Here is a 49,132-nt window from a genome sequence, read left to right as displayed (position 1 = left end):
CGGGTGGTCTGCATCGGGGGATCTGGCGGCGGCAGCGGCTTCTGCTGCGCGCATGCTGTCGCGCACCGTGGCAGGGTCAACCTCGGACACCAGAGGGCCGGAATTGCCCATACGCCTGCGGTCCTGCTCCAGCTGCGTCTCCGCATTCTGCGCAAATGAGGCCGCAGGCAGCAGAACACCCGCAACGCTTACAGACTGGCATAAAAGCGCCAGACGCCACCGCATGCGGACTGTTTTCTGTAAAAAAATCATGACATCAAGCCTGTTTTCCCCACCCCGGAGTGAGGCGTGCTGTTGAATGAAATATGCCTGTGGGAAAAAAGACGGTCAGGGATAAAGTCGCATGGTCGAACATCCACCTCCGGCACCCCCGTCCGGCGATCAGGGCATGAGCGGCAACGGCAGGTCTCCTGACTTGCGGATCAACGCATCTGGCTCAACCTTCCCGGTTGCAGGGCAACCAGTGGCAGCGATGCAGAGCGCCGCTCAAGCCAGATACTCTCCGCCTACAGTTGCGGGGGCAGTCGCCGACTGATCTCCCGCGCAGGGAGAATACGGCATTCCCTTTTATTCCGCTTGCGCGGGACCGTTGACTATAATCGATTGCGCCATAGCCCATATTTTACCCGATTTGCAATGCAAAACCCCACCGTCTTCCCCTGTTGCTCCCGCACCGCCAAAAGCAAACAGAAGGCAGGTGCTTGCTTTTTGGGCCATTTACCCTCCAATGGCGGACCAGCCTCCCCCGGACATGACCCAGCACACCAGACCATGGACCCACGCTACCGCATCCCCCCCCTGTCCGCCCTGAACGCCTTTGTCACCTTTGCCCGCACGGGTGGCATCCGGCGGGCGGCCATGGAGCTGCGCGTGGACCACGCAGCCATCAGCCGCCATATCCGCGATCTGGAAGTCTCGCTCGGGATCACCCTGCGTGACAAGACCACGGGTGGGCTGTCCCAGGCAGGCCAGACCTATTACGACCGCATAGCTCCCCTGCTGGAAGGGCTGGCCACCGCCACGGCGGATATGCGCAACCGTGTAGCCCCCCTGACCGTGACCTGCGCACATGGGTTTGCCTACCACTGGCTGCTGCCCCGGCTTTACGCCTTTCGCAAATCGCACCCTCATATGGAAGTCCAGCTCCGCTCGGTGGATGCCAGTGCGGCCTTCCACCTGAGCGGCGTGGAATCCACCAACCATGCCCAGATCGGCTATGTACGCGATGGCAGCACAACGCCGGAACCGCGCACCATCAGACACATGGCCATTGCCCGGCCACCGGTTTTTCCCGTGGCTTCCCCCCAGTGCATTCAGGCCATTGGTGGCCAGCCCCACACAACCGAGGACCTGCTGGACGCCCCCCTGCTGCATGAAGGGGACGATACGGAATGGCGGCGCTGGTTTGCAGCGCAGGGGGTCCATGCCACCATCATTCCCACCGCAGGCAGGCTATGGCAGGCCCATATTACGCTGGCGGCCGCCCGTGCGGGGGAAGGCATAGCCCTTGGCAACCCGTTCCTGCTTGGGGATGACCTGCTGAGCGGACGGCTGGTGCGCGTGCAACCTACACAGACCCCGCTCAAGGCTACCCCGCTGGGCGCCTACGTGCTGCGCGCCTCTGAACAGGCATGGGAAAAACCTTCCCTGCGCACCTTCCGCCTCTGGCTGATGGAACAGGTTGCACAGGAGACAGACACGCCCCTGCCCCCTCCGGGGTAAGCCACCAGAAGGAGCGGTTTTGCACCGAACGGCTGGGTGTTGATTTTTCATCACCACTCATGCACCAAAAAAACGCCTCCCCGCGTGCAATAAAACCACTTACGGAACAAACTGTTTGTCCCGCCCCAAGCACAGGCCGGACCATATGACCGCCAACCGGAGCCAAACCTGAAATGAGCACCACCAACAAAGACCTGCTGGCCCGCCGTAACAACGCCGTGCCGCGCGGGGTTTCCACTTCCACCCCCGTTTTTGCCGACCGGGCCGAAAACGCGGAGCTGTGGGATGTGGAAGGCCGCCGCTACGTTGACTTTGCAGGCGGTATTGCCGTGCTGAACGTGGGTCACCGCCACCCCAAGGTGATGGCTGCGGTGGCAAAGCAGCTCGAACGCTTTACGCACACGGCGTTTCAGGTTTCGGCTTACGAATCCTATATTGAACTGGCCGAAAAGCTGAATGCGCGCGCGCCCTTTTCCGGCCCGGCCAAGACCATTTTCTTTACCACCGGGGGGGAAGCAACCGAAAACGCGGTCAAGATCGCCCGTACTGCCACCGGCCGCAATGGCGTAATCGCCTTCTGCGGCGGGTTCCATGGCCGCACACTGCTGGCTTCGGCCATGACCGGCAAGGTGCTCCCCTACAAGGCTCCGTTTGGCACGCTGCCGGGCGAAGTGTACCATGTGCCTTTCCCCGACCATGACATTACGGTGGAAGACAGCCTGAAAATGCTGCACTTCCTGTTTGCAGCTGATATTGCCCCCAGCAATGTCGCCGCCATTATTATTGAACCCGTGCAGGGTGAAGGCGGGTTCCGCGTTGCTCCCCCGGCCCTGCTCCGGCACCTGCGCGCCCTGTGCGACCAGCACGGCATTAAACTGATTGCCGATGAAGTGCAGAGCGGCTTTGGCCGGACCGGCAAGCTGTTTGGCATTGAACACTCCGGCGTGGAGCCGGACCTGATCTCCGTTGCCAAATCCCTTGCCGGTGGCCTGCCACTCTCTGGCGTTATTGGCCGTGCGGACCTGATGGACAGCGTCCCCCCCGGCGGTCTGGGCGGCACCTACGCAGGCGCACCTCTGGCCTGCGCCGCAGCCCTTGCCGTGCTGGACGTGATTGACGAGGAAAAACTACTCGACCGCGCCAACGCCATGGGCGAGCGCCTCAAAGCCCGCATGACCGCATGGCACAAGCGCACGGACATGCTGCCCATCAGCACGCCACGCGGTCTGGGCGCCATGATCGCCTTTGACATCCTTGAACGCCACGCAGGCGTGGAACAGCGGGCAGGCTTTGCCTCCAAGCTCTGCGCCAAGGCATGCGAAAAAGGGCTGATCCTGCTGGCCTGCGGTGTGCAGGGGGCAACCATCCGTATCCTGACCCCCCTGACCGCATCCGATGCACTGCTTGATGAAGGGCTGGACATTATTGAACAGATCCTGATCGAAGAAGCCAAAGCCTGATCAATCCCCCTTTCCGGGCCTGAACCTGCTAAAAGGCGACTCTCCATCCCCCACGGGGGCGTGGGGGTCGCCTTCTTCTTTGGCAAGGTCATAGTCAGGCCATGATTCTCCATCAGGATAAAAAAGAATTTAAACTGATGGAGGGCACATGCATGACCGCGTTTGCAGCCTACTGGCTAGCCCTAAAAGCATGGCTGGCCACGCTCCGCGCACCACCCGTTCTGGCGGGTCCATAACGCAAACCACTACGGCGTATCGTCAGTTAAGCCTGAAAATACCGTCTGGCCTGCACACTCCCCCCCTTTTTTCCATGCAGCACCCGCCCGCTTTCAGCCCGCGACATGCTGTTTGTGCCGCGCGCACCTGATTGCAAAAGATGGTTTTTGACCCGGCTATTTCTGCCTGCTGCAAGTATCTGAACCGGAACGGATGTACGGTGTAAATACTGCTTCCTATAGAATACCTGAATGATCCCTGCATACATGCAGGCAAAATACGGCATGAGCACTGCAACATTCGGGCCGGGACTTTAAAACTAATTGTTCTATAATTTTATTAAAATACGCATAGCACACGCAAATTTCACATTACGATAAACTATAAATACTTAAATTGACAAAATTATGAAAAATGTCTTTATTTGTTAACGAAAACATAACCATATCGTTATTTGATGAAAACTTACGTTATATTACATGATCGGAACAAATATTTGTATTGTTTTCCGCCTCTGCATTGTTTAATTGATTTCTATCAATTTCCATATTTGCAGGCCATGTTATCGCTCCCCTCTTAGGTTAACAGCACGAGCTTGAAAGGTCATCCAGATGCCGATTCAGGAAAAGCCAGCCTCGCATGATGTCAACGCCGACCTCTATGCGACCAGATCTGCGGGAATCACGGTTCCCAAATTCCGCTTTCCCAAAGGCGAGATGCGCCCCGACGTGGCTGAAGCCCTCATCCGCGATGAACTGTTCATGGATGGGAACGCACGCCAGAACCTGGCGACCTTCGGGCAGACGTGGATGGAGCCGGAAATCCATCGCCTGATGGATCTGGCCATCGACAAGAACATGATCGACAAGGACGAATACCCCGCAACAGCGGAGATCGAACGACGTTGTGTCAGCATCTTGGCCGATCTGTGGAACGCACCCGACCTCAACCGCTCCATCGGCTGTGCCACCATTGGCTCCAGCGAAGCCGCCATGCTGGGTGGCCTTGCCCTGAAGTGGCGCTGGCGTGAAAAAGCCAAGGCTGCCGGACGCCCCACCGACCGCCCCAACATTGTAACCGGCCCCGTGCAGGTCTGCTGGCACAAGTTCGCCCGGTATTTTGATGTTGAAATCCGTGAAATTCCGCTTGAGCGGGACCGGATCAGCATGAATGCCGAGGAAGTGCTCAAGCGCGTCGATGAAAACACAATTGGCGTCATGCCCACCTTTGGCGTGACCTTTACCTGCCAGTATGAGCCAGTTGCCGAAATTGCAGCAGCGCTTGACAAACTGCAGGCCGAAACCGGGCTGGACATTCCAATCCATGTTGATGCGGCATCAGGCGGCTTTACGGCTCCGTTCAAAGAGCCGGACATGGAATGGGACTTCCGCCTGCCCCGCGTCTGCTCCATTAACGCGTCTGGCCATAAGTATGGTCTTGCTCCGCTGGGCGTGGGCTGGGTTGTATGGAAAGACAAGTCCGACCTGCCCGATGACCTGATTTTCTGGGTCAACTACCTTGGCGGCAACATGCCCACATTCGCGCTGAACTTCTCCCGCCCGGGTGGTCAGATCATTGCGCAGTATTATCTGTTCCTGCGCCTTGGCCGTGAAGGATACCGCCGTCTTCTTGACAACATGTACGACACCGCCGGACATATTGCACAAGAGATCGTCAAAATCGGGCCGTTCCACCTGTTTTTTGACGGGGACAGCAAAAAGGGCATTCCCGGCGTGTCGTGGACACTCAAGGGTAATCCGGGCTGGTCGCTTTTTGACCTCTCCGACCGTCTGCGCACACGGGGCTGGCAGGCTGCGGCCTATACAATGCTGCCCAACATTACCGATGTTGTGGTCATGCGCGTTCTGGTCCGCCACGGCTTTACCCGTGACATGGCCGACCTGTTCCTTGAAGATGTCAAACGCTCCATTGACTATCTGGAAGCCCACAAACCCGCGGCCCCCCTTGGGACGGAAGGGCATAAAACGCCACACCATGCGTTTTTAAAAAATGCACTCCCCGCCAAGACTCCGTAACACCGGCCCTTATCGCGTTTAGTATCTGATAAAACTGCCACGCTCTTTGTTAGAACGTGGCAGTTTTTTGCATTTCATCCTAAACCTTTTCCCGGAGCATTCCCCTGCCATGGCATGGATTGAAACTGTACTGAAAACCTACCCCCCGATTGCAGTCTTCATAGCCCTGGCCTTTGGCTACTGGTTCGGCAAGTTCAACTATCGCGGCCTTGGGCTTGGCGCTGTCACATCCACGCTGATTGCAGCCGTTGCGATCGGGCAGTTCAACATCCCGATCTCGCCCATGGTGGGTTCCTTTTTCTTTCTGCTCTTTCTGTTTGCAGTCGGTTATGGCGTGGGACCGCAATTTGTGCGCGGTCTGGCAAAAGACGGTCTGAAGCAGGCTCTCTTTGCCGTTGTGGTCTGTCTGTTATGCCTTGGCTCAGCTTGGCTGGCGGCCCGCCTTGCCGGGTATAACGCGGGCACCGCTGCTGGCCTTTTTGCCGGGTCCCAGACCCTGTCCGCCTCCATGGGGCTGGCGACAGACAGCATCAACCAGCTTGCCATCAGCGTGGAAGAAAAACACCACCTGCTCAACGAAATGCCGGTCGCCTATGCGGTCACCTATCTGTTTGGTACGGTTGGTTCCGCCATTATTCTTGCACTCCTTGGGCCAAAACTGCTGCGCGTGGACCTTGCTAAGGAATGTGCGCAATATGAGGCCAGCATGGGGGGCATGGACCATAATGGCAGCGGCAATCTGGCCTGGCATCCATACGAAATCCGCGCTTTTCAGGTTGGAGAGTCCACTGCGGTCAGCGGTCAGACTGTCTCGGAGATCGAACATCTCTTTCCCCACGGCGGAGTTTTTATCGAGCGCCTGCGCCGGGGCTCGCAGGTTATGGCGGCCAAAGGGGATATGGTGGTCAAAACCGGAGATGTTTTAGCCATCACCGGCTCCCGCCATATTCTGATCGACATTATTGGTGCTCACGCCAAGGAAGTGGACGACCGGGAGCTGCTTTCCATCCCCATGGAAGGCATCGATATTTTTATCACCAGCCGCACGATCAGTGGAAAAACGATTGCTGAAATTTCCAAAATGCCAGAAGCCCACGGTGTTTTCCTATGCCGGATTACACGCGGACTGACTGGTGAGGAAATTCCTCTACTGCCCAAAACCGTTGTACAACGTGGGGATGTTCTCTCCGTCAGCGGGCGCACTGCGGACACAACCATTGCCGCCAAGGCATGGGGGCGGGTAGATCGACCCGGCAGTGTTACGGATGTCATGACCCTGGCGCTCGCCATTACCATCGGCTGCCTTGTTGGTGCGGTCACCATTCACATCGGGTCCATCCCCCTTACACTCTCAACGGCTGGCGGCGCACTGATCGCAGGGCTGATTACAGGCTGGCTCCGCTCCATCCACCCGACCTTTGGCTACATTCCCACCTCAACCGTCTGGTTCATGAACTCGGTGGGACTGAACGTCTTTATCGCGGGTGTGGGCATTGCATCTGGCCCAACCTTTGTAGCCGGGCTTGAAAATCTGGGCGCGGGAATATTCCTGTGGGGTATGTTCGCAACAACACTCCCGCTTGTTCTCTCCATCTTCATCGGTAAATATCTGTTCCGCTTCCACCCCGCCATTCTGCTTGGCGCCTGCGCTGGCGCGCGCACAACCACTGCGGCACTGGGCATGATTAACGAGATCGCTCACAGTCAGGTGCCCACTCTTGGCTATACCGTAACCTACGCCGTAGGGAACACGCTACTGACCATCTGGGGCATGGTGATTATTCTCCTCATGACATAAAGGGCCACCACGCCACCAAAAATCAGGTGGGGGCTGCCTTGTCAGTCAGGATCTGATGCATTCCTGGCTGACAAGGCTATGATGCCGACAAACTGATTGATCGGCTGACAGAGCGCGGGATTACTCCGGTTATCCCGCCCCAAAGCAACAGAACGGCCCTACGGGTAACTAACTTCACTCTCTATAGGGTGCGTAATCCAATCGAGCGATTCTTCAATAAACCCAAGCAGTTTCGCGCCATCGCAACCCGCTACGATAAACTGAAAATCGACCTTCCTCTCGGGCTCGGTGGATAAAGATTGACATCCCTTTCGTCCCGGTTCGACAATACCGCGAGTTTTTCAAACCAGCAGAGAGGCGGGGCATTCCCTATGTCTTCTTCCATTTCAAATCTGGGCGGCAGCAGTGCTGCCAGCAATCTGTTTGGCACGTCCTCTTCCAGCGGTACGGCCCCGGCCCCGGGCTCTTCCTCCGCTTCGGGGAGTGGTGGCTCTTCTGCCTCATCCGGCACAAGCACCAGCCAGACATTTAATGCCGATGGGTCCATTACAACCATCGTCAAGGATGCCAACGGGAATATCCTTTCCAAAACCACAACGGGTGGTTCTTCGGGTTCAGCCTCAAACTCCGCACAGAACGACACCAGCGGGCTGGACACCTTCGCCTGAATCATGGGCGAAAAAAAATCGGCCTGCCTTGCGGAGTCCATAAAAAAAACCCCGCCCTTTCCATACCGGAGGGCGGGGTTTTTTATGGGTCGGGCTTATCCGGACTTATTTTTTGTCATCATCCGTAAAACCGTTACGAATATCGTGCCCGACGGCGGTGCTGGTGTTGCCAATTTTCTGGCCAGTGCGCTCGCCCCACCTGCCCACATCATGCGCTGCATCCGTGGTGCCGGTTTTGGTTTTGTCCCATGCTTTTTCCGTCCCGGACTTTGTCTTGTCCCAGACCTTTTCCGTACCAGTTCTGGTTTTATCCCAGACCTTGTCCGTATCGACTTTGGTCTTGTCCCAAGCCCTGTCGGTGCCAGTTTTGGTTTTGTCCCATGCTTTTTCCGTTCCCTGACGGGTGGAATTCCATGCCTTTGTCAGAGCGCCCTCTTCCGCATGCACAGGGGCTGCGGGCAGGCTTACAGCAAATACGGCGGCACCCACCATGGTCATTAAAGCAGTAGCAAACGACTGCTTGGTCATTGGATCATTCCTTCTCAAATATCCTGTCACGTCTCTTGCGTTCTTCGGGTCTGAAGCCCCTTTGTGGCAAAAAAAAGCCCCCAATCTGGAATCAGAAAGACGTGATCCCGCTGGGCATGCTGTCCAGTGCCGCCTGCAAAATATAGGCTGCGGCCAGTTTATCCACCGCTTCCGCCCGCTTTGCGCGTGACAGATCGGCCTCCTGTATGAGCATCCGGTTAACCGCGGAAGAGGACAGGCGCTCATCCCACAGGCAGGTGGGCAGGCCGGTTTGGGCCGACAGGTCCATGGCCCAGTCCCGGCTGGCCTGCGCCGCCGGACCAAACGACCCGTCAAGCGAGAGGGGAACCCCCACAACCAGCCCCGCCACTCCATGCTCCTGCGCAACAGCGCGGATAAAAATAGCCATCTGCCCCAGTTTTCCGCGCTTTACGGTCTGGAAGGGGGAGGCCACCATACGGGACACATCAGACAGCGCCAGCCCTACCTGTTTGCGCCCGGGGTCTATGCCCAGAAGGCGGGCATGTCTGGGCAGGGTGGCAGCTAATTGGGGAAGAGTGAGAAGAGTCATGCCCATGGTATGTTGCCTTCCGCGCGATTATGCTAGGTGCAATTCTCTATTCAGACTGAAGAAAGAGGGGCCCACTCTCATGTCGCTAGACCTTGCGACCACCCGACGCATCGCAAAACTGGCCCGTATAGGGCTTGAGGAAAACGAGCTGGAGGCCACGCGCCAGAAGCTTAACGGCATTCTGGGCTGGATTGACCAGCTTGCCGAAGTGGATGTTACGGGTGTGCCGCCCATGGTGGGAACAGAAACCGAAACCCTGCGCCAGCGTGAAGACAGGGTGACCGATGGCAACTGCCGTGATGCCCTGCTGGCCTGCGCGCCCGAAACATCTGGCCCCTTTTATACCGTACCCAAGGTGGTGGAATAATGCTGACCGGTCTTACCCTAACCGAAGCCCGCGCAGGGCTTGCCGCCCGCAAGTTTTCCGCACGGGAACTGGCGCAGGCTCACCTGGACGCCATTGGCCGCCTGAACACCACCCTTAACGCCTACATTACCGTCCTGCCCGAAGCCGACGTACTGGCCAGTGCGGATGCCGCAGATGCCCGCTACGCAGCAGGCACGGCCGGCATTATGGACGGCCTGCCCATTGGCGTAAAAGACCTGTTCTGCACCAAGGGCGTACGCACCACGGCCGCCAGCAAGATGCTGGCCGACTTTGTGCCCTCGTATGAGAGTACGGTCACCGCCAACCTGCTGAACGCAGGAGCCGTGTTCCTTGGCAAGACCAATCTGGACGAGTTCGCCATGGGCTCGGCCAACATCAACTCGGCCTTTGGCCCGACGACAAACCCGTGGAAGCGCACGGGGGACGAGGCAACCGCCCTTGTGCCCGGCGGCTCCTCCGGCGGCTCCTCCGCAGCAGTTGCCGCTGGCATGGCGCTGGCCGCAACAGGGACAGATACGGGTGGCTCCATCCGCCAGCCCGCCGCCTATTGCGGGATTGTCGGCCTTAAACCCACCTATGGCCGGTGCAGCCGCTGGGGCACCATTGCCTTTGCCAGTTCGCTCGATCAGGCAGGCCCCATGACCCGTAGCGTGGCCGATGCCGGGCTGATGCTGGAAGCCATGGCGGGTTTTGACGCAAGGGACAGCACTAGTTCCAACCGCCCCGTGCCCGAATTCCACAAGGCCGTGGGCAAAAGTGTCAAGGGCCTGCGCGTTGGCATTCCCGCTGAATACCGCGCGCCCGGCCTGCCAGCCGAGATTGTGGCCATGTGGGAACAGGGCATCGCATGGCTGAAGGCCGCAGGGTGTGAGGTGGTGGATGTCTCCCTCCCCCACACGCGTTACGGGCTGACCACCTACTACATTATTGCCCCGGCCGAATGTTCCTCCAACCTTGCACGGTATGACGGCGTCCGCTTTGGCCTGCGCAAGGATGCACCCTCGCTCGATGGTGTGTACGAAGCCACGCGCGCAGCAGGCTTCGGGCAGGAAGTGCGCAACCGTATTCTCATGGGCACCTATGTTCTGTCCGCCGGGTATTACGATGCGTATTACCTGAAGGCGCAGAAGGTCCGCACCCTGATCAAACGTGACTTTGAAAACGCTTTTGAAAACGTGGACGTGCTGCTGACCCCCACCGCCCCGTCCGCTGCTTTTGCGCAGGGCGAAAACATGGACGACCCGGTGCAGATGTACCTCAACGACATCTTTACCGTGCCTGCCAGCATGGCCGGTGTGCCCGCACTTTCCGTTCCCGTAGGGCTGAACGATGCCGGACTGCCGCTGGGGCTACAGGTTATCGGCAGACATTTTGATGAAGAAACCGTGCTGTCCATTGGCGGCGCACTGGAAGCGGCGGCAGGCTTTACGCACACGCCATCCATCCATGCGGGAGCAGGCGCATGAGCTACACGATTGAAGGCCGCACCGGCACGTGGGAAATTGTGGTCGGTCTGGAAGTCCACGCACAGGTTATCAGCCATTCCAAGCTGTTCTCGGGTGCATCCACCACCTTCGGAGGAGAGCCCAACACACAGGTCAGTCTGGTGGATGCCGCATTCCCCGGCATGCTGCCCGTGATCAACCACGAATGTGTGGCGCAGGCCATCCGCACAGGGCTGGGGCTTAACGCACAGATCAACCTGTTCAGCCGGTTTGACCGCAAGAACTATTTTTACGCCGATCTGCCTCAGGGCTACCAGATCAGCCAGTTCGAGTACCCCATTGTAGGCAAGGGCACCATCAGCATCGAACTGCAGAATGGGGATGTGCGCGAAATCGGCATTACCCGCCTGCACCTTGAGCAGGATGCGGGTAAGCTGCTGCATGATCAGGACCCCACAAAATCCTTTGTGGACCTCAACCGCTCCGGCGTGGCCCTGATGGAAATCGTGAGCGAGCCTGACATCCGTGAACCCGAGGAAGCCGGGGCCTACCTGCGCAAGCTGCGCCAGATCCTGCGTTATCTCGGCACCTGCGATGGCAACATGGAAGAAGGCTCCATGCGCGCGGACGTAAACGTATCGGTCCGCAAGGCGGGGGAACCCTTCCGCACACGCTGCGAGATCAAGAACGTCAACTCCATCCGCTTTGTCATGCAGGCCATTGAGGTGGAAGCCGCCCGTCAGGTGGAAATCTGGGAAAACGGAGGACAGGTGGATCAGGAAACCCGCCTGTTCGACCCCAGTCGGGGCGAAACCCGGACCATGCGCTCCAAAGAAGATGCGCATGACTACCGTTACTTCCCCGACCCTGACCTGCTGCCACTGGTGCTGGAACAGGCGTGGGTGGACGAGCTGGCCACCAGGCTGCCCGAACTGCCCGATGCAAAACGCGCGCGCTTTCAGGCTGAATACGGCATTGCCTTCTACGATGCCGGGGTGCTGATAGCCGAGCAGGCCGTCGCCGACTATTACGAGGCTGCCGCCCATGGACGGGACGGCAAGCTGGCGGCCACATGGGTTATGGGCGACCTGTTTGCCGCCCTCAACCGTACCGGCAATACAATCGAAACCAGCCCGGTCAGTGCAGCGGCTCTGGGCAAGATGCTGGACCTGATTGCGGACAAGACCATTAACGGTAAAATTGCCAAGGAAGTCTTTGAAGACATGGTGGAAACGGGCGAAAGCCCCGATGCTATCGTGGAAAAGAAGGGCCTGCGGCAGGTTACCGATACGGGTGCAATTGACGCAGCCATTACCGCCGTTCTGGAAAAACACCCCGACAAGCTGGCCGAGTACCGCTCTGGCAAAGACAAACTGTTCGGCTTTTTTGTGGGACAGGTGATGAAGGAAACCAAGGGCAAGGCCAACCCGGCCATGGTGAACGAAGCCCTGAAGACCCATCTGGACGCGTAAAAACGACCAGATAAAAAATAACACCAAATTACGCATCTGGGGGTTTGACGGAACGCGCCAAACCCCCTAAAAGCAGCGATGCAAACGTCGTGTCTGCACTCTTCGGCGGAGGGGTGGCCGAGAGGCTGAAGGCGGCGGTTTGCTAAACCGTTATACGATGTCAAGTCGTATCGTGGGTTCGAATCCCATCCCCTCCGCCAAAGCAAATTCCCTTAAATTCTCATGTGCTACCGTAAACCTTGATGTTCAGGGCTTTGTTGTGTTTGCTTTCTTACAGGCGGTCATGCAATGCCATCATAGTAAGTTTAGAGTCTGAATGTTTATTATCCCATTCCTTATTCTGGTCATGGCGCTGACAGACATAGCAGGCTGCCAACTGGCCGGACTCCATTTTACCGGCTTTACAAAACCTTTTCTTACTTGCCTTGCTCTCTCCCCCATCGCGCTTTTTTATACCTTCCTGCGGCCCAGTAAAATAATTGTGGAATCCATTCTTTACGTTCAGGCGTGGGTTCTTTTCTCCGTATTTGGGGCCATCCAGTCCTATCTTGTCTGCACGCTCGGATGGCCAGCAATCGATAACACCCTGATAACCCTGGACCGCCTTGCCGGGTTTGACTGGCAGGCATTTTTTGGTTTTGTGCGGTCTCACTCCATTTTGTATAATTTGCTGGCCCTGTTTTACAGTACTCTCCTTATTCAGATTATTATCAATATTCTTATATTTTCTTTTTCAGGAGACAAAAAAAGAAATAAAGGAATGTTATTATCTTCCATTATAGCCATATTCATTACAAGTTTTATTGTTTTAATATTTCCGTCTCTTGGACCTTTTTATTCATTTGGGTATTACAGCAGCGGTGTACCGGGAAGTCATTATGTTTATACCATTCTAGCGCTGAGAGACGGCGTCGCGCCTCATGCGCTCTCACTCGACCATATGGAAGGCGTGTACAGTTTTCCATCCTACCATGTTGTTCTTGCTATTATTTTTACTTATTACAACCACAACTTACGCAGCTTTTACCCTTTTGCTGCGGTCAACTGCATTATGGCTATATCCACCATTCCCATAGGCGGGCATTACCTGATGGATATCCTCGGTGGAGCGCTTGTGGCCTGCATCGCCATTCCTCTGGCTCATAAACTGACCTGAACGTCCGGCCCATGCTTTTGCCTGCATAACGAACAGGCTGCATATACCCGCTTCTTTTCACCTTACAGGCTTTGCAGATTATACAGCCTCCGGTACAGGCCCCCTTCCTGCTGGATAAGTTGAGCATGGGGGCCGTCCTCCACAATCTGACCATGCTCAAACACCAGTATGCGGTCCAACCCGACAACGGTGGAAAGGCGGTGCGCCACAATCAGCACCGTACGGCCTTCCATCAGCCGTTCCATGGCTTCCTGCACCAGTGCTTCGGATGCGGAATCCAGACTGGCGGTGGCTTCATCCAGCACCAGAATACGGGCGTCCGCCAAAAAGGCGCGGGCTATGGCCACACGCTGGCGCTCCCCGCCCGAGAGCTTGATACCCCGCTCGCCCACCAGTGTTGCGTAGCCTTCGGGCAGGCGTTCTATAAAATCCGCCGCATTGGCCAGACGGGCCGCCTGCGCAATCTGTTCGGGCGTGGCATCTGGCCTGCCATAGGCAATATTCTCGGCCAGCGAGCGATGGAACAGAACCGGCTCCTGGGGCACAAGCGCAATCTGGCGGCGCAGGTCAGACTGGCGCACAACCTGCGTATCCACACCATCGACCAGAACACGACCGCTTGTTTGCGCGTATAACCGCAAAAGCAGCTTGGTAAACGTGGACTTTCCCGACCCCGAAGGCCCGACCAGCCCCACCCGGCTACCCGGTGCAATATGCACCGACAGGTCGGTAAAAAGGGGCGTCTGCTGCCCCGGATACTGGAATGTAACGTGTTCGAACGCAATGTCGCCGTACGTCACATGCAGTTCGACCGGCTGCGCGGGGTCTGCAACACCTGCGGGAGTACGCCAGAGCAGAAGCAGTTCCTCCATCTCGTTAACCGAGCGCTGCACGACCGAAACCTGCTGCCCGATCTCGCGCAGGTAGCCCTGAACCAGAAAGGTCATGGTCAGCACATAAGCCACATCCCCCGGTCCTGCACGGCCCCTGCACCACAGCCAGATCGCCGCCGCCGCCAGAGACAGGCGCATGACCACCACGGCAGCGGCCTGCACGTTGGCGCTATCCGTGCCACGTACCCACATCCGTGCAGTTGCGCTGCGCCACTGGTCCAGTGTCCGGGCCAGATGGGCTTCCTCCCGCGCTTCGGCCCCGAATGCCTTGACCACGGCGTTGCAGGTCATCGCATCGGCAAGTGCAGCACCTACCTTGCTGTCTCCTGCATTGGCGGCCTGCGCGGAGGGAGCCACATAATACAGCGTTAAGGCGCAGGACAGCCCAACAAACAGCACCGACAAAACCCCCAGCAGCACCCCCATGGCAGGCCAGTGCCAGCCCAGCACAAGGGTTGTCAGCACCAGCAGGCAAAACTCGGGCAGCAGCATGAGCAGGAGCGTGTCGTCCAGCATATCCACAGCCCACATCCCGCGTGTGAGCCGCCTTACCGTGGAGCCTGCAAAGGTGTTGGCATGCCAGTCGGTGCTCAGGCGCTGCACATGTGCAAACGATTCCGTGCCGATTTTCTGCATGACCTGCGTGGTCAGCCGCGTAATGCCCAGATAGGCATAGCGTTTGGCCAGCACACTGCCAAACCCGCAGGCCGCAAGGGCTGCAAGCATCCACAGCGCATCTTCCAGCCGGGTGGACTGGCTGGCAGGTTCGGCTACATCGGCCACAAGCCGACCTGCGGCAAGGGGCATAAGCACATCTGCCAGCGTAGCCAGCAGAACCGTGCCTACGGTCACCGCCAGAGGCCGGGGAAAAGCCAGCCACAGACGCATGACAAAGCCCAGCACATCAACAAACAAAGACGTTTTCCGCGCAGCAGAGGCTGTGCTGGAAGCAGAAGTCACCATGACCCAAAAACCCGAAAAAAGCGTGTGCACCCACACTCACAACGCAGATGTTTAGCCTGTATCGTGACGGTGCGATATTGCGCAAACCCGCTCCGGCTGGAAAAATGGCCGTCCCGGCCCATTTGCAACAAGCAGCCCCATGCCCCCCAGAGCCCCCCGCAAGACCACCCGCCTCAAGACCAGCACGCAGCCAGCCCCAACGCCGGATACGCCCGCACAGGCTACGCCGGAGCCACAGGCCAGCGGCGGGCGCACGGCAAAACCAACCGCCAGCCCCAAAGCCCGGACTGCTCCCCAGACCGCCTTGCGAGACATGACAAAGGCGGAAGTCCAGCAGTTTCTCAATGACCTGTCCCGCGCATGGCCTGATGCCCGGACGGAACTGCACTACACAACGCCCTTTACGTTGCTGGTGGCTGTTGTGCTGTCCGCTCAGGCGACTGATGCCTCGGTCAACCGCGTAACCCCTGCCCTGTTTGCCGCAGCCCCCACCCCGCAGGCCATGACCGCACTGGGAGACGAGCAGGTGGGCCAGTTGATCCGCACCATCGGGCTATGGCGCAACAAGGCCAAAAACGTTGTGGAACTCTCCCGCCAGTTGCTGGCCGAGCACGGCGGGCAGATCCCCCACACGCGTGAGGCGCTGGAAAAACTGGCAGGTGTTGGCCGCAAAACCGCCAATGTGGTGTTGAATGTTGCCTTTAACCAACCCACGGTGCCCGTGGATACGCATGTGTTCCGCCTGGCCAACCGCTCGGGTCTGGGCCGTGGCCGCACGGTAGAGGCGGTGGAAAAAAAGCTGGAGGCGCGCATCCCGCTCCCCATGGTGCGCGACTCCCACCACTGGCTTATTCTGCAAGGGCGTTACGTGTGCAAGGCGCGCAAACCCGAGTGCTGGCGATGCGCGGCACAGCAGAGCTGCCTGTTCCCTGACAAGACCCCCCTGCCACGGCCCAAAGCCCCGCGCGCTACAGCCAGCCCTGCAATTCGCGCCGGACGAGTTTTTCCAGCAGACTGATGCTGGCGGGGCTGTCGTTCAGGCAGGGGACAAGGGTAAAGGACTCGCCGCCCGCCTTCATGAACTCCTCGCGCACTTCGTGGCCGATTTCGTCCAGCGTTTCCAGACAGTCCGCCATAAAGCAGGGGGTCACCACCGCAATACGCCTGATACCCTTTGCAGGCAGACCCGCAATAAAGGGGGCGGTATAGGGTTCCAGCCATCTGGTTGGTCCAAACCGGGACTGGAAGGTTATGGGCAAGGTGGCCTCATCCATCCCCAGTTCGGCGCGCAGGGCGGTTACGGTACGGGTACATTCCGCCAGATACGAATCGCCCTTGTCCACATACTGGCGTGGCAACCCGTGGAAGGAGGCCACCACCATCTGGAACGGCTGCTCCGCGTGTATCTGCTCCTCGCGGATGGAAGACGCCACGGCGGTAATAAAATCCGGATCATCGGGGAAGGACGGCACGGTGCGGATGGCAGGCTGGTTGCGCAGCGTCATCAGCACCCGGAAGAGCTGGTCATTGGCGGTGGCCGTAGTGGTCGCACTGTATTGCGGATACAGCGGCAGGCAAACAATACGGTCACATCCCTGCTCCATAAGCGAGCGGAGCGCCTGCGCCACACTGGGGCGACCATAGCGCATGCCCCATGCCACCGGCACGCCGTCGGCCTCAAACTGCCTGGCCAGTTTTTCACCCTGATGCCGGGTATAGGTGCGCAATGGGCTTTCGTTCCGCTCGGCATCCCACACACGGGCATAGGCGCGGCCACTGCGCGCGGGGCGGGTGGTCAGAATAACGCCCTGAAGCAGAGGCTGCCAGAACAGGGGAGACCCCTCGATCACCCGACGGTCGGACAGGAACTCGGACAGGTAGCGGCGCACGGCGCGGTACCCCGTACCCTCGGGCGTGCCAAGGTTAAGCAGCAGCACACCCGGCCTGCCACAACGGGGCTGGCCCTGAGCGGGCAGATGGGCCTGTGGCGGAATATGGTGGAAAACCATGCAACCTCTTTTTCTTTTTTATAGCCCGACCCGCACAAGCCACCTGACCGGGAGCTGTGCGCCAGAACACTCCGTCTTTTCATGCACGATGCAGGAAATTATGCCCTGTTGACATACATTTTTGCATAATTGATGGCAGCGATGCAGTTTTGGTCTGCGCAGCAGGCAACAAAAAGCCTTCCCCGACATCCTGATTGGAAAAGCGCTCCACGCGCGCGGCATACACAACCACATTCAGCGTAAAATGCGTGAACACATGCCTGACAGCACCCGCATTGTTCCACTGGGCGGCAACGGGGGCGTGGGCCAGAGCTTCGGCTTCGGTCCATGGCGTTGCACGCCACCCGGTACCAGGCAGCTCGGTCATGGCAGCCAGCAGGCCTGTCTCGGGGCGTTTGCGGAGCAGGACGTTCCCGGCACGGTCCATGACCATAAAATGCACTCCGTACCGCACAGGGCGTTCAGCTCTGGGGGTCTTGTGCGGCAAGGTGGCCGCCGTGCCCTGCGCATGCCCCTCGCAAACATCCTGCCAAGGGCACAACCCGCATGCAGGCTGGCGGGGAGAACACAAAGAAGACCCAAGATCAAACAGAGCCTGTGCAAAGTCGGACGGCCGGGCCTGGGCGGGAGCATCCGTATTCAGCCCACAGGCCAGTTGCGCCAGTGTTTTGCGGGCAGCGGGCAGCGGGTCCTGCACGTTGTACAGCCGGGCGGTCACACGCTCTACATTGCCATCCACCGGCACAACCGGCACGCCAAAGGCTATGGCCGCCACGGCAGCGGCTGTGTAGGCCCCAATACCGGGCAGGGCACGTAACCCATCTACCGTGCGGGGGAAGCCCCCAAGCGCCGCCACGGCCTGTGCGCACGCATGCAGGTTGCGCGCGCGGGAATAATAGCCAAGCCCGGCCCATGCTGCCAGCACGTCATCCCTTGGGGCATCTGCCAGCACCTGAACTGTTGGAAATCTCTCCACAAATCTGAGATAATACGGCCCCACAGCCTTGACCGTTGTCTGCTGAAGCATGATCTCGCTCAACCAGATGCGATATGGGTCTGGTACTTCCCCCTCCGTGCACCGCCATGGCAGGGTGCGGCGGTGTCGGTCATACCAGTGCAGCAGGGCGTGGGCGGGTGGCGTAATCACGGAGGCTGTTATGACGAAGGAACTTCATTCGGGCAAGGCGGATACCCCCGCACGGCAGGCCAGCCTTCCCTCCAAGCCCGCCACGCGCCCGCGCGCAAAAAAAGAAGCCCCCCCACCCCAGCCTCCGCGCCGTACCATGAAGGCCCGCACACTGGGGGCTCTGCTCCCCAATGTAACGGCTCCCGCCTTCCGCCGCCGCTCCCCCACCGGAGCGATGCTGTTTGCCCGCTGGGCAGATATTGTTGGCCCGGCCCATGCGGCTGTCACCACCCCGCGCAAGCTGAGCGCGGCCACACTGACCGTGGCCTGTACCGGCCCTGCCGCCATGGAACTGCAACATCAGGGGGACATGCTTGTGGCGCGGATCAACACATGGTGCGGAGAGCCGCTGGTCGCCCGGCTGCGCTTTGTGCAGGACCCCACGGCAGGCACCCGCCGCAGGCACCCGCCCCGCAAGGGAGCAACCCACACCTGCACCCTGCCTGACATGGCCGATGAGTCGCTGCGCATGGCGCTGGAGCGGCTGGGCACGGAAATTTTACAAACCCCGGTAAAAAAAACATAACAAAATTAAAGAGTTATTTCTTTTATTGTCATGGTTTTATGACAAAACTGCTTAGCGCTTGAAATTGACACATTATGGGTGTTCTAAGGCACCGCACTCAATGCGCAGTGGCGCAGTTGTGCAACAGTCAAGAGCAAAGCAGCCTCACTAACAGGATTAATGATTATGTTGCGTAAACCCGGCACCACGCCAGGGATTACTACCCCAGCCGCCCTGAAGACACTGCGGCAGCATGGGCCAGAAACCCTGTCCGACCTCCAGTTTCTGGAAAACTGGACAACCCGACCGAGCTACACCGCAGCCAGCGTGCTGCGCGCAGGCCAGATCCGCCGCACAAACCCGGCCCTTATGAACGACATAACCGCAAGCATGCGCCAGCACGGCAAATAGCTCCGGGCGCGGCACCCCGGGCAGCATGACAATTTGCATCTGCCCGCCCGAACGGGCACCATGTGGACCATGCTGCCATGTGTTTTTACCTATGCGGACCGGCGCATCTGGCGCAGGATATTCTCCCTTATCGCTTTAGGCGGACTGGCCGTGCTGTCCGCCTGCGCGGGACCGGGCAAAACATCGTACAATGCACCGGGGTCGGCCCTTAATCCGTGGGGGCCTTATATTCACGAAGCCTCGGACCGGTTTTCCGTGCCCCAGTCCTGGATCCGTGCTGTGATGCAGCAGGAATCGGGCGGTCACCAGTATATGAACGGACATCTCACCCGCTCCGTGCATGGCGCAGTCGGGCTTATGCAGATCAAGCCAGACACATACGCCCAGCTTGCGCAACGCTACCGCCTTGGGTCCGACCCCTATAACCCGCACGACAACATTATGGCCGGGACCGGCTATATCCGCGAGTTATACGACCGTTTTGGCTCGCCTGACTTTCTGGGCGCGTATAACTGTGGGCCACAGTGCATGGAAAACCACCGCTCTCGCGGGGCACCCCTGCCCGGCTACGCCCGCACCTACATGGCCGCCATTACCCCCCACCTGAACGACCCCGTACCCCCCGGCACCCTGCCCGCCCAGATGCAGCCCGGCCTGACGCCAGAGCAGATGCCCCCCATGCAGGTGGCCCAGAACACTCCGCAGCCCTATGGTCCCGCCAGCGCGCCTCCGCTGGAGAGCGACACGCTCCCCCCGCCTTCCGCCGGAGCAGACAGCCCCGCCACGACTGATGACACCACCACCATGCAGCCTGCAAACGACTCCACCCCACAACCCGCAGCCTACCAGCCCGCGGCTTACCGGAGCGTGCGTTCCCCCCCCCTTGCCGGGCCGGGCATTGTCTGGCGGTCTGCCGGAGCCGGGGGCAATGCCATTATCCAGATCGGGGCTTTTTCCACCCCGGCGCGGGCCATGCATGCCATTGCGCTGGCACGGCAATCCTCCCCGGCACTGAACCACGCCCTGAACCGGGTGGAAAAAATCACACCCGTGGGCCGAACACCCGTGTGGCGCACCCGGCTGGCGGGGCTCCCCTCCGGGCAGACAGACACCATATGCTCCGCCCTGCGCCAGCAGGGGCTTTCATGTATTGCCATAACGCCCTAGATATAGTTCGCGACCGTCACGTTTACCGTTTGCCAAACCTTCTTTTTACAGGGGGATACAAAAACATTTTTTTCTGACCGGCAGGAATACCCTGAATGTTCGTGACCGGTCCCTTGCTGGTAATTAACGGACTTCCTGCCCATGCTCACACCCCCCGACAATACAGGTGCCTCCCCCCACAACCCTTTGCTCCGTATTTTTCTGCTCGGGCATATGCGTGTTCTGTCCAGTACGGGGCTTTCGCTTTTACCTACAGGCACCAAGACCAAGGCGCTGCTGGCTATTCTGGCGCTCTCCAACCGACGCCCCGTTGCCCGTACACGGCTGGCCGAGCTTTTATGGAGCACACGCGCCCCCGAACAGGCACGCGCCTCCCTCCGGCAGGAAATCCACCGGCTGATGGATGTCCTTCACCCGCTTGGACCCGAGGTACTGGACGTACAGCGCCACACTCTGGCCATACGTCCCGGCCTGACCGACATTGACATCGAGCATGTGTTCCGCACCACACAGCAGACGGTCATGAGCCTGCCCGACCCCCTGCCCCCGCTGCTGGAAGACCTGAGCACCGTTGATCCGGGCTTTGCCGCATGGCTGGAAGAAGAGCGCAACCGCCTGCTTGACCACAAGACCGCACAGCTGGAAGCCCTGCTGGCCAACGCGGTCGAGCCTGCCACGGTCATGACTGCAACACGCAGGCTGCTCCGCCTGAACCCACTGAACGAGGGCGCATGGCGCGCGTACATTCAGGCCGCCATGCACAGCAAGGAGGAAGGCACTGCCCTGCTGGGAGCCGAAGCCTGCCTGCGCACCTTCAGGCACACCATTGCCGCCACTCCAGGGCAGGAGACCATGTGCCTGATTGCCAAGGTACGCGCCACACACCAGCAGAACACACAGGTTGCACAAAGCATACTGCCTCCGCTGCTGCATGCCTCTTCCACCATCCGCTCACCCATGGCGGACGACCCCCTGCGCATGCTCAGGGCCACGGTGTTTCTGGCCTGCCCCACGGCAGGCTGCAAGACGGAAAATGTGGCGCTGGCCGAACAGTTCCGCGATGAACTGGGGCTGGATATAGCCATGCACGGCATGCTGGACATCAGCGTGCAGACCGAATGCCTGACCGCCCCTCCTTTCCAGTCGCTCCCCAGCCGCAGGCAGTGGGATTTTCTGGTCGGCATTACCATAACCCCAGACAGCGAGGGCAAAAGCACCTGTCTTTTACAAGCGTTTGATACCCGGCTGAACGACACGATCATATGGGGCCACAGACTGAGCCTGACCCCCACAACCCTGCGCGCCCTGTCCAGCCGGTTTGCTTCAGCACTTATTCTCAGCCTGTTCAAAACGGAAGCGCGCAGGCTGGCCAGCGTACCCGCGGCCGCACTCTCCCCCTTCGGGATGGGCCTGCGCGCCCTGACCCTGAGCATGCGCGCCGATCCGGGCCTGTATGGCACGATAGAACACCTGATGGCGGAAGCGCAAAGACGCACGCCTGAAAACCAGTTCCTGTTTTTTGTGCAGGCGCACTCCATGCTCCTCCGCATGTATGACGAATGGCATATGCCCGTGGCGGACTACATCGAGCCCATGGTCACCATGCTCAAACAGAACTTCACCCTGTTCCCCGGCAACATCGCCACCCGCTCCCTGCTGTGCACGGGCCTGTTTTACGCCAACCAGCCCGATGAGGCGCGCTTTCTGCTTGCCCAGATGCACGCAGCCCTGCCCGCCGATTCCCCCACAAGCATGCTGGCCCTGCCCGACGGGCTGGATGCCCTGTGCCGGGGGGACGCCATGACCGCTGCCCGCATTTATACGGCGTTTTTTGGCATAGCCCCCAGCGTGCCGCTTTTTAGCGCCCCTGATCAGGAATTTATTCTGTCGTGCTTTCTGACCGAACAGTACGAGGAAACACTGCTCCACGCCCGTGGCATTCTGGCCACCTCCCCCGACCGCTCAGCCATACTGGTGCCTGCCCTTGCAGCGGCCAACATGCTGGGCCACCAGTCTTTAGCGCAGGATTACCGCCAGCGGCTGCACCGTTTGCAAACTCCGCTCAACGCTCCGGCCATGGAGGGGCACTATGCTTATCTGCCCCGGCACCTGCGCCAAAAACTCTGCCATGCACTGCACCTGCCTTGCCCTGAGCACACACCCCCCACCTCCGCCAGAGCAGACAGGCCACGCAGACGCTTGGCGGAAAAGAGTTGAAAGGATATGAAGATGGACAGGACCACCTGTGCCGCCAGCCAGACCTGACTTCTTTTTTATCCGGCGGACCGGGAAAGACGGATACCCACGTGCCAAGGAGCCACATCAACGCCATGCTTCGCCGTCTCATGCCCAGCCATGCCGCTGCCAGCCGCCCCCACCCCATGCTGCTCCTTAAATGGATGAGCGCCGCCACGGCTGTTGCGGGGATATGCCTGTTAAGCGGCTGCTCCAGCTCCGACCGGACCCGGACCGGCCTTGCCGCCCCGCGCAACCACCTGCTGGACGAAGACCGCGGTGCTTCTGGCGGGGAAACCAGCCTGAAAGGTGGCGTAAACGCCTATCTGTGGCGCGCAGCACTGGATACCCTCTCCTTCATGCCAGTGGCCACGGCCGATGCGGAAGGCGGGATTATCCTGACAGACTGGTACACGCCCCCCGCCACACATAATGAACGGTTCAAGATCACCGCCTTTGTGCTGGACCGCCGCCTGCGCTCCGATGCGCTGCGCCTGAGCGTGTTCCGCCAGCTCAAGCAGGATGGAACATGGGTGGATACGCCCCCCGCCCCCAATACCGCATCCGACATTGCCACGCGCATTCTCTCCCGCGCGCGCAAACTCCGCGCCGATAACGGCAATCAGGACTGACCGACCCGGCCCGCTCCGCGTATTCGTCCTTTTTTTCTTCCTTCTAGCCTGCAAGCGTAGATTCTCATTCCATGTCCCAGCCTTCCAGCCCATCCCCCTCCTATGACTTCAACGCAGTCGAGCCAAAATGGCAGAAGGCGTGGGAAAAAGCCGATATCTTTACCGTTCCGGATGTCCCTCCGGCGGATAAGCCCAAATACTATGTGCTGGAAATGTTTCCCTACCCATCGGGGCAGCTCCATATGGGGCATGTGCGCAACTATGCACTGGGCGATGTCATTGCCCGCTACAAGCGCGCCCGTGGCTTTGCCGTGCTGCACCCCATGGGGTGGGACGCATTTGGCCTGCCAGCCGAAAACGCAGCGCGCGAACGCGGCGTGCACCCACAGGAATGGACGCTCAACAACATTGCCGTCATGCGCACCACCTTGCAGCGGCTTGGTTTCTCCCTCAACTGGGACCGTGAAATTGCAACCTGCCTGCCCGATTATTACGGCAAGCAGCAGAAGCTGTTCCTCGACTTCATGCAGGCCGGGCTGGTTGAACGGCGCGAAAGCTGGGTCAACTGGGACCCGGTGGACCAGACCGTTCTGGCCAACGAACAGGTGGTCGACGGCAAGGGCTGGCGCTCTGGCGCACCAATTGAAAAGAAAAAACTCTCCCAGTGGTTCCTGCGCATTACCGACTTTGCACAGGACCTGCTGGACGGGCTGAAAGCGCTCGACCGCTGGCCAGAGCGCGTACGCACCATGCAGGAACGCTGGATTGGCCGCTCCGAAGGGGCCAGGCTCACCTTCTCGCTGCATGAACCCCCTACGGGGCTGGATACCAACCTGAACGCGGTGGAAGTGTTTACCACCCGCCCCGACACGTTGTTCGGCATGTCCTTCCTGGCCATTGCACCAGACCACCCGCTGGCCCAGTGGGTGGCCGGGCATAACCCGCAGGCTGCGGAGTTCGTGGCCGAATGCCGCCGCCTTGGCACATCGGTCGAAGCGGTGGAAACTGCCGAAAAACGCGGGTTTGACACGGGCCTGCGTGTAAACCACCCGTTCATGGACAAGAGCTTTCCTGTCTGGATCGCCAATTTTGTGCTGATGGACTACGGCACGGGCGCGCTGTTCGGCTGCCCATCGGGGGACCAGCGCGATCTGGATTTTGCCCACAAATACAACCTGCCCGTAACCCCTGTGGTGCTGCCAGAAGGCAAGGATCAGGCAGACTTCGCCATAACCGGGCAGGCCTTTACCGGCGATGGCACCATGATCAACTCCGGTTTTCTGGACGGGCAAAGCACCGTGCGGGCCTGCCAATCCGCCATCGCACGCCTGCAGGACCTCGGGGTGGGTCAGGGTGTTGTCAACTGGCGGCTGCGTGACTGGGGCATTTCGCGCCAGCGGTACTGGGGCTGCCCCATACCGGTCATTCATTGCACCACCTGCGGCGCGGTGCCGGTGCCCGATGACCAGCTCCCCGTAAAGCTGCCCGAGGACGTAACCTTCGACAGGCCCGGCAACCCGCTAGACCACCACCCCACATGGAAGCACACCACCTGCCCATGCTGCGGCAAGCCCGCCACGCGTGAGACCGATACGTTTGACACATTCGTGGACAGCTCGTGGTATTTTGCCCGCTTTACCGCCCCCCACGCCGCTGCCCCCACCGTGCGCGAAGCCGCAGATGGCTGGCTGGCCGTGGACCAGTATATCGGCGGGATCGAACACGCCATCCTGCACCTGCTCTACGCGCGCTTCTTTACCCGCGCCATGCACCGTACCGGCCACCTGAATGTGGACGAGCCGTTTGCGGGCCTGTTTACCCAGGGCATGGTCAGCCATGAAAGCTACAAGGACAGCACAGGCCAGTGGCTCTACCCCGAGGAAGTGGAGCGCACGCCCGAAGGTGTGGTCAAACGTGGCACCACCGACCCCGTAACCGTGGGCCGGGTGGAAAAAATGTCCAAATCCAAGCGCAACACGGTTGCCCCCGTAGCCATTATCGAACGCTTTGGGGCTGATACCGCGCGCTGGTTTGTCCTGTCCGACAGCCCCCCCGAGCGGGATATGGAATGGACCGAGGCCGGTGTGGCCGGAGCTGCGCGCTTTGCCCAACGCCTGTTCCGTACGGTCTGTGGCGTTGCCGCCAGCGTGCCCGCCGCCCCTACCTGCCCGGCGGATATGGACCGCAATGCCGATACGCTGCGCCGCACCACGCACCGCACGCTTGCCGCAGTCACCGAAGCGCTGGAAAGCTTTGCCATTAACGTGGCGGTTGCGCGTATTCATGAACTGACCTCCGCTCTGGCGGATGCGGAAAAAGCCGCCAGCGTTACAGGCATGGACTTTGCCCGGCGCGAGGCCGCCCGTATTCTGTGCCTGCTCTGCGCCCCCATGATGCCGCATCTGGCCGAAGAAATGTTTGCAAGCCTTGAACCCACGGCAGGGCTTGCCGCAACACAGGCATGGCCTACCCCCCAGCCCGACCTGCTGGCGGCAACACAGGTCACCATAGCGGTGCAGATTCTGGGCAAGCTGCGCGGCACAATAGAAGCCCTGCCCGATGAAGACCCAGCCGCCGTGCTGGCGCGGGCAGAAGCCGAACCCAACGTGGCGCGGTTGCTGGAAGGCAAGCGTATTGTCAAACGTGTGCATGTGCCCAACCGCATTGTTAACTTTGTAACGGCAGGCTGATGACCCGGACCCGCTCCCTTTTTTCTCTCTGCAAGGCCGCGCTGGCCACCACAGCCCTTATGGCAGCCCCCCTGCTCGTGAGTGGTTGCGGCTTCAAGCCTTTATACGGAGAGGAAAAAGGCGCGGTTGATGTGCCAGCCGAACTTAAAGATGTTTATGTCGCCAATATTCCGCAACGCTTTGGCCAGCAGGTCCGTCTGGCGCTGCAAGCCCAGATGGCTGGTGACGGACCGGAAGACCCGCATAAATACAAGCTTGTAGTCCAGCCCAGTATTAGCGGTGAAGCCATTGACATTCATGGGGACAACACAAGCGGGCGGACCCGTATGCAGGCCACTGCGCAGTGGCAGTTGCTGACCATCGAGCAGAACCCCCGGCTGATCACGCAGGGTTACGCCCAGGCGCTGGATGGTTACACCAACACCTACGAACAGTATTTTGCCCAGACCCTGAACATGGAAAACACGATAGGCCGCATCGCGCAGACATTGGGCGAGCAGATTACCCAGCAGGTGGCCACCTGGTTCAAAACCCACGCCACTCCGGCAGACGTTCAGGATAACCAGCCCAAAACGCTCTATCCGTCCCCCAATCTCATTCCCGATTCCGATCAAGGCACACCCATGGAACAGGAAGGCCCGGACGCCATTCCGAACATGGCCACAGGACGTGCGCCCATCAACACCAACTTCTAGGCACCGGGCGGGCTGGTCATGAAAATAGACGCCCGTGGCATTGCCCGTGTTCTCAGCGACCCCGGAGCGTGGCGCGTTATCCTGCTTCATGGGGAAGATACGGGGCTGATCCGCGAACGCGCCTTACAGGCCACACACCGGCTGACTGGCACGCTGGACGATGCGTTCCGCATTGCCCTGCTGGACCGCGAAACCCACAACAGACTGGAAGAAGAAGCCACAGCTCTCTCGCTTATGGGGGGGCGCCGGGTTGTGCGTGTGCGGGATGCGTCGGACACACTGCTCAAGCCCCTTGAGCATATTCTGGCCCAGAACACGGACACACTGGTCATACTGGAAGCTCCGGGTCTTGCCTCCCGCTCCAGGCTGCGGCAGCTCATGGAAAAACTGCCCGCATGCGCCAGCATTGGCTGCTACCCCGAGGAAGGGCGCACTCTGGAGGCGTCCATTACCCAGATGCTGGGCGCTCACCATGTACGGATTGATACCGATGCCCTGCACTGGCTGGCAGGCCGCCTTGGTGCGGACCGCGCGGCAGCCCGCAGCGAAGTGGAAAAACTGGCCCTTTACGCAGGGGACACAGGCACTCTGGCGCTGGAGGACGTGCGCGCCTGTATTGGAGATGCCGGGAGCGTATCGGTCGAAGATGCCGCCTTTGCCGCCACCGAGGGCAACCGGACAGAAACCGACACAGCACTTGAGCGTGCACTGGCCGAAGGCACTGCCCCCATAGCCATTATCCGTGCCTTTATGGGCCATATGCACCGCCTACGCAGGGTGCGGGCCGCCATGGCCGCTGGGCAGAGCCGGAGTGACGCGCTCAAAACCCTGCGCCCTCCCGTGTTTTTCAAACGCACGGCCAGCTTTGGCCGCGCGCTGGAGTTCTGGTCCTTGCCAGCGTTAAGCAACGCGCTGGCAGAACTCCAGGCGCTGGAACTGGCCTGCAAGCAGAGCGGAGCCCCCGATCTGCTGCTCTGCCGCCGCCATATTGCCACACTGGCTGCCCGGGCAGCTCTGTACAGCCGCCGTTAGCCTCTGCTTTTCCCCTTGTCCGCTCAGGGGGCATTCAGTATACAAAAGCGGTGTGTCCGCGTAGCTCAGTAGGATAGAGCACAGGATTCCTATTTAATTGGGCACCATAACTGGAAACATTATGGTGAATCCGCTCAAAGTCGGGGAACGCTACGGCCTGCAAGGGCCTTGCCAATCCCGAGCCAAGCCGTTCAACATGAACGGAAGGTGTAGAGACTGGACGGGCGGTGCCTAAAGACCTGTCACCACAGGTCTATGGTAAAGGGACAGTCCAGCCCACAAACGCTGCGGCAGCGCAGCGGCAGTGAAAGCTGTAGTGGGATGAATCCTGGGGCCGTGGGTTCGAATCCCGCCGCGGACACCAGCACACACTTTTCCCCCGGCATTTATCTCCCGCCCGTCTGTACTGCCTTGCGTGTTACGCTCTTGATCAAGGCATTCCAAAGTACATTTAAATGTAAAATAATAAGACCAATATATTTAAAAATACCATCATAAAAAACTTATCCTTCCATTCCGCCTTGCTCCCCACCAGAAATAATGCTCTAAAATAGTCTATTATATCTTGACTATAGAATGTTCGAGACCATCCAACATTCTGAAAGGTGACACATGCCACGTGTAGCTGAAAGAATATTGTGCTGTTCTCTTATTTTATTAACAAGTGGCTGCTATAGTATTGGAAGTTATAAACTCGGAAAAGATCAGGACCAGTATGCAAGTTCCATGATCGAAGCCAGCAAACGGCAGACACTCTCCAACCTTGTACGCCTGCGCTATGCCGATACACCCGGATTTTTGGATACCACACAGCTTATTTCAGGCTACCAGTTACAGCACAGTGGGTTTCTTGGTGTTGCATCAGACACTTTTCCCATCCGCCCAAATGGGGGGATCGCCACACAGTTGCAGGAAAGCCCGACTTTTACCTTCCAGCCCGTAACGGGTGATGCCTTCGCCCATAATTTTTTACGCCCTCTGCCCCCCGCCAGCCTGTTACCCTTGGCCATGGGCGGGCTGCCCATAGATGTGCTGCTGCGACTTTCCGTGCAGTCCATTAATCTTATGAGCAATAATCGTCCATTTTCACGGAATGTTGGAGATCTGGACGCCGATGTTGATGCCCAGAGTGTGGATTTTTTCAGCCTGCTCCGTGACCTGCGTCTTCTACAGGCGGCGGGTCTGCTGAACATTCAGTTCCAGCAGACACCGGGCACACGAGACAAGGAAACTGAAAACAGCCATGTTTTCATAAGCATTTCATCAACAACTGACCCTACTCTTTCCGTTCTCGCGGAAAAAACCAAAAAACAGCTCAACTTTTCTGCCAGATACGAGCGGATGGAAGTGGTGTACGGTGTTGGTGCCCCCGACCCAGGTCAGATCAAGATGCTGACCAGAAGCATGCTGAGTATTCTGGGCCAGATTGCCTACCAGATTCAAGTCCCGGATGACGAGGTTTCCTCTGGGAATACCCGAAAATCTGTTGATATGGAAAGCAGTCGTGAGGAAAAATCCCTGATCGATGTACATTCAGGGCATAAGCAACCCGATGATGCGTTTGTATCCGTTCTGTACGACCACTATTATTACTGGATTGATCGCAGAGATTTTGAAAGCAAGCTGGCTTTTTCAACCACCCAGATGCTTCTCGAACTTTCCAAAACAACCCTGAACCCCGGAAGCGTGGTGACTATTCCTGTCAGTAAATGACCCGACACCACGCCCATCAACCAGCCCCTGTGTAGCAGCCTTAGCGGCTGGAACAACGGCCTGGCCCTGTTTCATGCAGGAAAAGGGTAAGCCCCCCTGCCAGCACAATGCCTGCCAGCCCAAAACTGAAAGCCTGGGAAAACTGCACGCCAGTCAAAGCCTGCCCGTGACCCAGATGCTGCAAAAAAGCGGCAAACAGGGGGGAGGCAATGGCGCTCATGACAAACACCAGAAAATTGATGGCCCCGGTAGCGCTACCCTTGACCTCATCCGCATTGACCTCCTTGATAATGGAGTAGGGGATCATGGCCGCACCGGAGGACACCCCCAGCACAAAGGCCAGAACATAAGGTGGAAATGTGTTGCCCGGCAGATAAATAATGGCGGCAACGGTAAACGCCATAACAATAATACCACCAAGGAGTACGGGTTTACGGCGGCCTATGCGGTCACTCAGGTAACCAAGGGCCGGACAGCCCACCATCCAGCCAACCGGCACCATGGCTGCACGCATGACCGCATCATGATACCCGATGTGCCAGCTCTGGGTTAGAAAGGTTATGCCCCATGTCATGCTGCCAACGGTTGTTGGCAAAAACAGCAGGCCAGAACACAACCCGCACAAATAGGATTGCGGGTTGGAGAGCACGCTCCTGTAAGGCGCGAACATGGACCCTGCAGGACGGTGAGCAGCGATGGCGTTTTTGTGCTCGCCAGGAGTCAGAAAAAAAATGAACACGCCAACAAGGGCTATCAACCCACCTGTATCAATCCAGAAAAAATGCCAGTTGAGTACGCCGTGGATCAGCCAGGCCACGGTGGACTGGCCCATGGCTCCCCCCATCATGCCCGCGCATTGGGTAACACCCACGGCGGTTGCCAGATGCTGCTTGGAAAAACCACGCGCGGCAAGATACACAGCCCCGACAAATGCAAAGGCCGAACCCGCACCCTGCATCAGTCGGCCCAGACCCGCCATCCACTCGTTACCCCAGCCAAACAGGCATGTACCCGTTGCCAGCACCAGCGCACCAAAGGAAATGGTGTATTTGGCCCCCCACCTGTCCACCGCCGCACCCGAGACAATGGAACAGAGGGAATAGGTGTAGTAATAAAGCCCGAGCAGGGAGCCCAGACCAACCGTTGTCAGCCCAAAGGCCGAAACCAGTTCCCCCACCATAACGCTGGGAGCGGAGCGGGTGGAATACTGCAACCAGTAAAACACCAGACACAAAAACCACGCAACAATATAGGCGTTCTGGTTGGTAAGGGCAGGTTTTTGCGAGGGGGAAGGAACCGGTTGCGTGGGCGCGAGCATGCGACTATTCCGTTAATGCATATCTAAATTAAGTATTTTATGACACACTTATAAAAAGAGTTTCCCGTTTTTTACAAGGTAAGGCACGCGGCATATAAAGTGTATGCGTTGTCTTTCCAAAATAAAAAAACCCTTGCCAGACCCGGATCTGCATTATGAACATGGAGATTTTTCAACATAAATGTGTCATAGGGCACACAGCAAAGCTCAACAGGCATATTAGCACCGGAAGGAAAGAGCCATGATGCTACGGAGCAACACCGTAAAAACCGTTTTTCTTTTAAGCCTAGCGCTATTTGTCTCTCATCAGGCAAAAGCCGAAACCAGTATTATCGGTCTAGGTAATGTTTCTTGTGAAAAATATCTGAAGCTTCTGGAGATCAATCCACATTCAGAAGAAAAATTCATGGCATGGGCACAGGGCTATATTAGCGGGCTGAGCAATGACCTCTCACAAAGCAATCCCACGTCCAATCCTAACGACTTTGTCAGTAACATGACGTACGGATCTGAGAAAATAAAACAGTCCTGTACCGAAAATCCGGAATCCAAGTTCTATACTGCCGTGGAAAGTGCATTCCACGACATTGAAAAACATCAGGGCGCTGAATAATCATCACGGGAGATAACTGCCCTCCTCCGCGCCTGGCGCTGCGTTACTGACCTGCGGCCACTGCACGCAGCGCTTTTCAACCTGACTCACACCCAGAACACAGCCCCCGTGAATAACTCTGTGGATAATGTGTATAAACTGAAGTGGAATCAACGCCGCACCTCCCCATAAGCGGTCAAAATCTTCTGCTGTTCCCTACATATGGGACAATCTGGAACCTGCCGCATCCGGCTCACGGGTCATCACCAGTATCCCGATCGACACTACGGCCGCACGGCTTGTCACCTCCATGTGATCCGTGTTCATTGAGGAATGGCATGAAGCCCCCGGGGTTTCCGGGTCTTGAAAAACACCCTCCCCAATTGAGCGGGCTTGCCCATTCACCCCACTGATATTGCGGCATGGTCATATCGGAGCCGTATCGGAATACTGTGAAGACCCGTAGTAAGCGCCCTGCCTTACAAATCAGCCGTGACTGAAAATTTAAAGGTTTCAGGATCACCCATGATCAGATTGCTCTGATAGACAGAAGCCCAGTACCGTTGGTTCCCGACGTTATCGACCTCAAAACGCGTGGTAAGCGCTTTGCCACGAACCAGAAATGTATACCGCGCCCCAAGATCAAAACGCGACCAGGCAGACAGATGTGCACTATTGGCATTATTAAACTGTTGCTTGCCCGTACTGATAACACGCCCGACCAGCGTCAGCCCTTTAACAAAAGGTACATCGTATTCGAGGTTGCCATTAATGGTATAATTGGGAACACCGATCACTGTTTTACCATTATTCGCTGCGCTACTGGCCCGCACCTGCTCGGCGTCAATAAGGGTCAAGCCACCATTAAACCGCAATCCACGTAGAATTTCGCCATTAAAAGTCAGTTCCATACCACGGTTTTTCTGCCGTCCGTTCTGGGTGTAGAGTAATTGACCGGTATTACCATAAGCTTCAACTATCCCGTACGGCATGGAAGTCTGGTAAAATGCAATGCCCGCCGTAAAACGACCAACATCGTATTTGGCTCCCACCTCATACTGTGTGCTTTGATAAGGGGCAAAAACCTGACCGACATTGACGTAATTGGAACCCACCACGGAACCCGCCGATAGTCCCTGAATGCGATTAAAATACAGGGCAAAATGTTTGATCGGATGAACCACAAGACCGATAACAGGAGAAAATGCAGAGGAATCATAGTGTGCCTGCATCTTACCGCTGCCATAAGCATAAGAATTGGAGAGAATATCCTGATAACGGAATCCACCCGTTAGAGCGATGCGGTCATGCCAGAAGGTCATTGTATCTGACAGAAACAAACTATACAGCTTATTCCATGCAACACGCCCCGGATCACTCATGTTACCGCGAGCATACGTTTCGTTTGGGGTAAACTGTGTTGGGTGATAAATATTCCCCGGCACTCCAACCAGACTCATGGCATACGCCGCATCGGACTCCTCCCAGATTGCAGACCCACCGGCATTGATTTCATGCTTGATAAAACCCGTGTTCACATGGGCACGCACACCAGCCTGAGTCGCTTCGTTCATGACATTATAGGCTGTGGCCATAGCGCCTACACGACCATCCCCTGTATGAGAATTTGTCAGGGTAGTGGTGGCGTAATTACCCATTTCGTTACCACCCTGCGCACCGAACTTTCCATATACCATCACATGCTTTCCAAAAGCATGCTCGATACCCATTGTGCCGAAAAGGTAAGACAGGTCCGTATAGGCCCAGTGCTGCCCCCAGTTTTTTGACGGGGAGGGCGACAAAGGTGCGGGCATACCCGCGGCAAGACTGGAAACAATAATTGCGCTACGCCCACCAAAAACCTGCTGTTTCTGGTAATTCATGTTCATGTTGATACGGGTATCGTCATTATGCCAATCAAACGCGCCTCCCAGAGCAATATCCGCCCGACGTTCACCATGGATAGGCGTCTCACCATCCATACCGGCAGCGTTAAAACGAAAACCGTAGGCCCGGTCCGTGCCAAACCTGCGGCTGACATCAACTGCCCCACCCCCTTGGGATCTGCTTGTATAATCGCCCGTAACACGGGTTATGTCTGTTATCGTTGCCCGCTTGGAGACAAGGTTGACATTCCCGCCAATGGCAGAGCCACCTGGCGCGGCTCCATTCAGAAAAGCACTTGCGCCATTGAGCACCTGCACTGAGTCATAAAGTTGAGGCGAAACAAGCTGCCTGGGCGTTACGCCATACAGGCCATCAATAGCGATATCATCACCATACAAGGTAAAACCGCGTATCTGGAAAAGCTGGGCGTAATTCCCATACCCTGTCGTTGTTCTGACAGTTGGATCATTGAGCAGAACGTCACCTAAAGTCTGTGACTGCTGATTCAAAATGAGGCTGGCATTATAGCTACGGATGTTAAAGGGCACATCAAGCCCTTTCTTGCGACCAAGCGCTCCAAGGTCGCCTCCGCTTGACACGTACATCCGGTTGTTACGTGACGCTTTAACAACCAGGTCTTCCTCTTTCCCTGTATTGACTGGCGTCCCCGCCATATCTGGAAGATGCGACTGGGTATTGAGCTTCTTCTTCTGGCTCCGTTGACCAGTATCGTGCGATGCAGCTTCATGCTGCGGGGAGCCATTCTCGGCATGGGCAGGAGCAAGAAGCCATGAAGGCCCTGCTCCCGACAGTAACGCGGACACGCATAATGTGTTCAGACAAACAGCACGGAAACTCATGGTATGAGAACTCACTATGGGAAAATTTTGTAACCCTTCCTGCAATTAAGAATGATTGTCAATGCCATTTAAGGGGCGGACCCTGTTCCACGAATGAAAGAGGCCGGTTATCGGACATAAAAGCGGGGAAAGGGGCGCAAATCAGACACACTGAAAGCTCCCCGGATTGAACCCATCATCGGAATGAACTATTGACATGCATGCAGTCGGAAAGAAGCAAATGAGATGCTGAATATAGAAACAAAGCGACTTATTCTTCGCAATTTCCGCGAAGCAGATGGCCCGGCCTTATATGCCTATCTGCATGATCCACGATCCAGCTGCTTCTTTTCACTCAGACTTTCTGACAAAACCGCCGCTTTGGCTGAGGCAAAAAAACGCAGCACGGACGACCAACATATTGCTGTCTGCCTCAAAGGTAATGATGCATTGATTGGCGACCTGTTTGCTGTGCCTGAAGACGACGCCATTGCAGTCGGATGGCACTTCAACCCCCGCTTTACCGGTCAGGGATATGCATACGAAAGCGCGCACGCCCTGTTTGCCTCTCTGTTTGACGCACAGCATGCACGCCGCCTTTATGCCTATGTCGAAGACCACAACCTGCCATCGCAGCGTCTTTGCCAGAAACTGGGAATGCGCCGGGAAGGAACATTCATGGAGTTTGTCTCTTTCATGAATGACGGGCAGGGCCAACCGGTTTACGAAAATACGATGCAGTATGCGATCCTGCGGCGTGAATGGGGTGCCCAATGATGCACGTTTCTGTAGCTGGTCTGAAAACAGGAAGGCCGCACGGTATTCTGTCAGAGCGTGCATTATATTCATTATGCGCCCTGAACTTTTTTATGGCTGACGTACAGGCCGGTATTGGCCCCTTTCTGGGCGTGTTTCTTCAGCGTCATGGCTGGCAGACAGGGCCGATCGGCTCTGTTATGACGGCAGGGGGCATTGCCGGAATGATCGCCACCATTCCAGCCGGTGCTTTTATTGACCAGACAACAAAAAAACGCCTGTTTGTTATTATCGCGGCATTATGCACCATTTCCGCCTCGCTTCTTTTACTGAGTTCCCAATCGACTTTTGTCGTCACCATCAGTCAGCTTGCCACGGCGCTGGCCGGGGCCGGGATCGGCCCCCTGATGGCCGGAATGACACTGGGGATCGTGCGCCAGAAAGGTTTTAACGCGCAGATTGGCCGTAATCAGGCATGGAATCACGCCGGTAATATGGTTGGAGCCGGGTTATCCGGCTGGCTCGGGTGGCGGTTTGGCCTGTCAGCGATTTTCTTCCTTGAGATCGCGTTCGGGCTACTCGCCGTTGCGGCCGTGCTTATGATACCCGAGAAGTCCATTGATCATCAGGCAGCTCGCGGGCTGGAAGAGGCAGACAGTCACGACACCCGAAAGGCTGAAGGGTTCAGGTCATTTCTTAGGCACAAGCCTCTTCTGATTCTCGCGGCATGTCTCTGTTTTTTTCATCTCGGCAATGCTGCGATGCTCCCACTTTACGGCATGGCGGTGGTCAGTGCCGGAAAAGGGAATCCCGCGATGTTTACGGCAATGACCGTTGTGGTGGCGCAGGCCGTGATGATCGGCGTCAGTCTTCTGGCCATGCGTTTTGTGGCAAGCCGTGGATACTGGGTTGTGTTGCTGATCTCATTTGCCGCCCTGCCGCTGCGTGGCCTGATCGCGGGGACGTTCATCCAGCATTGGGGCGTGTGGCCCGTGCAGGTGCTGGACGGCATAGGAGCTGGACTTCAGAGTGTTGCGGTTCCCGGTCTGGTAGCGCGGCTTCTTGACGGCACGGGGCGGATCAATGTGGGGCAGGGCGTTGTCATGACAGCGCAAGGGATCGGGGCAAGCCTTTCGCCCGCGCTGGGAGGCTGGCTTGCCCAGGATCTGGGGTATTCCACAGCATTTTACACTCTGGGCTGTTTTGCCATCCTGTCTGTGGGGGTGTGGGTCTGCTCGGCATCGGTCATGCGTTCTGCGGAGTGTGTCCCGGCATGATGCTTCATGATGAAACGATCTGGGCAATCGCAACGCTGACAACTGCCGGGGTCATTATCCGGCCTTTCCGGGTGGCCGAGTGGGTGTGGGCCGTAACAGGGGCAGCCCTTCTTGTCGTAACGGGGCTGATCCCGTTTTCCATGGCCGGAGCAGGCATTCTCAAAGGAGGAGATGTCTATCTCTTCCTGACCGGCATGATGCTGCTCAGCGAGACAGCGCAGGCGAACGGTCTGTTCGACTGGATTGCGACATGGGCGGTCAATCATGCCGCAGGCTCAACGACCAGACTGTTCACGCTGGTTTATCTGGCGGGTGTCGTGGTGACAACATTCATGTCCAACGATGCAACGGCCGTTGTGCTGACACCGGCAGTACTTGCTGTGGCAACCAAAGCAAAAGCAGACCCTCTTCCCCTGCTGTTCGCATGCGCGCTCATCGCCAACGCCGCCAGTTTTGTTCTGCCGGTTTCCAATCCGGCCAATCTGGTTCTTTACAACGGGGCTCTTCCGGCCCTGGGGTCGTGGATGGCCTCATTCGCACTTCCATCGCTTATGGCGATCGTGATGACCTATCTGGTCCTCCGTCTTGTTGAGCGTAAACATCTCAGACAAAACTGCTCGCCGCAGGTGGAGCCGATCCGCCTGACGCCGGGCGGCAAGGCAGCCTTTGCGGGAATTGTGCTGACGGCAATCCTGCTGGTGACGATTTCCGCTTTCGATCGTCCTCTCGGGCTGCCTACAGCACTGGCCGGTCTTGTAACGGCTCTTGGTGTATCCGCGCTGGCGCGACGCTCACCACTCCTGTTGATGCGGGAGATTGCATGGGGGGTTCTACCACTTGTGGCGGGGTTGTTCGTGCTGGTACAAGCCATCGACAGCACCGGACTGATCGGGGAGATCGCCCGGATGCTGCACAGTGCAGCCCGGTCTAACCCTATCATGGCGGCTTTCGGTTCGGGCACCCTTCTGGCCTTTGTTTCAAACATCATGAACAACCTCCCCGCCGGACTGATCGCAAGCGAAGCCGCAACGCAGGCCCATGCGCCACGCCTTGTTATCGATAACCTCCTGATCGGTGTGGACCTCGGTCCCAACCTGTCCGTCACTGGGTCGCTGGCCACAATCCTGTGGCTTCAGGTGATCCGTCGAGGGGGCGAGGATGTCGGGTTTATGCAATTTTTCAAGGTGGGCGCTGTGGCCATGCCTGTGGCGCTGTTTACTGCGCTGGGTGCGCGATTGCTGATGGGGTAGTTTTTTCTCACGATTCCATGGACTCAACATTTTCAAGCACACGCCTGAGGAGGGAGACGAGCGTCTCTATTTCATCCCCAGTCAGGCCCTTCGTCATTTCAGAATTACCCTGACGCAGGATTGCGCGTCCTGCCGGAAGTTTTGCCAGTGTCGCGTCCGTCAGTGAGATCAGACTTGAGCGTTTGTCCTCGGGGTCTGGCACACGTTGCACCAGCCCGTCGCGCTCCATGCGTGACAGCATCTGAGCCATGGTGGGCTGTTCCACCCTGGCCCATTTTGCCAGTTCCTTTTGCGATAATTCTGCTCCGTCCTTAAGGGCTGTCAGAACCGGAAGTTGCGCTGTCGCAAATCCCAGGTGCCGTAGCCGTATGTCGCCTATCCGGGTCAGTCCGCGCGCAATCCGGTTGAAATAATGGCCAGGGTGACGAAGTGGGTTCCAGTCGTCAGAATTATCCATTGCATAGGCTCCTATGTTTATATATATAGGTTCCTATGTAAATGGAGCGCACGGATATGGCAACACAGCGGATTGCAATTATAGGGGGTGGACCGGGCGGTTTGATGCTTGCCCGCCTGCTGCAACGCCACGGCAAATATCCTGTCGTGCTGGAGCGGGACCAGCATGCAGAGGAGCGCCCTCAGGGGGGCTCTCTTGATCTGCATGGTGCGACCGGTCAGTACGCGATGGAGCGGGCCGGTTTGCGAGAGGCATTTCTTACAGCCGCCCGACCGGAAGATCAGGGAGATCGCCTTTACAATGCCGGGGGCGTGCTCCTGTTTGATCGTCATGACCCTACGGACGACCGGCCTGAAATCGATCGATCCGCGCTGCGTCAGATCCTGCTGAACTCCCTCATGCCCGGCACTGTGCGCTGGGGGCAGCGAATAACCCGAATTGCTCCTGAAAAGAGCGGCTTCGCGGTGTATGGTGAGGGATGGTCCGAACAGTTTGATGTTGTCGTAGGTGCCGATGGTGCGTGGTCCTGTGTGAGACCTCTGCTGAGTGAGGCGGTGCCGTTTTATGAAGGTGTGACGCTGGTTGAACTGGGTTTTGATGTGAACCGTCATCCCCGCATCAGTAAACTGACCGGTCATGGCAAAATGCTTGCGGTTGGCGATAACCGTGCGCTGATTACGCAAAAAAACGGATATGGCCATATCCGGGGGTATGCTGGCGTCAGGGTGGCGGAAAATTTGGCCACAGAGTGGGGAAACTGGTCCGGCGAAAAGATGCGGCAAACATTACGAGATGTTTTTGCCCGATGGGCGCCAGATTTGCAGGACGTGATTGAAACGGGAGAATTTATGGGTGTAAGGCCGCTTTACGCCTTGCCCGTGGGGCATGCATGGAAAAGCCGGGAGGGTTTGACCTTGCTGGGTGATGCCGCCCATCTTATGTCTCCGTTCTCGGGCGAAGGGGTCAATCTTGCGCTCGCTGACGCCGTAGAACTGGCAGAGGCCCTGATTTCGGCTGATGACTGGTCCGGAGTTCGCCGGTATGAGCGCACCCTGTGCGAGCGCGCCGCGGTGGCGGCTGAAGGGGCTGCACAGGGCGTAAAGAGTGTTTTCTCATCTATGGGAGTGGCGCCTGTTCTTGAACACTATCGTGCGCGTGTGCATGCGTAAAAGTGCGTGGGGCGTTGGCCTGTCGTGCGTTCAGGAAAAACGCCCATCATCCTGTTTTTTCGTCAGTGTCGTTTGGCTCAGTCAGTTTTAGAATATCTTTGGGCCATATATTGCCCGGGTGGTGCACCGAGCACGTTGCGAAACATGGTGACAAAACTCGGGACGCTTTCGTAACCCAGATCGTCGGCGACCTGTTGGATCGTCATGCCAGCCGCAAGCCATTTCACTGCAAGCATGACGCAGAGTTGCTGACGCCAGCGGCTGAAACTCATGCCCGTCTCCCTGAGGATCAGGCGGGACAGAGTGCGCGTGCTCAACCCGGCCCGACTGGCCCAGACATGCATCGCAGCCTGTTCGGAGGGGGCTTCCATCATCCGGTCAACAATTTTCCGAAGCCGGATATCACCGGGCATGGGAAGGTGAAGATTCTCGACAGTCGCTACGGCAAGCTCGTCAAGCATGACGTCCTGCATACGGACGACCGCATCAGTCGTTTTGTAAAACAGTGGCAGGGCAGCAGCCCGTATGAGGAGTTCGCGTAGCAATGGTGTTATGGCGATTGCCCTGCATGTATGCAAAAAGGCGGGTCCGGCAGCCGGATCAATAAAGGCGCAATATCCTTTGAGTGCTCCACTCGCATAAATGGTGTGACGTGCCCCACCCGGTATCCAGATGGCGCTGCGTGGCGGGATAATCCAAAGACCGCCCTCCACTTCGCAGCTGAGTGCGCCGCTTTGAACCATTATGATCTGGCTTTTAACGTGGCTGTGAAATGCAATATCCATCCTGGCCAGATGCTCGAACGCATATCCGTAAGCCACGATCCGGCGCGGAATTTCGTCAGGTTCGACCCAGTCTTCCTGTTTCGATTGGTCGGTCAATATCGGCATGGCGCTATTGTTGCGATGAATCATGCGCGTGGCAAGATTGAATAATAAACTGGCAGAAGTTCGTAATGACGCCAGACGAAACAGCCTGATAATTTTAAGAGCGATCACAGACCGCCATCAGGAGAAGGCCCGAGCCTTATGTGCGGTTCCTGTGCCCCATGGCAGCATGATGATGGAGGGAGACACCGTGAAGGCTCAAAAGAAAATCCTTATATGTGGCGCAGGTATTGCTGGCCCCGTATGTGCTTACTGGCTGCACCAATATGGCTACGAGGTCGTTATTGCCGAGAAGGCGCGCACCCTGCGTGATGGCGGCCAGAATGTGGATATCAAGGGAGCGGGGCAACAGGTCATCAGGATGATGGGGCTTGCCGCGCGCATAGAAGCCAAAAACACCATGGAAAAGGGGCAGAAATACATCGATGCCGCAGGAAAACCGGTTGCGGTGTTCCCCAAAGGGGCATTTGCAACTTTAACAAACGATTTTGAAATTCTGCGTGGTGATTTCGCGCAGATTCTATTCGAAGCCACGGCCCGAACATGTGACTATCGTTTTGAAACATTCATCAAAAACCTTGAAGAAAAAAACGATGGCATATCAGTGACATTCAACGATGACAGCGTCGAGGACTTTGAGTTTGTCATCTGTGCGGAGGGGATCAGTTCAGCGACCAGAAACATGATCCTGCCGGGCGAAACCGGCTTTCGTTATCTCGGTGCCTATATGTCGTTTTTCAAAATCAGCAAACGCCCGGAAGATGATGGATGGGCGCATACGCTTAACGGTGCCGATGGAACCTTCATAACCCTGCGGCCGGGGAACGAAAGAGAGACGACTGTTCTTGTGACGTTTCTACAAAAAAAACCTGATATTAAATGGGAAAATCAGGAAGATGCAAAAAAAATCCTGCGTGCTGCCCTGAAGGGAAGAGGGACAATTGCAGACCGCATCAGCACGGAACTGGAGACGGTTCATGATTTCTATTTTGGACCAATGAGTCAGGTCAAAATGTCCCGCTGGTCAAAAGGACGCTTTGTGCTGTTGGGCGATGCCGCCTACTGCCCGACCGCCTTCACGGGCGAAGGAACGGCTTTGGCTCTGGTGGGGGCTTATGTGCTTGCTGGTGAAATCAAGAGAAACACACAGTATGCCGCAGCTTTCGACGCTTATGAAAGTCTCGTCCGCCCCTATGTGCTGTCATCGCAAAACCGGATGAACCCCGTTTTTATTCGTCTTCTCCATGCCCGGAGCCGAACCGCGATTATGCTGACACACGGGGTCCAGAAAATTCTTGCCAGTGATTTTCTCCAAAAATGCTTCAGACGGGAAGCGGCAAAGCGCGAGACAAAAATCGTCAAAGATTTCATATTCCCCGATTACACATAAAAGATGCCTCTCATTTCAATGAGAGGCTGATTCTGGTGCATTTAAGCCCGTTTTTTATGTGATGTCAGTTGGAAGGGCGGGGGTTGTCTGAACTCGGAGTGCGATCAGCAGAGCTGAGAGCAGAAGGATTGCGCTGGCGGCACCGAAGACGCCCACCACGCCGTCAAGGCTGAACATCAGACCACCCACGGCAGCACCCGCCGCAATGGCAGACTGCACGGACACCACAACCATGCCGCCAGCACTTTCCGCCTGATCCGGCACGGCATGCGCAACCCAGTTCGACCACGCCACAGGCACGCCTCCAAAGGCCATTCCCCACAGAATGACAAGCAATACCTGCCCAGTCAGCCCCATAGGCAGAAGGATCAGACCCAAACTGGCAATGCCGATCAGAACAGGCATGACGACAAGTGTTACACGCAGGCTATGCTCAAGCAGCCACCCGGCGACAAGGGTGCCAATAAAGTTTGCTGCGCCAAAAGCTAACAACACCAGTGCCAGAGCACTGACATGAATGACCATCACGCTTTCCAGCACCGGGCGGATGTAAGTAAACAAGGCATACTGACCGGTATGGACCAGAGTGCAGCATAACATGCCTACGCCAATACCGGGTCGGCGCAGGATATCCAGAATGGTGCCGAGCCGGGCCGGACTGCGGGGTTCCAGCGGCGGAAGGGTAAGAAACTGGAAGACCAGCGTCAGCCCCCCAAGTGCCGCCGCTGCGAAAAACGCAGCGCGCCAGCCATACAGCCCCCCCAGATAACTGCCAAGCGGCACCGCAACGACCGTAGCGACCGAAATACCACTAAAAATAATGGACAGAGCGCGGGGAAGAAGGGCCGCAGGAACAAGGCGCATCGCCACTGCCGCCGCCATGCTCCAGAATCCCCCCAGTGCGATGCCCAGTAAAACCCGCATGGCAAGAAGCACGACCAGACTGGAGGATAAAGCCGCCAGCAGGTTGGAGGCGATCATTAACAGACTGAACGCAAGCAGCACGATCCGGCGGTCAACCCGCCGTGTCAGGCTTGCGGTCAGCAGGCCAGAGAACATGGCGACCACGGCGGTGACAGTAACGGCCTGCCCAGCCAGAGCTTCTGAAACGCCAAGCCCGGCTGCCATGGGGGTCAGGAGACTTGCGGGGAGATATTCGGCCGTCAGCAGCCCGAAAACTCCCATGGTTAGGGAAAAAACTGCCGTCCATGCGGGGGATGTGGGTTCATTATTGTCCATGCCGCTGGTGTCAGGGGTCACTGGCTCTCGCAATATATCATTCATGAACAAGTCCTCAGATGTGCTGTGGCTCAATAGACTAGACGGCACAATTGGGACGATCTATGATTGTTAATCCGTATTTTTTGATCATAACTCCGGATTTTTCTAATCGTTGGACCAGATCGTTCCATCTTCTGATCTCATGAATGAACTGCTGCTCGGGATGCATCTGCGCGGTATGCAATACCGTCGTATCCATGCGGGGGCCTCTTTCGGGTTTGCGTTCAAGCCAAAACCCGGCTGTGCTTATTTTCATTTTCTGGCGGTCGGTACAGCACATCTCCTGACTGAAGACGGTGCGGTTCAGACGCTCTCGGCGGGAAACGCCGTGTTTCTTCCACAGGGGAGTGGCCATACAATTTTTTCAGACCCGAAAGCTGTGGTTCTGGATATCGATCACTGCGATGTCATGCCTCTTAGCGAAACCGTCAGTGCGGTGAAGGCTGGTTTGAGCAATACATCGCATACGATTTTCTTTAGCGGGTGTATGGCATTCGACCTTGGAGGTCTTCAGGGGCTTGTTCCTTTAATGCCAGAACTCATGATGATTGACGCAACAAGCCAGCGTTATGTTGAACTCATGCCGGTCCTGACAGCCATGGAGAAGGAAGCCTGTGCCGGGCGCGTGGGAGATGCCGGTATTCTAGCCCGTCTCGCGGATGTCGTCATGGCAGTCATTGTTCGGGGCTGGGTCGAATGTGGTTGTGGCAACAGTTCCGCATTCGTGACAGCTTTGCGAGAGCCAAGACTATCGCGGGCCATTCTGGCTCTGCACCGCCAACCCGGACATGACTGGACCGTAGCAGAACTGGCAGCGGAAAGTGGTCTCTCGCGATCGGTGTTTGCAAAGCGGTTTCAGGAAACAATTGGCCTCACCCCGCTTCATTACGCAGGGGAACTACGGATGCGTATCGCCCGGACCTGGCTGGCCTATGACAGAATGTCTATTGAAAGAGTAGCCGAACGCCTTGGCTACGCATCACAGGCGGCGTTCAGTCGCGCATATAAACGGATCACAGGAACATCGCCCGGACATAGCCGCCGGGAACAGACAAAATGATTTTTCTGTCGCGATATGTTCTTTCCATCGCATTGTCATCACGGACTTCGCAATCGGGAACCGACCAGTGGAAGAAAAATATCCTCGACTATCTCGCGGATCGCGTTCTCCGTAAGGGGTTTAAACGTCATCATCAGGTCATGACGCACAAGGTCCAGCGGGAGCGAGGCAATCCGGGGCGTGAGCCTGCTTTCGTCGATTTCTCCTCGTTCGATCGCCCGTGCCAGCACAGCCCGATACTGATTACCCTCAACAATGCGGTTCCGTAATTCCGTAAAACTCGAACGCTCTGTTACCAGATCCTTTTGCATATCAAAAAACAGCTGAAGGTCTCCGCTGTTAGCCCGATCGGACATATGGCGAAGAAGAAGACAGAGTTCATCATGGAGATTTCCCAGATCGGGAATGACGGGGGCATCGTTGGCAAACCGTTGCGCCAGCACGGCTGTCGCCAATGCCGTGCGGCTGGGCCAGCGTCTGTGGAGCACCGGGCGGCTCGTCCCCGCCCGGCGCGCCACGTTTTCCATCGTAAGACCGGCATAGCCACTTTCTGACAGTTCAGCCCAGGCCGCTTCCAGTATTGCGTCCTCTAACGCGGCTCCACGCCGCCTGACCCGCCCTCGGATACGCATGACACCCCCTTAAGATACATTAAGAATCTTATTGCCTTTGCGTTGACGACATATAAGATGCGTGACGAATCTAATGCGTGGGGGATAGCATGAGCGAAAGAAGGTTTCCAACCCAAAGCCGGCGTGTCCTGATTTCGGGGGCCAGTATTGCCGGGCCAGCACTGGCATTCTGGCTCGGTCGCTATGGATTTAACGTCACGGTCGTGGAGCGTGCGGCTACCATTCGCACCGGAGGCTACCCGATTGATGTTCGCGGCACAGCGCTCGATGTTGTCGAACGGATGGGATTATTGCCGCAGATCCGTGCGGCACATATCAACACACGCCTGATGACATTTGTGGATGGGGACGGGCACGAGATCGGCGCAGTTCCTGTTTATGACGCGGTTGGCAGCAATGAACGCGACATCGAACTGCCACGCGGAACCCTGGCGACACTGCTGTATGATGCCTCTCGGAAAGAGGGCGTCCAATATCGGTTCAATGATTCAATCGAGACACTCGACGACGACGGCACAGGTGTGAATATTCGTTTCACCAGTGGCATCCGCGAACGTTACGATATTGTTGTTGCAGCAGATGGACTACATTCACGCACGCGCCGTCTTGTCTTCGGGGTGGAGGATCAGTTCCGTTGTGATCTCGGGTCCGACTTTGCAATTTTTTCATTACAAAACGATCGCGGTCTCTCACATGGCGGTATTTTCCATGCAGAACCGGGGCGTGTGGCAGGGGTGTTTGCTGTTCAGAATAGCCAGAGGATGTTCGGGTTTCTGACCTTCATGACAGATCAGGGAGCACCGCGTGATGTCAGTGCGCAACGGAATTTAATACACTCGGCTTACGCGGGTATGCGCTGGGAGGTTCCGCGTCTGCTGGCGGCGATGGAAACGGCTGACGACCTTTATTTCGATAGTGTCAGCCAAATCCGGATGCCTCATTGGTCAAAAGGATCGGTGGTCGTGCTGGGAGATGCGGCTTTTGCTCCTTCTTTCCGGTCCGGGCAGGGAACCAGTCTGGCTCTTGTCGGCGCCTATGTTCTTGCTGGAGAACTTGCTTTTCACAAAAATACGTCGGCAGGGCTGGAGGCGTATGAGCGCAAAGTGCGGCCATTTGCCGAAGCAAATCAAGCACTGGCGACCGATGGGCGAGGAGCATTTTTCCTGCCATGCACGCAGGCTGATATCGACATGCGTAACCATCTCCTGGCCGAAATCGCGCGCAACGGTCCAGAAATACTCTTCAATGACAGTCGTTCCGCCGCTCATTCCGCGATCAGTCTACCGGATTATCAGGTCGGCGCGCGAGAAGACTGATAACGGGTTGGCCAGTTCTGTAGCAAAACTGCCTGTCTGCCGGTTTTATCCAACAGACAGGCATGTTGACGGATAGCCCCCCTCTCAAGAGCAGGCGTGTGGGGTTTCGTCCATGTTTTTACTCCATGCCACAATTGAGATAGGGAAATAGAAGTGGATCCCGTCTGCATCTTCCCAGGCTCCCATGCCCAAACGGTCCTGACCGCCTGCGATGTCCTCGGCAAACAGAGCTTGCAAGGCACTCCAGTCCTCCGGAGCGACCTGATCCTGCAGGTGGGAGGCAAGACGATATTGATGCACCACCACAGGAGACAGCCCCGCTTCGGCCCCTAATGACAATAACTGCGGCAATGTCAGAGCACTTGTATGCGAGGGATCACGGAGTGTTTCCGCCCTGTCATATCCTTCCTGACATTCCGGCGCCGGGGTGGCATCAATCACAATAATCCGGCCACCGGGGCGACAGACACGTATCATTTCCGCCAGAACTTGACCGGGCTCCTGCATGTGGTGAAAGCTGTATCGTGTCACGACCCGGTCGAAGCTACCCGCCTGAAACGGTAAATGCAGCGCATTGCCAATGTGGTACGCCACACTCACATTCATGCTCTCCGCACGCAGCCGTGCCTGCTCGATCATGGCGGGCGTCAGATCGATACCCGTAACCTGCGCACCCGTACGCGCCAGTTCACACGCGATAATTCCCGGACCGCAGGCAACATCGAGCACCTTCATGTCTCTGGTCACTGCGCAGGCGGCAAGTGTCTGCGCCATGCTTTCCGCTTCCGCGTGAATAGCCAGCTCAGCAAATGGCTTCGCCCAGCGTGTAAACTGCGCAACAATCCGGGCATCATGAGGTGTGCGAGAAACAGACATCTGTATTCCTTTCCTTGGTATTTCAGGATAAGGAAAAGGGGGTTGGCCGTCTAACGCTATCCGGCCAAAAATGAACGGACATCGGCCAATGAAAAACCTGACCGCCAGAGAAACTCAAAGTATCCTTGTCGAGAACAGACTGGATGGTCAGGGAAAACCCGGTTTTGCATTCCGCAATCCGTCTTCCGCCATCTTCTACAACTGGCACGCCCATCCATGCCATCAGATCACATACGCAAGACGCGGCACAACACAGATCGAAGGCCCGGACGGCCATCATCTGTTGCCGACCGCTCATGCCATATGGATTCCGGCAAAAACACGCCATCGGACCATGATCCGCAATCTGGACGGAGTTTCCATCTATTTTGATCCTGCATATTTTCCGCAGGACCACACGGGCCATATCCAGACATTCCCCCTAACGGCAATGTTGCAGGAGATGTTGCTCCACACCCTGCGCTGGCAACCCGGATCCGTAGAGCATACCCCCATTGCCCGGAGTTTTTTCCAGACCCTTGGCATGCTCTGCATGGAACAGATGCACGCGAAACCAGACAGGCTTTTCACGCTCCCACGTGCAACCCATCCGTCTATAGTGCGCGCCATGGAAGCAGCCCTTGCCAGCCCCGGTCAGGCAAACCTGCCTCTGGCGCTGCATCATGCCGGAATGTCAGAACGCAGCTTCCGTCGCCATTTTCAGGAAGAAACCGGAATGACATGGCAGGACTGGATTGCACAGGCCCGTCTCTTCCACGCTGCAAACCTGCTCGCAGAGGGGCAGCGCGTGACAGATGTAGCCGCTTGTGCCGGTTATGCATCGCTTAGTGCATTTGCAAAAGCTTTTGCAAAACTGATGGGCATGCCCCCAGTCCACTTTCGGCACTTGCAAATGTAAAAGTTGACTGACTGGCAAGCCGGTTTTATCTGCCATGATCAACAAATCTGGAAAACAGGGCCTTTGTAAATCATTCTATATTTTGTTGAAGTTTGTGGAGGTTATCCCAATACCACTCATGCCGCCTATTCCCTTTCCACATACCTGATTAAACGGGCCATACGGAAGAGCCAGCCTGAACGGCAGCTCCGCGCATTCAGCCCTTCGAAGCCATCGTCTGACGATATAATTCAGTGAGCGGACGGGAACAGACCACCAATCACGCCTGTCTGGATCAGACGCCCACGGAATGATCAGACCGTTTGAACATTCAATACCCGCCCCAGCAGTTCAGGGCCCAGGCAGCGCATGAAGGAAAGACACGCGCTCTACCTCATTTTATCTTTGCGCTCATGGATTGCCAGTGCCACGAATCCCGGCACATATCGAGCAGGGTACGCTTGGCGGACCAGCCGAACAGGGTCTTGGCCAAGTCTGCATTGGCGTAATAGGAAGGAACATCGCCAGGGCGACGGGGGCCAATCTGGTAGGGAATGTTGATCCCGGTTGCGTTTTCAAACGCACGGACCAGTTCAAGCACGGAATACCCTGTGCCGGTGCCAAGGTTAACAGCACGGGTGCCCTGAGCGCCAAGAACTTTTTCCACAGCGGCGCAATGGGCTTCCGCCAGATCCATCACATGCAGGTAATCGCGCACGCCTGTACCATCCGGCGTTGGGTAATCATCGCCAAAAATGGTCAGGTGGTCGCGCTGTCTGGCGGCAACCTGGCACAGGTAAGGCATCAGGTTAGCGGGAGCGCCACGTGGGTCCTCCCCGATCAGACCCGAAGGATGCGCGCCAACCGGGTTGAAATAGCGCAGCAAAAACGCGGAGGACAGCATGCCGGTGCGCACGAGGTCGCTGATCATAGTCTCCATGATCAGCTTTGTTCGCCCATAAACATTGGTGGCGCGCAGGGGAGCACTTTCTGCTATGGGGCAGTGTTCTGGTGCACCATAAACCGTTGCAGAAGACGAAAAAACAATACGGCCTACACCTGCATGCCGCATAGCGGTGAGCAGCTTTAATGTTCCTGCAACATTCACATCAAAATAGTGCAGAGGGTTTTCTTCACTTTCCCCCACGGCCTTGAGGGCAGCCAAATGAATGACTGCATCATAGGTCTCTGCGGCAAATACCCGTTGCAAGGCATCCATATCGCGGATGTCCACGTCATGCACGGGGTAGTCTACCCCCGTAATCTCTTTGAGCCGGGTAAGAACCGAAGGGGATGCGTTGGAAAAATTATCCAGCAGCACAACATCGTGCCCACGGCCCTGAAGCGCCACCGCAGTATGGGAGCCAATAAATCCGGCGCCGCCAGTCAGAAGAATACGTGCCACGAGCTCACTTCGTCATTAAAGAACCAGATGCTCAGATTATACCCAGCATCGCCACCCAAGCCAATCTTCTTGAATAAACCAGACTGATTTACATTTCAGACAACAAAAAAACCCGCCTTATGAGGGCGGGTTTTTTTGTGTGATATCAATCACTTATTCAGATGGTTGCGGGGGTAGGATTTGAACCTACGGCCTTCAGGTTATGAGCCTGACGAGCTACCGGGCTGCTCCACCCCGCGATGGTGAGAGTAATGATTTTGCGTTGATTATAT

General features: G+C 57.2%; 41 protein-coding genes, 2 tRNA genes, 2 pseudogenes and 1 riboswitch. Of the genes and pseudogenes, 30 read left to right on the top strand and 15 right to left on the bottom strand.

The genetic code is table 11. The features are described 5' to 3' along the window. A pseudogene (locus PY793_RS12685) lies at positions 1-252 on the bottom strand (carbohydrate porin); the annotation flags it as partial. 131 nt (positions 253-383) lie between these two features. Beyond that, a riboswitch (cobalamin riboswitch) is annotated at positions 384-606 on the bottom strand. 165 nt (positions 607-771) lie between these two features. Here PY793_RS12685 and PY793_RS12680 point away from each other — a divergent pair. The 6 genes and pseudogenes from PY793_RS12680 (at position 772) to PY793_RS12655 (ending at position 7,900) form a co-directional block, all read left to right on the top strand. Next, a complete protein-coding gene (locus PY793_RS12680) occupies positions 772-1,722 on the top strand; it encodes a LysR substrate-binding domain-containing protein (RefSeq protein ID WP_342803931.1) in 951 nt (316 codons plus the stop codon). Positions 1,723-1,895: 173 nt separating this feature from the next. Continuing rightward, positions 1,896-3,182: a 4-aminobutyrate--2-oxoglutarate transaminase gene (gene gabT, locus PY793_RS12675; protein ID WP_275178378.1), complete on the top strand. Its 1,287-nt coding sequence runs from the start codon at positions 1,896-1,898 to the stop codon at positions 3,180-3,182. 827 nt (positions 3,183-4,009) lie between these two features. Then, positions 4,010-5,434: a glutamate decarboxylase gene (gene gad / locus PY793_RS12670; RefSeq protein ID WP_275178377.1), complete on the top strand. Its 1,425-nt coding sequence runs from the start codon at positions 4,010-4,012 to the stop codon at positions 5,432-5,434. Positions 5,435-5,543: 109 nt separating this feature from the next. Further along, positions 5,544-7,232 carry an aspartate-alanine antiporter gene (gene aspT, locus PY793_RS12665; RefSeq protein ID WP_275178376.1) on the top strand — a complete coding sequence of 563 codons (1,689 nt, stop codon included), beginning with the start codon at positions 5,544-5,546 and terminating at the stop codon, positions 7,230-7,232. Between the two features lie 71 nt (positions 7,233-7,303). Continuing rightward, positions 7,304-7,528, top strand: a pseudogene (locus PY793_RS12660) (IS5/IS1182 family transposase); the annotation flags it as partial. A 75-nt stretch (positions 7,529-7,603) separates the two neighbouring features. Next, complete coding sequence (locus PY793_RS12655; RefSeq protein WP_275178375.1) at positions 7,604-7,900, top strand: hypothetical protein; 297 nt, start codon at positions 7,604-7,606, stop codon at positions 7,898-7,900. A 105-nt stretch (positions 7,901-8,005) separates the two neighbouring features. Here the strand turns inward: PY793_RS12655 and PY793_RS12650 are convergent, their stop codons facing one another. Then, the gene (locus PY793_RS12650) at positions 8,006-8,428 is read right to left on the bottom strand and encodes an endoglucanase (protein WP_275178374.1); all 423 of its coding nucleotides are present in this window, start codon (positions 8,426-8,428) and stop codon (positions 8,006-8,008) included. Positions 8,429-8,519: 91 nt separating this feature from the next. Further along, on the bottom strand, positions 8,520-8,999 hold the full coding sequence (gene ruvX, locus PY793_RS12645; protein ID WP_275178382.1) for a Holliday junction resolvase RuvX: 480 nt from the start codon (positions 8,997-8,999) through the stop codon (positions 8,520-8,522). A 79-nt stretch (positions 9,000-9,078) separates the two neighbouring features. Between ruvX and gatC the strand changes: the two genes are divergently transcribed. From gatC to PY793_RS12620, 5 genes are all read left to right on the top strand, one after another. Continuing rightward, a complete protein-coding gene (gene gatC, locus PY793_RS12640) occupies positions 9,079-9,366 on the top strand; it encodes an Asp-tRNA(Asn)/Glu-tRNA(Gln) amidotransferase subunit GatC (RefSeq protein ID WP_275178373.1) in 288 nt (95 codons plus the stop codon). After that, positions 9,366-10,853: an Asp-tRNA(Asn)/Glu-tRNA(Gln) amidotransferase subunit GatA gene (gene gatA / locus PY793_RS12635; protein ID WP_275178372.1), complete on the top strand. Its 1,488-nt coding sequence runs from the start codon at positions 9,366-9,368 to the stop codon at positions 10,851-10,853. Before gatC ends, gatA begins: the two co-directional genes overlap by 1 nt. After that, positions 10,850-12,304 (top strand): Asp-tRNA(Asn)/Glu-tRNA(Gln) amidotransferase subunit GatB, encoded by a 1,455-nt coding sequence (gene gatB / locus PY793_RS12630; protein ID WP_275178371.1) that lies wholly within the window; start codon positions 10,850-10,852, stop codon positions 12,302-12,304. The genes gatA and gatB overlap by 4 nt, the downstream gene beginning before the upstream one ends. Positions 12,305-12,411: 107 nt before the next feature. Next, positions 12,412-12,504 (top strand) — tRNA-Ser (locus PY793_RS12625). Between the two features lie 116 nt (positions 12,505-12,620). Then, complete coding sequence (locus PY793_RS12620; protein ID WP_275178370.1) at positions 12,621-13,460, top strand: phosphatase PAP2 family protein; 840 nt, start codon at positions 12,621-12,623, stop codon at positions 13,458-13,460. Positions 13,461-13,522: 62 nt separating this feature from the next. On the opposite strand, the gene PY793_RS12615 is transcribed toward PY793_RS12620, so the two are convergent. Continuing rightward, entirely contained in the window at positions 13,523-15,316 is a 1,794-nt protein-coding gene (locus PY793_RS12615) for an ABC transporter ATP-binding protein (protein ID WP_275178369.1), read from the bottom strand. A gap of 313 nt (positions 15,317-15,629) precedes the next feature. Between PY793_RS12615 and nth the strand changes: the two genes are divergently transcribed. Then, positions 15,630-16,334, top strand: a complete 705-nt coding sequence (gene nth, locus PY793_RS12610; protein WP_275178381.1) for an endonuclease III — start codon at positions 15,630-15,632, stop codon at positions 16,332-16,334. Here the strand turns inward: nth and hemH are convergent. Both hemH and PY793_RS12600 read right to left on the bottom strand, forming a co-directional pair. Further along, positions 16,285-17,325, bottom strand: a complete 1,041-nt coding sequence (hemH, locus tag PY793_RS12605; RefSeq protein WP_275178368.1) for a ferrochelatase — start codon at positions 17,323-17,325, stop codon at positions 16,285-16,287. The genes nth and hemH overlap by 50 nt on opposite strands. Positions 17,326-17,404: 79 nt before the next feature. After that, complete coding sequence (locus tag PY793_RS12600) at positions 17,405-18,472, bottom strand: A/G-specific adenine glycosylase (RefSeq protein ID WP_342803930.1); 1,068 nt, start codon at positions 18,470-18,472, stop codon at positions 17,405-17,407. A gap of 10 nt (positions 18,473-18,482) precedes the next feature. On the opposite strand from PY793_RS12600, the gene PY793_RS12595 reads away from it, so the two are divergent. The 9 genes from PY793_RS12595 (at position 18,483) to PY793_RS12555 (ending at position 29,591) form a co-directional block, all read left to right on the top strand. After that, the gene (locus tag PY793_RS12595) at positions 18,483-19,037 is read left to right on the top strand and encodes a DUF721 domain-containing protein (protein ID WP_275178367.1); all 555 of its coding nucleotides are present in this window, start codon (positions 18,483-18,485) and stop codon (positions 19,035-19,037) included. A gap of 165 nt (positions 19,038-19,202) precedes the next feature. Next, on the top strand, positions 19,203-19,427 hold the full coding sequence (locus tag PY793_RS12590; RefSeq protein WP_275178366.1) for a hypothetical protein: 225 nt from the start codon (positions 19,203-19,205) through the stop codon (positions 19,425-19,427). A 69-nt stretch (positions 19,428-19,496) separates the two neighbouring features. After that, positions 19,497-20,594, top strand: coding sequence for a transglycosylase SLT domain-containing protein (locus PY793_RS12585; RefSeq protein ID WP_275178365.1), 1,098 nt, complete (start codon positions 19,497-19,499; stop codon positions 20,592-20,594). 141 nt (positions 20,595-20,735) lie between these two features. Beyond that, positions 20,736-22,811: an AfsR/SARP family transcriptional regulator gene (locus PY793_RS12580; protein WP_275178364.1), complete on the top strand. Its 2,076-nt coding sequence runs from the start codon at positions 20,736-20,738 to the stop codon at positions 22,809-22,811. Between the two features lie 113 nt (positions 22,812-22,924). Next, the gene (locus tag PY793_RS12575) at positions 22,925-23,461 is read left to right on the top strand and encodes a DUF3576 domain-containing protein (RefSeq protein WP_275178363.1); all 537 of its coding nucleotides are present in this window, start codon (positions 22,925-22,927) and stop codon (positions 23,459-23,461) included. A 71-nt stretch (positions 23,462-23,532) separates the two neighbouring features. Further along, positions 23,533-26,151: a leucine--tRNA ligase gene (gene leuS, locus PY793_RS12570; protein ID WP_275178362.1), complete on the top strand. Its 2,619-nt coding sequence runs from the start codon at positions 23,533-23,535 to the stop codon at positions 26,149-26,151. Beyond that, entirely contained in the window at positions 26,151-26,846 is a 696-nt protein-coding gene (locus PY793_RS12565; RefSeq protein ID WP_275178361.1) for a hypothetical protein, read from the top strand. Before leuS ends, PY793_RS12565 begins: the two co-directional genes overlap by 1 nt. An 18-nt stretch (positions 26,847-26,864) precedes the next feature. After that, on the top strand, positions 26,865-27,878 hold the full coding sequence (gene holA, locus PY793_RS12560; RefSeq protein WP_275178360.1) for a DNA polymerase III subunit delta: 1,014 nt from the start codon (positions 26,865-26,867) through the stop codon (positions 27,876-27,878). A gap of 726 nt (positions 27,879-28,604) precedes the next feature. Then, on the top strand, positions 28,605-29,591 hold the full coding sequence (locus PY793_RS12555) for a hypothetical protein (RefSeq protein ID WP_275178359.1): 987 nt from the start codon (positions 28,605-28,607) through the stop codon (positions 29,589-29,591). Positions 29,592-29,631: 40 nt separating this feature from the next. Here the strand turns inward: PY793_RS12555 and PY793_RS12550 are convergent, their stop codons facing one another. Continuing rightward, positions 29,632-30,909, bottom strand: coding sequence for an MFS transporter (locus tag PY793_RS12550; RefSeq protein ID WP_275178358.1), 1,278 nt, complete (start codon positions 30,907-30,909; stop codon positions 29,632-29,634). A gap of 241 nt (positions 30,910-31,150) precedes the next feature. Here PY793_RS12550 and PY793_RS12545 point away from each other — a divergent pair, with 241 nt between their 5' ends. Further along, positions 31,151-31,522: an HdeA/HdeB family chaperone gene (locus PY793_RS12545; RefSeq protein WP_275178357.1), complete on the top strand. Its 372-nt coding sequence runs from the start codon at positions 31,151-31,153 to the stop codon at positions 31,520-31,522. Positions 31,523-31,980: 458 nt separating this feature from the next. Here PY793_RS12545 and PY793_RS12540 read toward each other — a convergent pair whose 3' ends face one another. Next, positions 31,981-34,248, bottom strand: a complete 2,268-nt coding sequence (locus PY793_RS12540; RefSeq protein WP_275178356.1) for a TonB-dependent receptor — start codon at positions 34,246-34,248, stop codon at positions 31,981-31,983. Positions 34,249-34,473: 225 nt separating this feature from the next. On the opposite strand from PY793_RS12540, the gene PY793_RS12535 reads away from it, so the two are divergent. Genes PY793_RS12535 through PY793_RS12525 form a run of 3 tightly spaced genes read left to right on the top strand, consistent with a single transcriptional unit; the run spans position 34,474 to position 37,510 of the window. Next, positions 34,474-35,004 (top strand): GNAT family N-acetyltransferase, encoded by a 531-nt coding sequence (locus PY793_RS12535; RefSeq protein WP_275178355.1) that lies wholly within the window; start codon positions 34,474-34,476, stop codon positions 35,002-35,004. Then, positions 34,989-36,260 carry an MFS transporter gene (locus PY793_RS12530; protein WP_342803929.1) on the top strand — a complete coding sequence of 424 codons (1,272 nt, stop codon included), beginning with the start codon at positions 34,989-34,991 and terminating at the stop codon, positions 36,258-36,260. Before PY793_RS12535 ends, PY793_RS12530 begins: the two co-directional genes overlap by 16 nt. After that, positions 36,257-37,510, top strand: a complete 1,254-nt coding sequence (locus PY793_RS12525; RefSeq protein WP_275178353.1) for an arsenic transporter — start codon at positions 36,257-36,259, stop codon at positions 37,508-37,510. Before PY793_RS12530 ends, PY793_RS12525 begins: the two co-directional genes overlap by 4 nt. Before the next feature lie 7 nt (positions 37,511-37,517). Here PY793_RS12525 and PY793_RS12520 read toward each other — a convergent pair whose 3' ends face one another. Beyond that, positions 37,518-37,967 carry a MarR family winged helix-turn-helix transcriptional regulator gene (locus tag PY793_RS12520; protein ID WP_275178352.1) on the bottom strand — a complete coding sequence of 150 codons (450 nt, stop codon included), beginning with the start codon at positions 37,965-37,967 and terminating at the stop codon, positions 37,518-37,520. A gap of 56 nt (positions 37,968-38,023) precedes the next feature. On the opposite strand from PY793_RS12520, the gene PY793_RS12515 reads away from it, so the two are divergent. Beyond that, the gene (locus PY793_RS12515) at positions 38,024-39,136 is read left to right on the top strand and encodes an FAD-dependent oxidoreductase (protein WP_275178351.1); all 1,113 of its coding nucleotides are present in this window, start codon (positions 38,024-38,026) and stop codon (positions 39,134-39,136) included. A gap of 77 nt (positions 39,137-39,213) precedes the next feature. Here PY793_RS12515 and PY793_RS12510 read toward each other — a convergent pair whose 3' ends face one another. Further along, positions 39,214-40,026 carry an AraC family transcriptional regulator gene (locus PY793_RS12510; protein WP_275178350.1) on the bottom strand — a complete coding sequence of 271 codons (813 nt, stop codon included), beginning with the start codon at positions 40,024-40,026 and terminating at the stop codon, positions 39,214-39,216. A gap of 22 nt (positions 40,027-40,048) precedes the next feature. Here PY793_RS12510 and PY793_RS12505 point away from each other — a divergent pair, with 22 nt between their 5' ends. Then, positions 40,049-41,413 (top strand): FAD-dependent monooxygenase, encoded by a 1,365-nt coding sequence (locus PY793_RS12505; RefSeq protein ID WP_275178349.1) that lies wholly within the window; start codon positions 40,049-40,051, stop codon positions 41,411-41,413. 54 nt (positions 41,414-41,467) lie between these two features. Here PY793_RS12505 and PY793_RS12500 read toward each other — a convergent pair whose 3' ends face one another. Next, positions 41,468-42,697, bottom strand: coding sequence for an MFS transporter (locus PY793_RS12500; protein WP_275178348.1), 1,230 nt, complete (start codon positions 42,695-42,697; stop codon positions 41,468-41,470). Between the two features lie 109 nt (positions 42,698-42,806). Between PY793_RS12500 and PY793_RS12495 the strand changes: the two genes are divergently transcribed. Then, positions 42,807-43,754, top strand: a complete 948-nt coding sequence (locus tag PY793_RS12495; protein ID WP_275178347.1) for an AraC family transcriptional regulator — start codon at positions 42,807-42,809, stop codon at positions 43,752-43,754. 38 nt (positions 43,755-43,792) lie between these two features. On the opposite strand, the gene PY793_RS12490 is transcribed toward PY793_RS12495, so the two are convergent. Next, positions 43,793-44,386, bottom strand: a complete 594-nt coding sequence (locus PY793_RS12490; protein WP_275178346.1) for a TetR/AcrR family transcriptional regulator — start codon at positions 44,384-44,386, stop codon at positions 43,793-43,795. A gap of 89 nt (positions 44,387-44,475) precedes the next feature. Between PY793_RS12490 and PY793_RS12485 the strand changes: the two genes are divergently transcribed. Then, positions 44,476-45,702 (top strand): FAD-dependent monooxygenase, encoded by a 1,227-nt coding sequence (locus PY793_RS12485; RefSeq protein WP_275178345.1) that lies wholly within the window; start codon positions 44,476-44,478, stop codon positions 45,700-45,702. 84 nt (positions 45,703-45,786) lie between these two features. On the opposite strand, the gene PY793_RS12480 is transcribed toward PY793_RS12485, so the two are convergent. Then, positions 45,787-46,578, bottom strand: a complete 792-nt coding sequence (locus PY793_RS12480) for a class I SAM-dependent methyltransferase (RefSeq protein ID WP_275178344.1) — start codon at positions 46,576-46,578, stop codon at positions 45,787-45,789. 88 nt (positions 46,579-46,666) lie between these two features. Here PY793_RS12480 and PY793_RS12475 point away from each other — a divergent pair, with 88 nt between their 5' ends. Continuing rightward, positions 46,667-47,476, top strand: coding sequence for a helix-turn-helix transcriptional regulator (locus PY793_RS12475; RefSeq protein ID WP_275178343.1), 810 nt, complete (start codon positions 46,667-46,669; stop codon positions 47,474-47,476). A 373-nt stretch (positions 47,477-47,849) separates the two neighbouring features. Here the strand turns inward: PY793_RS12475 and galE are convergent, their stop codons facing one another. Together galE and PY793_RS12465 are read right to left on the bottom strand one after the other, a co-directional pair. After that, positions 47,850-48,860, bottom strand: coding sequence for a UDP-glucose 4-epimerase GalE (gene galE, locus PY793_RS12470; RefSeq protein ID WP_275178342.1), 1,011 nt, complete (start codon positions 48,858-48,860; stop codon positions 47,850-47,852). A gap of 162 nt (positions 48,861-49,022) precedes the next feature. Next, positions 49,023-49,099: transfer RNA gene (locus tag PY793_RS12465), tRNA-Met, on the bottom strand. Between the last annotated feature and the right edge of the window lie 33 nt (positions 49,100-49,132).

Source organism: Acetobacter fabarum, from assembly GCF_029069195.1.
Classification (GTDB): domain Bacteria; phylum Pseudomonadota; class Alphaproteobacteria; order Acetobacterales; family Acetobacteraceae; genus Acetobacter; species Acetobacter fabarum_A.
Note: the sequence above shows the minus strand (reverse complement) of the source record. Positions and strands in the feature narration are given on the sequence as shown.

Coding starts and splice junctions, on each gene's coding strand:
- PY793_RS12680 (WP_342803931.1), top strand. CDS start 772: ATGGACCCACGCTACCGCATCCCCCCCCTGTCCGCCCTGAACGCCTTT.
- gabT (WP_275178378.1), top strand. CDS start 1,896: ATGAGCACCACCAACAAAGACCTGCTGGCCCGCCGTAACAACGCCGTG.
- gad (WP_275178377.1), top strand. CDS start 4,010: ATGCCGATTCAGGAAAAGCCAGCCTCGCATGATGTCAACGCCGACCTC.
- aspT (WP_275178376.1), top strand. CDS start 5,544: ATGGCATGGATTGAAACTGTACTGAAAACCTACCCCCCGATTGCAGTC.
- PY793_RS12655 (WP_275178375.1), top strand. CDS start 7,604: ATGTCTTCTTCCATTTCAAATCTGGGCGGCAGCAGTGCTGCCAGCAAT.
- PY793_RS12650 (WP_275178374.1), bottom strand. CDS start 8,428: ATGACCAAGCAGTCGTTTGCTACTGCTTTAATGACCATGGTGGGTGCC.
- ruvX (WP_275178382.1), bottom strand. CDS start 8,999: ATGACTCTTCTCACTCTTCCCCAATTAGCTGCCACCCTGCCCAGACAT.
- gatC (WP_275178373.1), top strand. CDS start 9,079: ATGTCGCTAGACCTTGCGACCACCCGACGCATCGCAAAACTGGCCCGT.
- gatA (WP_275178372.1), top strand. CDS start 9,366: ATGCTGACCGGTCTTACCCTAACCGAAGCCCGCGCAGGGCTTGCCGCC.
- gatB (WP_275178371.1), top strand. CDS start 10,850: ATGAGCTACACGATTGAAGGCCGCACCGGCACGTGGGAAATTGTGGTC.
- PY793_RS12620 (WP_275178370.1), top strand. CDS start 12,621: ATGTTTATTATCCCATTCCTTATTCTGGTCATGGCGCTGACAGACATA.
- PY793_RS12615 (WP_275178369.1), bottom strand. CDS start 15,316: ATGGTGACTTCTGCTTCCAGCACAGCCTCTGCTGCGCGGAAAACGTCT.
- nth (WP_275178381.1), top strand. CDS start 15,630: ATGACAAAGGCGGAAGTCCAGCAGTTTCTCAATGACCTGTCCCGCGCA.
- hemH (WP_275178368.1), bottom strand. CDS start 17,325: ATGGTTTTCCACCATATTCCGCCACAGGCCCATCTGCCCGCTCAGGGC.
- PY793_RS12595 (WP_275178367.1), top strand. CDS start 18,483: ATGACGAAGGAACTTCATTCGGGCAAGGCGGATACCCCCGCACGGCAG.
- PY793_RS12590 (WP_275178366.1), top strand. CDS start 19,203: ATGTTGCGTAAACCCGGCACCACGCCAGGGATTACTACCCCAGCCGCC.
- PY793_RS12585 (WP_275178365.1), top strand. CDS start 19,497: ATGCTGCCATGTGTTTTTACCTATGCGGACCGGCGCATCTGGCGCAGG.
- PY793_RS12580 (WP_275178364.1), top strand. CDS start 20,736: ATGCTCACACCCCCCGACAATACAGGTGCCTCCCCCCACAACCCTTTG.
- PY793_RS12575 (WP_275178363.1), top strand. CDS start 22,925: ATGCTTCGCCGTCTCATGCCCAGCCATGCCGCTGCCAGCCGCCCCCAC.
- leuS (WP_275178362.1), top strand. CDS start 23,533: ATGTCCCAGCCTTCCAGCCCATCCCCCTCCTATGACTTCAACGCAGTC.
- PY793_RS12565 (WP_275178361.1), top strand. CDS start 26,151: ATGACCCGGACCCGCTCCCTTTTTTCTCTCTGCAAGGCCGCGCTGGCC.
- holA (WP_275178360.1), top strand. CDS start 26,865: ATGAAAATAGACGCCCGTGGCATTGCCCGTGTTCTCAGCGACCCCGGA.
- PY793_RS12555 (WP_275178359.1), top strand. CDS start 28,605: ATGATCGAAGCCAGCAAACGGCAGACACTCTCCAACCTTGTACGCCTG.
- PY793_RS12550 (WP_275178358.1), bottom strand. CDS start 30,909: ATGCTCGCGCCCACGCAACCGGTTCCTTCCCCCTCGCAAAAACCTGCC.
- PY793_RS12545 (WP_275178357.1), top strand. CDS start 31,151: ATGATGCTACGGAGCAACACCGTAAAAACCGTTTTTCTTTTAAGCCTA.
- PY793_RS12540 (WP_275178356.1), bottom strand. CDS start 34,248: ATGAGTTTCCGTGCTGTTTGTCTGAACACATTATGCGTGTCCGCGTTA.
- PY793_RS12535 (WP_275178355.1), top strand. CDS start 34,474: ATGCTGAATATAGAAACAAAGCGACTTATTCTTCGCAATTTCCGCGAA.
- PY793_RS12530 (WP_342803929.1), top strand. CDS start 34,989: ATGGGGTGCCCAATGATGCACGTTTCTGTAGCTGGTCTGAAAACAGGA.
- PY793_RS12525 (WP_275178353.1), top strand. CDS start 36,257: ATGATGCTTCATGATGAAACGATCTGGGCAATCGCAACGCTGACAACT.
- PY793_RS12520 (WP_275178352.1), bottom strand. CDS start 37,967: ATGGATAATTCTGACGACTGGAACCCACTTCGTCACCCTGGCCATTAT.
- PY793_RS12515 (WP_275178351.1), top strand. CDS start 38,024: ATGGCAACACAGCGGATTGCAATTATAGGGGGTGGACCGGGCGGTTTG.
- PY793_RS12510 (WP_275178350.1), bottom strand. CDS start 40,026: ATGCCGATATTGACCGACCAATCGAAACAGGAAGACTGGGTCGAACCT.
- PY793_RS12505 (WP_275178349.1), top strand. CDS start 40,049: ATGCGCGTGGCAAGATTGAATAATAAACTGGCAGAAGTTCGTAATGAC.
- PY793_RS12500 (WP_275178348.1), bottom strand. CDS start 42,697: ATGAATGATATATTGCGAGAGCCAGTGACCCCTGACACCAGCGGCATG.
- PY793_RS12490 (WP_275178346.1), bottom strand. CDS start 44,386: ATGCGTATCCGAGGGCGGGTCAGGCGGCGTGGAGCCGCGTTAGAGGAC.
- PY793_RS12485 (WP_275178345.1), top strand. CDS start 44,476: ATGAGCGAAAGAAGGTTTCCAACCCAAAGCCGGCGTGTCCTGATTTCG.
- PY793_RS12480 (WP_275178344.1), bottom strand. CDS start 46,578: ATGTCTGTTTCTCGCACACCTCATGATGCCCGGATTGTTGCGCAGTTT.
- PY793_RS12475 (WP_275178343.1), top strand. CDS start 46,667: ATGAAAAACCTGACCGCCAGAGAAACTCAAAGTATCCTTGTCGAGAAC.